42 protein-coding genes and 2 pseudogenes (1 of these 44 running past the window's edge) are annotated in these 57,671 nt (G+C 41.4%); 30 read left to right on the top strand and 14 right to left on the bottom strand.

Annotation, left to right across the window (positions count from 1 at the left end):
• Window positions 1-549: hypothetical protein (locus V7K73_RS15765; RefSeq protein ID WP_334881510.1), on the bottom strand; the 549-nt coding region annotated here is incomplete at its 3' end.
• A gap of 1,773 nt (window positions 550-2,322) precedes the next feature.
• Here V7K73_RS15765 and V7K73_RS15770 point away from each other — a divergent pair.
• The 3 genes from V7K73_RS15770 (at window position 2,323) to V7K73_RS15780 (ending at window position 7,631) form a co-directional block, all read left to right on the top strand.
• Window positions 2,323-4,299, top strand: a complete 1,977-nt coding sequence (locus V7K73_RS15770; RefSeq protein WP_334881512.1) for a PAS domain S-box protein — start codon at window positions 2,323-2,325, stop codon at window positions 4,297-4,299.
• Between the two features lie 12 nt (window positions 4,300-4,311).
• Window positions 4,312-5,826, top strand: a complete 1,515-nt coding sequence (locus V7K73_RS15775) for a hybrid sensor histidine kinase/response regulator (RefSeq protein WP_334881514.1) — start codon at window positions 4,312-4,314, stop codon at window positions 5,824-5,826.
• Window positions 5,827-6,428: 602 nt separating this feature from the next.
• The gene (locus tag V7K73_RS15780) at window positions 6,429-7,631 is read left to right on the top strand and encodes an AAA family ATPase (RefSeq protein WP_334881516.1); all 1,203 of its coding nucleotides are present in this window, start codon (window positions 6,429-6,431) and stop codon (window positions 7,629-7,631) included.
• Window positions 7,632-7,857: 226 nt separating this feature from the next.
• Here V7K73_RS15780 and V7K73_RS15785 read toward each other — a convergent pair whose 3' ends face one another.
• Complete coding sequence (locus V7K73_RS15785; protein WP_334881518.1) at window positions 7,858-8,757, bottom strand: response regulator transcription factor; 900 nt, start codon at window positions 8,755-8,757, stop codon at window positions 7,858-7,860.
• Window positions 8,758-8,898: 141 nt separating this feature from the next.
• The gene (locus V7K73_RS15790) at window positions 8,899-10,878 is read right to left on the bottom strand and encodes a scytonemin biosynthesis sensor histidine kinase (RefSeq protein WP_334881520.1); all 1,980 of its coding nucleotides are present in this window, start codon (window positions 10,876-10,878) and stop codon (window positions 8,899-8,901) included.
• Between the two features lie 2,038 nt (window positions 10,879-12,916).
• Here V7K73_RS15790 and scyA point away from each other — a divergent pair.
• The 20 genes and pseudogenes from scyA (at window position 12,917) to V7K73_RS15890 (ending at window position 38,973) form a co-directional block, all read left to right on the top strand.
• Complete coding sequence (gene scyA, locus V7K73_RS15795) at window positions 12,917-14,803, top strand: scytonemin biosynthesis protein ScyA (RefSeq protein WP_334881522.1); 1,887 nt, start codon at window positions 12,917-12,919, stop codon at window positions 14,801-14,803.
• A gap of 414 nt (window positions 14,804-15,217) precedes the next feature.
• Complete coding sequence (scyB, locus tag V7K73_RS15800) at window positions 15,218-16,279, top strand: tryptophan dehydrogenase ScyB (protein WP_334881524.1); 1,062 nt, start codon at window positions 15,218-15,220, stop codon at window positions 16,277-16,279.
• A 25-nt stretch (window positions 16,280-16,304) separates the two neighbouring features.
• Entirely contained in the window at window positions 16,305-17,273 is a 969-nt protein-coding gene (gene scyC / locus V7K73_RS15805) for a scytonemin biosynthesis cyclase/decarboxylase ScyC (protein ID WP_334881526.1), read from the top strand.
• Between the two features lie 77 nt (window positions 17,274-17,350).
• Window positions 17,351-18,661 (top strand): ScyD/ScyE family protein, encoded by a 1,311-nt coding sequence (locus V7K73_RS15810; RefSeq protein WP_334881528.1) that lies wholly within the window; start codon window positions 17,351-17,353, stop codon window positions 18,659-18,661.
• 64 nt (window positions 18,662-18,725) lie between these two features.
• Window positions 18,726-20,102 carry a ScyD/ScyE family protein gene (locus V7K73_RS15815; RefSeq protein ID WP_334881530.1) on the top strand — a complete coding sequence of 459 codons (1,377 nt, stop codon included), beginning with the start codon at window positions 18,726-18,728 and terminating at the stop codon, window positions 20,100-20,102.
• A 173-nt stretch (window positions 20,103-20,275) separates the two neighbouring features.
• Window positions 20,276-21,472, top strand: coding sequence for a scytonemin biosynthesis PEP-CTERM protein ScyF (gene scyF, locus V7K73_RS15820; protein ID WP_334881532.1), 1,197 nt, complete (start codon window positions 20,276-20,278; stop codon window positions 21,470-21,472).
• A gap of 218 nt (window positions 21,473-21,690) precedes the next feature.
• Entirely contained in the window at window positions 21,691-23,043 is a 1,353-nt protein-coding gene (locus V7K73_RS15825) for a glycosyltransferase family 4 protein (RefSeq protein ID WP_334881534.1), read from the top strand.
• A 3-nt stretch (window positions 23,044-23,046) separates the two neighbouring features.
• Window positions 23,047-24,126, top strand: coding sequence for a bifunctional chorismate mutase/prephenate dehydrogenase (gene tyrA / locus V7K73_RS15830; RefSeq protein WP_334881536.1), 1,080 nt, complete (start codon window positions 23,047-23,049; stop codon window positions 24,124-24,126).
• Between the two features lie 12 nt (window positions 24,127-24,138).
• A complete protein-coding gene (locus tag V7K73_RS15835) occupies window positions 24,139-24,786 on the top strand; it encodes a DsbA family oxidoreductase (protein ID WP_334881538.1) in 648 nt (215 codons plus the stop codon).
• A complete protein-coding gene (locus V7K73_RS15840) occupies window positions 24,780-25,976 on the top strand; it encodes a 3-dehydroquinate synthase (RefSeq protein WP_334881540.1) in 1,197 nt (398 codons plus the stop codon). Before V7K73_RS15835 ends, V7K73_RS15840 begins: the two co-directional genes overlap by 7 nt.
• A gap of 361 nt (window positions 25,977-26,337) precedes the next feature.
• Entirely contained in the window at window positions 26,338-28,539 is a 2,202-nt protein-coding gene (locus V7K73_RS15845; RefSeq protein WP_334881542.1) for an anthranilate synthase, read from the top strand.
• Window positions 28,540-29,090: 551 nt separating this feature from the next.
• Window positions 29,091-29,924: an indole-3-glycerol phosphate synthase TrpC gene (gene trpC, locus V7K73_RS15850; protein WP_334881544.1), complete on the top strand. Its 834-nt coding sequence runs from the start codon at window positions 29,091-29,093 to the stop codon at window positions 29,922-29,924.
• A gap of 438 nt (window positions 29,925-30,362) precedes the next feature.
• A complete protein-coding gene (gene trpA / locus V7K73_RS15855; RefSeq protein WP_334881546.1) occupies window positions 30,363-31,205 on the top strand; it encodes a tryptophan synthase subunit alpha in 843 nt (280 codons plus the stop codon).
• Window positions 31,206-31,382: 177 nt separating this feature from the next.
• Window positions 31,383-32,636 (top strand): tyrosinase family protein, encoded by a 1,254-nt coding sequence (locus tag V7K73_RS15860; protein WP_334881548.1) that lies wholly within the window; start codon window positions 31,383-31,385, stop codon window positions 32,634-32,636.
• A gap of 59 nt (window positions 32,637-32,695) precedes the next feature.
• On the top strand, window positions 32,696-33,928 hold the full coding sequence (trpB, locus tag V7K73_RS15865) for a tryptophan synthase subunit beta (protein WP_334881643.1): 1,233 nt from the start codon (window positions 32,696-32,698) through the stop codon (window positions 33,926-33,928).
• Between the two features lie 183 nt (window positions 33,929-34,111).
• Window positions 34,112-35,203 carry an anthranilate phosphoribosyltransferase gene (gene trpD / locus V7K73_RS15870; protein WP_334881550.1) on the top strand — a complete coding sequence of 364 codons (1,092 nt, stop codon included), beginning with the start codon at window positions 34,112-34,114 and terminating at the stop codon, window positions 35,201-35,203.
• A gap of 283 nt (window positions 35,204-35,486) precedes the next feature.
• A complete protein-coding gene (aroF, locus tag V7K73_RS15875; protein WP_334881552.1) occupies window positions 35,487-36,587 on the top strand; it encodes a 3-deoxy-7-phosphoheptulonate synthase in 1,101 nt (366 codons plus the stop codon).
• Between the two features lie 224 nt (window positions 36,588-36,811).
• A pseudogene (locus V7K73_RS15880) lies at window positions 36,812-37,597 on the top strand (dihydroxy-acid dehydratase domain-containing protein); the annotation flags it as partial.
• A 71-nt stretch (window positions 37,598-37,668) separates the two neighbouring features.
• Complete coding sequence (locus V7K73_RS15885) at window positions 37,669-37,935, top strand: hypothetical protein (RefSeq protein WP_334881554.1); 267 nt, start codon at window positions 37,669-37,671, stop codon at window positions 37,933-37,935.
• A gap of 537 nt (window positions 37,936-38,472) precedes the next feature.
• Window positions 38,473-38,973: a PEP-CTERM sorting domain-containing protein gene (locus V7K73_RS15890; RefSeq protein WP_334881556.1), complete on the top strand. Its 501-nt coding sequence runs from the start codon at window positions 38,473-38,475 to the stop codon at window positions 38,971-38,973.
• A gap of 47 nt (window positions 38,974-39,020) precedes the next feature.
• Here V7K73_RS15890 and V7K73_RS15895 read toward each other — a convergent pair.
• Window positions 39,021-39,257 (bottom strand): annotated as a pseudogene (locus tag V7K73_RS15895) (helix-turn-helix domain-containing protein); the annotation flags it as partial.
• 134 nt (window positions 39,258-39,391) lie between these two features.
• Entirely contained in the window at window positions 39,392-40,201 is an 810-nt protein-coding gene (locus V7K73_RS15900; protein ID WP_334881559.1) for an SDR family NAD(P)-dependent oxidoreductase, read from the bottom strand.
• Window positions 40,202-40,405: 204 nt separating this feature from the next.
• Here V7K73_RS15900 and V7K73_RS15905 point away from each other — a divergent pair, with 204 nt between their 5' ends.
• The 3 genes from V7K73_RS15905 (at window position 40,406) to V7K73_RS15915 (ending at window position 43,543) form a co-directional block, all read left to right on the top strand.
• A complete protein-coding gene (locus V7K73_RS15905; RefSeq protein ID WP_334881561.1) occupies window positions 40,406-41,380 on the top strand; it encodes a threo-3-hydroxy-L-aspartate ammonia-lyase in 975 nt (324 codons plus the stop codon).
• Window positions 41,381-41,608: 228 nt separating this feature from the next.
• The gene (locus V7K73_RS15910) at window positions 41,609-42,925 is read left to right on the top strand and encodes an amino acid permease (protein ID WP_334881563.1); all 1,317 of its coding nucleotides are present in this window, start codon (window positions 41,609-41,611) and stop codon (window positions 42,923-42,925) included.
• Between the two features lie 72 nt (window positions 42,926-42,997).
• A complete protein-coding gene (locus tag V7K73_RS15915) occupies window positions 42,998-43,543 on the top strand; it encodes an RNA 2'-phosphotransferase (RefSeq protein ID WP_334881565.1) in 546 nt (181 codons plus the stop codon).
• 193 nt (window positions 43,544-43,736) lie between these two features.
• On the opposite strand, the gene V7K73_RS15920 is transcribed toward V7K73_RS15915, so the two are convergent.
• From V7K73_RS15920 to V7K73_RS15940, 5 genes are all read right to left on the bottom strand, one after another.
• Window positions 43,737-44,915, bottom strand: a complete 1,179-nt coding sequence (locus tag V7K73_RS15920) for a hypothetical protein (protein WP_334881567.1) — start codon at window positions 44,913-44,915, stop codon at window positions 43,737-43,739.
• Between the two features lie 314 nt (window positions 44,916-45,229).
• On the bottom strand, window positions 45,230-46,492 hold the full coding sequence (locus V7K73_RS15925; protein WP_334881569.1) for a glycoside hydrolase family 10 protein: 1,263 nt from the start codon (window positions 46,490-46,492) through the stop codon (window positions 45,230-45,232).
• A gap of 116 nt (window positions 46,493-46,608) precedes the next feature.
• Window positions 46,609-47,553, bottom strand: a complete 945-nt coding sequence (locus V7K73_RS15930) for a hypothetical protein (RefSeq protein WP_334881571.1) — start codon at window positions 47,551-47,553, stop codon at window positions 46,609-46,611.
• A gap of 287 nt (window positions 47,554-47,840) precedes the next feature.
• A complete protein-coding gene (locus V7K73_RS15935; protein ID WP_334881573.1) occupies window positions 47,841-48,008 on the bottom strand; it encodes a hypothetical protein in 168 nt (55 codons plus the stop codon).
• Window positions 48,009-48,076: 68 nt separating this feature from the next.
• Window positions 48,077-48,580: a hypothetical protein gene (locus V7K73_RS15940; RefSeq protein WP_334881575.1), complete on the bottom strand. Its 504-nt coding sequence runs from the start codon at window positions 48,578-48,580 to the stop codon at window positions 48,077-48,079.
• 713 nt (window positions 48,581-49,293) lie between these two features.
• Here V7K73_RS15940 and V7K73_RS15945 point away from each other — a divergent pair.
• Window positions 49,294-49,962, top strand: a complete 669-nt coding sequence (locus V7K73_RS15945; protein ID WP_334881644.1) for a phosphoribosyltransferase — start codon at window positions 49,294-49,296, stop codon at window positions 49,960-49,962.
• Between the two features lie 647 nt (window positions 49,963-50,609).
• Here V7K73_RS15945 and speB read toward each other — a convergent pair.
• The 3 genes from speB to V7K73_RS15960 all read right to left on the bottom strand — a co-directional run bounded on the left by speB (window position 50,610) and on the right by V7K73_RS15960 (window position 53,425).
• Window positions 50,610-51,653 (bottom strand): agmatinase SpeB, encoded by a 1,044-nt coding sequence (gene speB / locus V7K73_RS15950; RefSeq protein WP_334881577.1) that lies wholly within the window; start codon window positions 51,651-51,653, stop codon window positions 50,610-50,612.
• Window positions 51,654-52,179: 526 nt separating this feature from the next.
• The gene (locus V7K73_RS15955) at window positions 52,180-52,665 is read right to left on the bottom strand and encodes a DUF6174 domain-containing protein (protein ID WP_334881578.1); all 486 of its coding nucleotides are present in this window, start codon (window positions 52,663-52,665) and stop codon (window positions 52,180-52,182) included.
• Window positions 52,666-53,158: 493 nt separating this feature from the next.
• Entirely contained in the window at window positions 53,159-53,425 is a 267-nt protein-coding gene (locus tag V7K73_RS15960) for a Precorrin-3B methylase (RefSeq protein ID WP_334881579.1), read from the bottom strand.
• 231 nt (window positions 53,426-53,656) lie between these two features.
• On the opposite strand from V7K73_RS15960, the gene V7K73_RS15965 reads away from it, so the two are divergent.
• Window positions 53,657-54,529, top strand: coding sequence for an MBL fold metallo-hydrolase (locus V7K73_RS15965; RefSeq protein WP_334881580.1), 873 nt, complete (start codon window positions 53,657-53,659; stop codon window positions 54,527-54,529).
• 523 nt (window positions 54,530-55,052) lie between these two features.
• The gene (locus V7K73_RS15970; RefSeq protein ID WP_334881581.1) at window positions 55,053-55,499 is read left to right on the top strand and encodes a hypothetical protein; all 447 of its coding nucleotides are present in this window, start codon (window positions 55,053-55,055) and stop codon (window positions 55,497-55,499) included.
• Window positions 55,500-55,890: 391 nt separating this feature from the next.
• On the opposite strand, the gene acsF is transcribed toward V7K73_RS15970, so the two are convergent.
• On the bottom strand, window positions 55,891-56,967 hold the full coding sequence (gene acsF / locus V7K73_RS15975; RefSeq protein WP_334881582.1) for a magnesium-protoporphyrin IX monomethyl ester (oxidative) cyclase: 1,077 nt from the start codon (window positions 56,965-56,967) through the stop codon (window positions 55,891-55,893).
• Window positions 56,968-57,468: 501 nt separating this feature from the next.
• Here acsF and V7K73_RS15980 point away from each other — a divergent pair.
• Window positions 57,469-57,671: the 5' end (the start) of a C2 family cysteine protease gene (locus tag V7K73_RS15980; RefSeq protein ID WP_334881583.1), read on the top strand. The gene runs 1,402 nt beyond the window's last position; the window shows 203 of its 1,605 coding nt (coding positions 1-203); its start codon is at window positions 57,469-57,471; its stop codon lies off the right edge, out of view.

Genomic DNA, 57,671 nt, shown 5'->3' on the forward strand with positions numbered 1-57,671 from the left:
AGTAGTTCCACTGCCTGTGCTACCACTACCTATACCACTACCTGTTGAACCAGTACCAGTAGTTCCACTGCCTGTGCTACCACTACCTATACCACTACCTGTTGAACCAGTACCAGTAGTTCCACTGCCTGTGCTACCACTACCTATACCACCGCCTGTAGTGCCAGTACCACTAGTTCCACTGCCTGTGCTACCACTACCTGTACCACTACCTATACCACCGCCTGTTGAACCAGTACCAGTAGTTCCAGTGCCTGTGCTACCACTACCTGTACCACTACCTATACCACTGCCTGTGCTACCACTACCACTACCTGTAGTGCCAGTGCCTGTACCACTACCCATACCACCGCCTGTGCTACCACTACCTGTAGTGCCAGTACCTGTACCGCTACCGGAGCTACTGCCAGCACTCGATCCTGCGCTACCGGAGCCGGAGCTACCAGAGCCGGAACTTTGGGCAGAAACAGAAGGAGGTAAAGATAAAGAAGCGAAACTGATGGCAAAGACAGTAGCCAAAACAGCTTTAGATAAATCAAAAGGTTTCATGCTTATGGTTCCTTTTATGTTCTAGATTTCTTTGATTGATTTTCAAAACCGATATTGTCTACTCAATCCATTGCTAAATTAGGGAATTTTTCACAAGAGAGATTGAGGAGTCTTTAACCTAGTTTCTTTTGGAAATTTGAAAGCATTTTAAGCTCCCACACACAACAACTTAACTATTCGTCAGATTCAAATTCATTCATAATCAGTAATTACTAATTTATGATATAATTGTGAATCGAGTAACAAAGTTGCTTCTTCACAACCACAAGGAATAATATTTATTTTTCATAAAACTACATTCACTTGTATCATAGTTAATTACTTATTGTGAATTATTTTGTTGTTCCTATTTAGGATAGCTGCTAGTTTTTTCTGGGGCTTCTACCATAAGAGTAAAGTCAATTCTATCGCAGGAATTAATTTGGCATTATTTAGTTTATGAACCTGAAAGATAATTAAACTTTTTGGAGCTTGCAATTAGATAAGCAGGCTTCAAGATAAGCACAATCTTCACACTGCATATTTTGCCCTGGATTGGTACATCCACAGGAGGGGTTCACAAAAAATTCAGAATAATCTTTTTGTGTTTGAGATTTTTTTTAATCTAAAGTATAAAGCTGCTTCTTGTAGACAAAAAACAAAATCTTTAAACATAAAATTTCGTACCAATCATAATGAATCTAAGGGTTTTTTAGTCACTTATTTAGATGCATTAACTAACTAGGCAAGAAGAAATCAAATTATGTTACACAAGAATGTATAACTAATAACAGTAGCTCTTTATAACGGTTAGAGCCATATTATAGAATACATAATGTGTAGCTTGTACGCATAGGGTAAACTACAAACCTTTTAATTACTCACACCGGACTACTCAATAAATACAAACGATCGCTAAGTTAAAGATAATTTTGACATCAATAAATCACCTTTTGTTAGTTGGGGTATCAATCAACTAGAAATTTTCAGCAGACAGATGCTGCCAAAGGTTGAGACTAGATTAACAATACTCTACAATCCTATTTCACCTGAGAGCTTATAACTTCATACTCTAGGTGTGTCTTACATTAGACTTAAGGAATATTTTTACGATCGCTTCGTTTGTTATCGCAATTCTCATTTTAATGGCTACTGGGTAAGGATACGGCAATGCGGTGTCCCTACTAATCACTAAGTCAAAAGCAGGTATCACCGTATGGTGTGAATCAAGGGAAACCGAATTTTGATAACTTTTACTTAGTATATAAGTATTAATTTGAAAAATGCTAACCCGAAAATATACTTAAAAATACCATAGTAGTTATTTTAGATAAGCGAAATATTACCGTGTTTTTTTGAAGGCATTTCATTTATATATATAAAAAGTTCATTTCAGAGAATTTACGGTAACAAAAATCAAAGCGATCGCATAGTTTTATTTCAATAAACCTTTATCAGCTTAAAAAGCTCAGAAAGGATGGCAGATTCAGGATGTAGAAGCCCGAAGTGCTATTCTGTACCAGCCTAAGGCTAGTAGTCTGTCCCAAAACTTTTCAGAGGTTCGTGGTGTTCAGATCCCCAACTTCTTCAAAAAGTAGCGGATCTCGCAGCCCCGCAAAATAAATGGGACAGACCACTAGTATGGGAAAGCTCTGATAAACGCCGAATGTGTTCTTTTCTAGAGTATTAAAAAGCACCTTTTAGCTCCAACATTTATACATAGGTGTTAGGCTCAAAACCTCTGTATACAATCTTCGGGCTTTGGTGAAGACTTATGCAATGTATTAGGTTTTGATGATGGAATTTTTAAATAATTTTTTGTCTACTAGCCAGTTTATTCCTCACGGACATTGCTACCTCTGGAAACCAGGATTGGTATGGTTGCATCTGGTTTCAGATGTGTTAATTGGAGTTGCTTATTATTCAATTCCAATGATGTTGGTTTATTTTGTCCGTAAACGGCGAGATATGCCTTTCGGCTGGATGTTCCTAATGTTTGGCACATTCATCGTTGCTTGTGGCACAACCCATTTAATGGATGTGTGGACGCTTTGGTACCCTACCTATTGGCTATCAGGATTAATTAAAGCTATCACCGCTTTTGTCTCAGTATTAACAGCCATAGAACTCGTGCCATTAATACCCCAGGCACTGGCTCTACCGAGTCATGCCCAACTAGAGGCTGCAAACTCTCAACTAGCAAAAGAAATTGCTGAACGCATACGGACTGAGGAGGTTTTGAGAGAAAGTGAACAACGTTGGCAATTAGCTTTGCGCGGCAATAATGATGCAATATGGGACTGGAATGTAAAAACCAATCAAGTTTTCTTCTCGCCTCGCTGGAGGGAAATACTCGGTTACGAAGACGAGCAAATTTCTAACTATTTAGATGAATCCCTGACACGAGTGCATCCTGATGATCTGGACAGTGTGAGACAAACAGTTCAAGACCATTTTGCTCATAAAACAGTATTTTACACTATTGAGTATCGAGCTTTATGTAAAGATGGCACTTACAAATGGATTTTGGATCGAGGTCAAGCCCTGTGGGATGAAGATGGTAACGCAGTGCGGATGGTAGGCTCACATACTGACATCACTGAGCGCAAGCAAGCAGAGGAGGCACTAAATAGCCTACTTAACCAACTAGAAAGCAAGGTTGAGCTACGCACAGCAGAGTTAACAAGAATTAATCAATCACTACAGGCAGAAATTACTGAGCGCCAGCGAATAGAACAAGCATTGCGAGAAAGCGAACAGCGATTCCGGGCTGCATTCGATCAAGCTGCTGTTGGCATCGCCCATGTAGCTATAGATGGAAGTTGGTTGTTAGTTAATCAGAGGCTTTGCAATATTGTCGGTTATACACTCGAAGAACTACAGTTGCTAACTTTCCAAGATATTACTCACCCAGATGATCTTGACACCGATCTGAAATATGTTGACCAGATTTTAGCAGATAATATTCAAACTTATTCCATAGAAAAGCGCTATTTCTGCAAAGATAGTTCCATAGTTTGGGTTAATCTCACGGTATCTTTAATGCGCGAAGCGAATGGAGAGCCAAAGTATTTTATTTCTGTGGTCGAAGACATTAGCGAACGAATTGCCGCGCAGCGCGATCGCCAGCAATGGGAACAGCAAATCCAAGCTTCACTTTTAGAAAAAGAGGTGTTATTAAAAGAAATTTACCATCGGGTCAAAAATAATTTACAGGTTATTTCCAGTCTGTTAAGCTTGCAATCTGCTTATATCAAAGATCCAGACGATTTGGTAATATTCAAACAAAGCGAGCAGCGAATTGCATCAATGGCTTTAGTTCACGAAAAATTGTATGAGTCTCAAGACTTGGCAAAAATTAATTTTGGGGAATATATTCGAGATTTGGTAGCAAGTTTATTTTGTGCTTATGAAGTGAAAGAAGATGCGATCGCTTTGAGAATAAATATCGATGAGCAAATATTTCTCGGCTTGGATACAGCAATTCCTTGTAGCTTAATTATCCATGAGCTTGTATCTAATTCTTTAAAATATGCATTCCCAGCAGGTAGAAATGGTACAATTTATATCGAAATTAGTAAAAATACTGACTCTCAAGTTACACTGATAGTTAGTGATGATGGAATTGGTTTACCATCAAATTTTAATTTTAAAAAGATGGCATCTTTAGGCTGGCAATTAGTAGATGCTTTAACTAATCAAATAGCAGGCAATATCGATATCCAAGGTGCTATGGGAGTAGAATGTCAAGTAAAATTTACATTAATATAAAATGACTAAAATATGACCAAGGCAAAAATTTTAGTTGTGGAAGATGAAGCGATTGTTGCCAAAGATTTACAGCATCGACTTATAAAATTAGGTTATACGGTTCCTGCGATCGCTTCTTCGGGAGAAGAAGCAATTAATAAAGCAGTAGAAATAGCCCCCAATTTAGTGCTAATGGATATTAAGCTAAAAGGGTCAATGGACGGGATAGAAGCTGCCGAAGAAATCTATAAGCGTTTGGATATTCCAGTAATTTATTTAACTGCTTATGCAGATGATAACACATTAAAACGAGCCAAGATGACTGAGGCTTTTGCTTACCTAATCAAACCTTTTAAAGAAAGAGAGCTACAAACAAATATTGAAATAACTCTGACTAAACATAGTTTAGAAAAGCAATTAAAGGTAAATAAAAAATGGCTAGATGCACTTTTAAAAAGTATCAGTGATGGTGTGATTGCTAGCGATATGCAAGAATTAGTAACTTTTATGAATCCGGTTGCTGAAAATCTAACCGGATGGAAACAAGAAGAAGCTAGGGGCAGAAATTCATCAGAAATATTCAAGATTGCTAATGCAGAAACTCATAACTCTATTGAAAGTCCGATTGTAAAAGTCCTTCAAGATGGTATTATCGTCAGTCTACCAGCAGAAACTATTCTGATTACTAAAGACGGTGGAGAAATACCAATTGATGATAGTGCTGCACCAATTAAAGACGATCAAGATAATATTAGAGGGGCTGTGTTAGTTTTTCGAGATATTACTGAGCGCAAACGAGCTATTGAGGCGCGTAAAAAGCAAATTGAGCAAGAGCAACTTGTGGTGCAATGGGAGGAGATAAATCAACTTAAAAATGACTTTTTGAATTTAGTTTCCCATGAACTGCGATCGCCTCTGAGTAATATCAAGATAATGATTCAAATGATACAAGGATCTCCTAGTACTGAGGAAGCTAAACGCTATCTAGAACTGATAGAAGGCGAGTGCGATCGCGAGCTAGGATTAATTAACGATCTACTAGACTTACAACGCCTAGAAAGCTCATCTTATGAAGTGATGACACCTGATTCCTTGGTCTTACAACAGTGGTTATCTTGGGTTGTTGAGCCGTTTCAAATCCGTGTTCAAGAACACCAGCAAACTCTACAGATAAATCTCCCTTCAAATCTCCCCCCCTTGTTCTCAGATAGCATTAGCTTGGAACGAATTTTAGGAGAATTGATCAATAATGCCTGTAAATACACACCTGCGGGTGGTGAAATTGTCTTAAGTGTACATTCCAATTCCTTGGAAGCGCCCGCAAAAACTATTATTACTATCAGTAATTCAGCAGAAATTTCGTTAACAGAATTACCACGAATCTTTGAGAAATTTTATCGGGTTCCCAATGCAGACATCTGGAATCAAGGTGGATCGGGATTAGGTTTATCTATAGTACAGAAATTAGTCGAACAACTGCAAGGAAACATTCAAGTAGAAAGCAGTAAAGGATGGACAACATTTAGTATCACATTAACTGATTTATAGGTTTTTAGCTTCTTTTAAAATTTTAGAAAAGTCAAAGTGTCGCGCTTACCCAATATCGCGCCCAGAACTTAAGTTTTGGGCTGATTGCTAAAGTCCACGCTTACTGAACTGAAATTTTCCCTTTTATATAAAATAGCCTTGTACATGGCTGAAAATTTTGTATTTAGTCCTCTTAAGAGGACTTTAGCTACAAGTAAGGTAGGCAAGATAAAACCAAACTATGTAACGAAAAATAAAACCTCTGTATTGGGCTCGTAGTTGCGCTTTAGCGCTAAAGCGCAACTACCAGCCAGTGATGATTATTTGCGTCCACTTACTTAAGCAAGAGGAATTTATTCCGAGGCGGGAATGGTAAGGAAGCTGAAGATTTTAAAAGCTAGATTAAGAACTAATTACTTGGTCAAAAAACTTGACGCAGGTAGTTAATATGTAATATAGTATATTACATTAAGAATGAGTTAGATTAAAAAGGCTTCCTAGCCAGTACAGCACCGTGAAAAAAAATACTATTTGTACGCAATTAGTTAATCTTACGAGAAAAGTTTTTCAAAATATCATCCTTCACACAAAATAACTCGATTAACGCTGCATAACTAATAAATATGGATTTTGACTATTTTAGAAGTAATGAAGGCACTCCTACAAATAATACCCGGCAAAGTTTGCTTGCTAGCGGTTGGCGACCATTTAACCGAGAATTAGACTGGGGGTTTTTGTGGCAACTGTTGTATAGTGACTCCCGCGAGTTAAGTCAAAAAAGTTTAAATTTAGCGAGTAATCTTGCTGATATTTTGGGACGAAATAATTATGCTTGGTGGGCTAATTTATTAAATATTGTATCTGAAAATACCCGCTACGAAGTTGAAAACTTTTGGAATTACATCACGCCAGATCCGCAATCACCAGATCATCGCTACAAAGACGTTTTGAGTACGGAAACGCCCATTGTTCAATTTGTCAGTCGTAGTAGTATCCCTATTGATTATGTTCTAAATCGACTGCAAGAAATTACTGTACTGCGAGTTTTAGGTGTGTTGGGTAATCCCGACATTATTACCCAGTATTACTCAGAAAGAGATTTTTATTTTCCTATAGATAAATTTGTTAGCTGGGAACGCTTAGACGTGATCAATACTGTTTATGCTTACTGGGGGAAGCATGACATTTGGTTACAAATTGATCCCTACGATCGCGGGCGACGACAATATACTTTAATGGCGAAAAATCTCGCGCCACTAATTAACAAAGCGACTTACGACTTAGCAGTTATGCTGAGTGGATATCAAAGTCGTGTAGGCAAGGTTCACAGTCAATTTAATATTCGCACATTTCCAGCAGATATCCAAAATTTTACTGATTCTGTACAGCAAGCGATTTTAAATCAAAACCAGTTAGCGGTTGTTGTACATGGGCAACCAGGCACAGGTAAGACAGTTTGGACACAGGCAGTAGCAAAAGAAATTCTTGTACCTTTGGGGTATGTAATTTTTATTTTAGATCATGATGCGATCGCTAACTTTGTCCCACCGACTTACATAGAGCGTATCTGTATCGTTATTAACGAAGCTGATAATCTAGCACAAAATCGTGCTTCCGAGGTAGCGCAATACAATAACAAAACCGAACACATTCTGAGTTTGCTGGATGGCACTTTGTATCAGAGTGTAATTGATGAGTCTGGTATTCAGATACAGCAACGCTTAGTTGTCTTGATGACTTGCAACACTACTGAAAGATTAGATCCAGCCATGTTACGTAAGGGCAGGGTAGATTTAATATATGAGTTTACGCAATTATTTATTTGAAGAGGGCAGGGGGCAGGAGTTCTTCAATTTTGAATTGATTTCTCCCTACTCCCCGTGTCAGTCGTAATCTAAATAAGTAAGTCGGCGCAAATAATCATCACTGGTTTGTAGTTGCGCTTTAGCGCTAAAGCGCAACTACGAGCCAAATACAGAGATTTTACCTTTCGTTACATAGTTTGGTTTTATCTTGCCTACCTACTTACCTAAAAATTGCTGTATTTATGCTTTAGCAATTTTGCCAGAGTTTTACTTGTTTTTGCGATACAAGTTGATGTTCTTTGCGCCAAGCTTGGGGAGGTAAACCGTGATGTTGGCGAAACTGGCGGGAGAAATGAGACACATCTTGATAGCCCAATGCTTTCGCTATCTTCTCGACTGTCTGATCGTTATTTTGGAGTAGAAAACGAGCTCCCGCCATCCGGCGTTTGACAATCCAGCAGTTTACAGTTTCGCCCGTCTGTTTTGCTACTCGGTTAGTTAAGTAAGCAGGTGAGTAACCAACAGCAACAGCCACGTCACACAAAGTAATTCCTTGATGATAATGGGCTTCGATAAAGTCAAAAACTTCTTTTAATTGGGGAATGTAAGGAAAAATTGACTTAGGAGGCATCATGATTTCTGTATCAGGGGCTTCTGTACCAGAGGCTTTACCAACGCTAACACCTTCAGCGATCGCTGTAGTATTATCTGCAAATACTAATTGTGGATCTTTTTCCAATTTCATCGCCCACCAGTATTGGAGAGTAGCTTGCTTTTCCAGGCGAATAGCGATCGCTCTGAGTAATTCGTCTAGTGTAGAGGGTTTGGTAAGATAGTCGTCTGCTCCCAATTCCATAGCTTTGCGAACATCTGCTTTGGTACTACTACCAGTCATAAAAATGAACGGAATAATTGCTGTAACAGGATCTTGGCGTAGCGTATTTAAAACGCTATAACCATCCATATCAGGCATTGTGATATCGCAAATTACTAAATCGGGTATATGCTCTTGTGCTTGTTGGATACCAGCAAGACCGTTGTCAGCACCTATGGTATCAAAACCTTTAGCCTTAAGACCCATTAAATAAAGATTGCGGGTAACATTATCATCTTCAATGACGAGAATTTTCTTTGGTGATTCTTGCATAATTTTGTATTCCCATAACTTTTTGCAAAAGCTGCTTACTATACTCTTTGATAAGTATGTAAATAGGCATGAGATTAATTAATTCGCTTTGAGAGTTATGATTGTTAAGCTGTTAATTAAAAATTCTCTTAATTTCAACATTCATAACTCGGAACTACTAAACTCTGATTTGATTAATGGCAAAATCACATTAAACGTAGTACCTACACCCATTTGACTTTCTACAGAGACTTGACCGTGATGTAAATCTACAAGGGTTTTAAGAATTGATAGCCCTAATCCAGTACCAGGTATACTATCAATATTACTACCACGGTAAAATGGCTCAAATATTCGTTGTTGATCTGCTACTGAAATACCAATCCCCCTATCTTTTACCTGAAAAATTACTTTCTCATTTTTACAAGAAAGTTTTAACTCAATTGCAATCTGGGAAGGAGAATACTTGATGGCATTGTCGAGTAAATTCTTCAAAATTGGCTCTAACAGTTTTTTATCTATACAGGCTGTTAAAGAGTTATCTTGACTGGCAAAATTAATCGGAATTTGGCTAACGCTCATCTGCATTTGGGCAACTAAATCTTTACAGAACTCAACTAACTCCAGTGGTTTCGGTTCACAGTTTATTTTTGCTGCTTCTGCCTTAGAGAAGAACAAAATATCATCCAACATCTGACTGAGTTGTTCGGTAGCTTTTTGAATGTGATCTAGTAGTGGTTGGATTTTCTTCTGTGTACGTTTGTCTACTTCTTCCTTGAGTAAGCTATTAGAAAATGAAACAATATTTAGTGGTGTACGGAATTGATGGCAAACCATAGAAAGAAAACGCGCTCTGAGTTCGCTAAGTTGTTTTGCTTGTTCTAAAGCTTGGTTAAGATTTAATTCGGCATATTTGTAATCAGTAATATCGATCCCTGCAATCAGTTCGACTGGTTTTCCCCCAAAATCTAGCACTCCATCCAGCATGGCAACCGCGCAAGCTAGCCAGCGCTCCGTGCCGTTTTTTGTGAGAATATTTATCTCCTGGTATTCAAAATTAGCTGCCTGGGCCTGGTTGCGTACCTCTCTACGTTTTTTGCTTTTAATCAATCGCCGCAGTTCAAAACCTGTTAGCAGTTCCTCTTCTGTGTAACCAGTGAGTTTCTCCACTGCTGGATTTATGTAACAAAGTCGCGTGCCTTGCATCAGAAAAGTACTAACATCTGTTGTCTCTGCCAAAGTGCGAAATCTAGCTGCGTTCAACCGTAATGCTTCTTCAGTCTGTTTCGATTCTGTAATGTCCCAAATACTCCAGACTCTACCAATAATTTTGCCTTCGAGCCGCTGAGGCTTAGAATAGTGGGCAAAAACTCTTCCATCGTTCAATTCCAAAATGTCGTAGCTCTCGAAATCAGATTGGCTAGACACTTCCCAAATCAGCCGACTAAAGGCTTGGGGATCTTTAAGTTGGTTCTCAAAAAAGGCTTTGCATTGAGGACATTTATTAGATAGTACTAGCGACTCTGGGATCTGCCACATCTCCACAAATTTCTGATTCAAGCTCAGAATATCTCCCTCAAAGTTAACTGCAACAATACCAATGGCAGTAGATTCGAGAGTAGAACGAAGCAAAGAAAGAGATGTTTCTAGTTCTACTTCTTTGGCCTTGAGTTGAGAAAATTCTTGTTGTAAATTGTCTTTGGCATCCCTTAATTCATCAGTCCACTTTTGCACGCTTAGTTCTACTATTTCGTCACTTATCTCACGAGCAAAAGCACAGCCAAATTCTATATCTTGTTGTTTGACATGGCTAATGGATATTTCTACCAGAAAGATCCGACCTCTTTTTGTCCGGTAGCGAGATTTAAAGGTAAGAGAATTCTGTGAGCTAATATCTGACCAATTGTGTAAAGAAAAATCTACATCTATATCATGCAGCCTCATGGAAAGTAATTCCTCACGGGAATACTCAGTCATCCGACAAGTGGCATCGTTGACGTAGAGAAATTGGGCGTTTTCTCCTAAACAGAAGGCTGCATCTACAGCGTGATTTATTAGGAAGTGAGCAAACTTCATCTCTACTTCTGGTTGTAGCACCCATTGATTATTTGATCTAGCTAATGTATAATCCCCAGAATTCATATTCCTATTTCCTCCTGGTAATCAATCAGTACCATAGCCATTAATGAGTTAATAGTCATAACTTACTAAAATCTTGGGGGCACCGTTAGGCTGTTCAAAAATAAGATTAGTTAGTAAATTAAAAAATATTACTAATCTTCTTAATAAAACTTATCATACCAACAAAATATGAATTATTAAACTAAACTTCCCTAAAAAAACCTAAATATTTAATTTAAAATTTATTCCTGTCCCAAGCAGCTTTTTATTTCAACAAAAAATATAGACGAATCAAATCTAGATTAGTCAATAAACTTTATTAGATAAGAGTTCAAAACTCTTAAGCTATAACTACAAAAAATAAACATTTTACATTTAAACTAGTACAGCACGGCGTAAATAAACTTACCATTTCATTACAGCCAGAAAGCCCAGAATTAAAGCTTTTTAAATGCGTGAATGCCTGACTTTTACCTTGCCGTACTAGCCCTGCACCAGAGCCAACTTAGATTTATGGTTGAGTAACCAAGCGCTTTGAGGAACTATTGGTGTAGAGTCGTTTGATTCTCAACATAAATAAATTTGCAGTGCTGGGCTTGGCTTAAATGAACGATTTTACTCATCTACTTATTTTCTTAAGTTATCTTAACTTACTCTCTCAGGGATTTAACTACAAAAGCATATTCTTAGTCATCCGTCATTAGGAATACATTTGTATTAGAATTATCCCGTGTATTTTGTTTTTTTGTTATATATAAAACATAAATATTGATATAGTACGGTTTTATGAGATATTTTAAGTCAAAAATAATAAATTTTATTAAAATTTACCTATCTATTTAGTATTTAATCATCTCTCTAAGGAAAGACAAAAGTTAAATAATTATGTATTTATCGTTACAAAGAGTTGCATCAATAAGTTCTTAGTGGCAATATAAAGGCCGCCAAACTGTTGGTAGTTAGGCTGATTTTAATTCGGATAATTTGTAACGGCGAGTTGAAGAGTGAATAATCAAGCTTTTTTCTGGGCTGTTGACTGCTTTGGGGTGAGGCTCCAAAGCTAAGACTTACATCCAAAAGATCCCCCAACTTATATCTTGCACCAGGCGACTGGAAGTCGCACGCCAGTTGCTTCTCCCAAGGGGAGACGCTGCGCGAACAAGTCGGCGGAGCCGCCCAACGCACTGGCTCGGCTACACAGGCTAAACCCACCTCCGTGGGTTAAAAACCTTTGATTTTCTCGCTTGTCCACGGAGGTGGACTTCGTTTGTATAGCCGCGATTTCTAATCGCCAGGGCTAGGTGCAAGATGTGAGCCAACCCCCTTAAAAAAGAACTTTTAAGGTTCTCCCGGTTGTAGAAAGTGGCTTAGGTTAGGGGAAATCTAGAAGCAAAAGAATTGACAACCAGATAAAAAGATTTTCTATTGTAAATTTGGTAATGTGTCTTGAGTGCGATGCCTACGGCGGGCTACGCCTACGCAGTTTTCAAAATGACTAAGTTGGAAATGTCACAATCATCATACAAGCGAAAGAATTGACAGATAGATCAAAAGATTTTTCATTGCAGATATTTTTTTTCAGAGTAGCGATCGCCAGATAAGTACCTCTGCAAGTGGCTTATTAATTAGAGCAGTGTTATTAAACTTAACTATATTGAGTTTTGTAAACTTTATGAGAAACGCTTCAGCTAAGGTTATTTGCTAGTTTATATACCTTTATATGGTTTAATTTTTCCCCGCCAACTTACTTAAACACTTTAATCATCATAGTAAAAACGAATAATTTGACATCTTCATCAAAGGATTTTTGATTGCACAACAGTCTTTATGTCCCTTATTGTAGTCACAAGAAGCACAGTATTGATTGCTGTATGCTTTTGGTAAAAATTTTTGGTAGTGCGATCACTTGCATCAATCAGCAGCGATTAACCGTTTCTACGAACGACCAAGCTAGGTCATAGCTAGTAAAAGCAACAGAGTCGTTTGTATTAAAAATTGCCATCACTGTGATTGTAAACTAGAAAGCCTTTGTGTAATTTTATGTAATAGCGTGAAACTAATGAGTCAAAACTATACTGGTTCAAACTCTCCTCTCATCACCACTGAGCCATACAAGGAATTTCCAGCAAATAAATATGTAGAGTCTGTGTCTGACGGTTCTCGTCAGGTTGATGAATCGGAGAACAATGGGGGAATTGAGCCTTTTTTAAATGACGAAACACCGCCAACGCTCTCAGTTGCCGATGCGATCGCTCAGATGTTGGAAAGTTTGGGAGTAAGCTATGCTTTTGGTGTCGCAGGTGGTGCGATGGCAAGCCTTTGGGGGGCGCTGTCAAATAGCAGCATCGACGTGTTAAACTTCCGCCATGAAGCAGGAGCAGCATTTGCAGCGACCGAAGCCTACTTTGCCAACAATCGCCCTACTGTAGTTTTTACCACAGCAGGGCCGGGGATCACAAATGCCCTCACCGGCTTATTTGCGGCTCGTGGTGAAGGTGCAAAGGTGATTTTGTTGTCAGCTTGTACCTCAGCCCCGCAGCGTGGACGTTGGGCAATTCAAGAAACCAGCACTTACACATTGCCCAGTGGGGGAATTTTTACCCCAGGAGCATTATTCAACTATGCAATCACCATTGAATCTGCGGCTCAACTACCGCAGATTTTCCGCAAACTTGCTTTGGCTATGGCACAACCAGGCGGATTTGTCGCCCATTTGAGCATTCCCACCGCAGTGCAGACAAGTTTAGTTGAGAATATATCGTTGCCTCAACTAGATGTTACTCCGTTTCCGATGACTGCTTCAAAAGAAGCGATCGCTAAATCTGTAGAGTTATTATCATCTGGCCCCTTTGCCATCTGGGTTGGTTTCGGTGCGCGTGATGCAGCAGAGGAAATCATTGAACTCGCAGAAAAAACCGGAGCAGCCGTTATGTGTTCACCCCGTGGTAAAGGTATCTTCCCCGAAGATCATCCCCAATTTGTGGGTGTCACAGGTTTAGGCGGTCATGCTTCCGTCTTAACTTATATGGAACAGCAACCTCCACTCCGCACACTCGTATTAGGAACCCGCCTTGGTGAACCGACTTCTTTTTGGAGTTCGGCGTTAGTTCCAAAAGGAGGTTTTGTCCATGTAGATATTGATCCCGAAGTGCCAGGTGTAGCTTATCCCCACGTTGAAACTTTCGGAGTTCGGTCAGATATCAAAGCTTTTGTGGAAGAGTTATTGCAGCAATTACCAGATGCTCCTGATTCCACAACTTTGTCCTTACCTCGTCCACAACAAAAAGCAATTGAATCGGCTCCAGATGTAGATTATCCAGTGCGGCCAGAAGTATTGATGGCAGCAATTCAAAAGATAATTGTTGAAGATACCGATGCGGTAGTCATGGCGGAGTGTGGTAACTCATTTACTTGGTCAACTCATCTACTGCAATTTTCCGAAGCCAATCGTTACCGAGTCAGCACCGGAGTTGGCGCAATGGGTCACGCCGTCACCGGAGTATTGGGTGCAGCACTTGCAAGCAATAGCAAAGCTGTAGCGATTGTTGGCGATGGAGCAATGCTGATGAATAACGAAATCAGCACAGCCGTAAAATACAAAATTCCTGCAATCTGGATTGTACTCAACGATGCGCGTTACAACATGTGCCATCAAGGGATGAAAATCTTGGGATTAAAGGGCGCAGATGCAACAATGCCACCAACCAACTTCGCCATGATTGCTCGTGGTATGGGAGCAGAAGCGATCGTAGTCGTCAGAGAGTCAGATATTGAAGCAGCATTAGAGCAAGCGATCGCATCAAATGTTCCCTTTCTGATCGATGTAGTCATTGACGCCGATCGACCAGCACCATCTGGAGGACGTAATAAAAGTTTAGCAGCACAAGGAATCAAATCAAGTGCCGCGAAAAATACAACCAACCAAGTTTCATTTCCAATGGTTTAACTTTAAAAGCTGCCAATCTGATTCGATTGTTACAGACACTACTCTCGAATGGCTGCAAAAACACCTAATTTTTTCCGAACCGCATTCGCGCAGCGTCTCGTTAGAGAAGGATGCAAACGAAGAGATAAGTAATTATATGGTAAGAAGGCAGTAAAACAGGGAAGCATCCCAATCTTTAAAAAATTCCCGCTCCCGATGCAAAAACCCTTTACAACTCTCTTACCTTTGCGCCCTTCGCGGTTCGTTTCCTCATTCTCTTATTCCAGCCAAAAACTGCACTCACCAAACTGGAATTTTAAAGTCCTTTTCATCACTCAATCTTAATATTCGAGAGGGTTTTTGTGTCTATATCTTTACATTTCGTAATGCCAATTACTTTCTCTAACCAATACCAAACAATATCGAGGATTGAAAATGCTGCTATTTGAAACTGTTAGAGAAATGGGTCACGAACAAGTTCTCTTTTGTCATGGTAAAAATCCCGACATTAAAGCGATAATTGCTATCCATGACACAACTTTAGGCCCAGCGATGGGAGCCACAAGAATTTTGCCTTACGTCAACGAAGAAGCTGCTTTAAAAGATGCACTTCGTCTGAGTCGTGGGATGACATATAAAGCAGCCTGTGCCAATATTCCGGCTGGTGGCGGAAAAGCAGTCATTATCGCTAATCCTGAAAATAAAACAGATGATCTGTTGAGAGCTTACGGACGTTTTGTTGATAGTCTGAATGGGCGTTTTATTACCGGACAAGATGTTAATATTACCCCTGCCGATGTCCGAACAATCAGCCAAGAAACGAAACATGTTGTTGGGCTATCAGAAAAATCTGGCGGGCCTGCTCCCATAACATCATTAGGAGTTTTTCTGGGAATGAAAGCTGCTGTAGAGTCTCGTTGGCAAAGCAAAAGACTTGATGGAATGAAAGTTGCAGTTCAAGGCTTAGGAAATGTCGGTAAAAATCTTTGTCGGCACTTATATGAGCATGATGTCAAGCTTTTTGTTAGCGATGTAGATCCAGCCAAAGCAGAAGAAGCTAAACGGCTTTTTGGTGCAACTATTGTCGAACCAAGCGAAATTTATTCACTTGATGTAGATGTATTTGCTCCCTGCGCTTTAGGAGGAATTCTTAATAGCCATACAATTCCTTTTTTAAAAGCTGCAATTATAGCTGGTGCCGCTAATAATCAGTTAGAAAATGAGCAACTACATAGTCAAATGCTTGCCAAAAAAGGGATTCTTTACAGCCCTGATTATGTAATTAATGCTGGAGGGCTAATCAACGTTTACAACGAAATGATTGGTTATGACGAAGAAAAAGCTTTTAAGCAAGTGCATAACATTTATGACACACTACTAGCAATTTTTAATATTTCTAAAGAGCAGGGAGTTACTACAAACGATGCTGCTAAACGATTAGCAGAAGACCGCATTCAGAGCGTTAGGCAAAACAGGACTAAAGCGATCGCCGCTTAATTGTTATTATCTTAAGGAGTGAGAAGTGGAAAAGAATACCTTTGCAACATCAGCTTATATCGCTACTTCACCAGAGAGCGCCTTTGACTACCTTTGTAGTTTAAAAAACTTGGACGAATGGACGCTTTATAGCCGGATGCAAGAGCAAATTGACGAAGATACTTGGCTCGGAACTGCATCTGGTTATCACAAAAATCTTTATTATCATGTTAAAAAATTAGAAAATCCGCTTTTTTATGGTATTGAGTGGCACTGCGGATTAGAGTATCAGAAATATTTTCAGGTTTACCCTGTTTTGTTATTTCCCACCGACTACATCGAGCCGGGAACAGATGAAAAAGGTGTATACTTTCATTGGTTGAGTTTTGTCGATCCAAAACGGCAAACTCAGATGATCATGCAGGGAATTCACACGGTACATACTTCCGAGTGTCGTTCTCTCAAAGGTAACTTGGAACGCAAGGCTGGTCTGACCTCAGCAGCGAAAGGTCGCCATTTTATCGATACAGACACCATTTATGTTGATGCCCCAATTGAAATCGGCATTGAATACCTACAAAACCTACAAAACATAAATGAGTGGGCACATCTACTGCGCCCAAATGGTAATATTACTTCTGAATCAGGTGAATTTAAAGATGAATATGACCAGAAAGTAAAAGTTTCCGTGCGGCTGCATAGTCTGAGTAAATACTACTTGCTCGAACAAGAACACTTTTATCCAGACTACGAATATTATCAGCGTTCTGTAGCGTTACTCATCCCAACTGCTTATGCTTTCGCTGATCCCGAAGCTTCTGGTTTTATCCTGCATCGGATTACATTCTGGAAAACAGATGGAACTGTTACCCACGGCAAACTTCAAATTGAAGACTTTGGCGCTGAAAGCATGAACATCAAACGTTTACTAGAAGCAAAAGCTGGCAACCTCAAATCATTTGATCGGGGAATGAGCTACCTACCAAAAACTCCAGAATCACTAGTTACCAACTAAAACCTCAGCATTCCTCTACGCTTCCCTCAGCGTCCCTCTGCGTTGAAAATTCCCCACAATTAGCTCTATTGCAACACATGAAACTGAAAAAACTTACAATTACCTTCCTAACTTTTTGTGTTGCCGCTATTTCTGGAATGAAAGCTGCTGAAGCTGCATCATTTTCGGTAATCGCCAACGGTCTATATAATGCCGGTGGCCTGAGCTTTAGCCCTGATGGTAATCTCTATGTTACAGAGGCGGGAATCGGGGGAAGTGGAGCTTGTGTTCCACCACCAAGTGGTCAAGGAGATTCCTTATGCTATGGCACAAGTGGTGCAGTTACCAAAATTGAGAATGGTAAGATTGAGCGGATACTTACAGGACTCCCTTCTTTAGCATTACCGGATGGTACTGGAGCCAGTGGACCTCGTGATATCCAATTTGATGCTCAAGGTAAACCTTATGTTCTGATTGGGTATGGAGCTAATCCAGCCTTTCGCGATCGCAATTTAGGTTACACTGACCTCGGTAAAATCATCGCTCCTAACTTTAAGACCAATTCCTGGACGAGTGTTGCTGATTTAGCTAACTATGAACTCGCCAATAATCCCGATGCTGGTGATGTCAGTAGCAATCCCTTGGGTTTCGTAATAGATGGCAAGAAGTTGGTTGTAGTTGATGCAGGCGCAAACGACTTACTCAGTGTTAATACTGATGGTAGTGATTTGCAAGCTATTACTACATTCCCTAAAGACATATTGACTAATCCAGTCTTTCCACCCTCCGGTACACCATCCAATGAACCGGCACAGGTGCCATCTAAAGGTGAAGCGGCGCGATCGCCATCGCAGTTTGCAACTCAAGCAGTACCATCAAATGTGACCAAAGGCCCTGATGGCGCTTATTATGTCAGCCAATTTACTGGTTTTCCCTTCCCAGAAGGAGGGGCAAAAATCTATCGAGTCGGTGCTGATGGCAAGCCAACAGTCTATGCAGATGGTTTTACCCAACTCACAGACTTGCAATTTGATTCTGCGGGTAATCTATATGCTTTGCAGTACGCCAATCAGTCAGCCTGGAAGGGTAATCTTGATGGTTCTGTCATCAAAATAGCTCCCGATGGGACACGCACAACTCTTCTGAGTGGGAATGGATTAGTTTCGCCTAGCGCCTTGACTATTGGGGCTGATGGTGCAGTATATGTCACAAACCGAGGCGATAGCCCAGGATTTGGACAAGTTCTCAGAATTGAGAATATCAAGTCTGTTCCTGAACCTGATTCTATTTTAGGCGTATTAGCGATCGGTGCTTTGGGCATTGCTTGGTTGCACAAAAAAAGAAAGCTAGCAAAACCTTACCTAATCACCAGTCCGACAAAATTATCAATTGTAACACCTGACTCCTGACTCCTAATTTCTTTCTTGATAAACTTTCCCCAAATAGATTATTTAACTATCAATCTCCAAAGGTATGAAACTTAAATCATTTGCTCTGACATCTGTGACATTTTGTTTTGCTGCTATTTGTGGAACCTCAGCTGCACAAGCTGCAACGCTAACGACAATTGTCGGTGGGATCAGTAATGCACGCGGTATTAGCTTTGGCCCTGACGGCAGTCTCTACGTAGCCGAGCCAGGTGTCGGCGGCAATGGAAATTGTCAACCATCTCCGAGTACCCTGTTTAAACCTATCTGTGCTGGTAATACTAGTTCACTGGTCAAAATTGCACCAGACGGCACCGAACAGCATCTACTCACTAACTTTGAGTCTCTAGCAGAACAACCCACAGGTAATCAAGGCGCTGGTATTGAAGACGTCCAATTCGATTCTCAAGGGAATGCTTATCTTTTGACAGGGTTTGCTGGTTATCCAGGAAACCGTGATTTAGCAACACATGACCTTGCTTCTCAATACCCGCTTCCAAAAGAGCAACTTGCTACTTTCCCGCCATCAGCAGCTGATAAAGTTTTAAATACACCGCTACTAGGACAACTGTTCAAAGTTAACTTGAAGACAGGATCTCTCAGCAGTATTTTTGACTTTGCCAAGTATGAAATCACCAAAAATCCAGACAAGGGGGATGTAGTTACCAATCCATATTCCTTAACGATAAATGGCGATAATGCTTATGTTGTTGACGGCGGTGGGAACACTGCTTACAAAATTAAACTTGACGGAAGTAAGTCGCAGGTAATTGCAATTCCTAAAACCATCGTTAGTAACTCTGTCTTACCACCAGGATTACAACTACCTCCTGGACTATTAGATGAGCTTCCAGGAGGAAAAATAGCGATTCAAGCAGTACCCACAGGGGGCGCAATTGGCCCCGATGGAGCTTTCTACGTTGGCGAATATACAGGTTTTCCTTATCCAGCAGGTCAGTCGAAGATTTTCCGCATTGGTAAGGATGATAAGCCAGAAGTTTTTCTGGATGGGTTTACCCACATCACAGACCTAACCTTTGATAAAAAAGGCGATTTGCTCGTCTTACAGTTCAGCGACAAGTCCCAGTTAGGACGTGACATCACAGACCTACCGGGTTCTCTGATCCAAGTTGCTCCTGACGGCACTCGCACAACACTAGTTGCAGCAGGTCAAGGCCTAGATTCGGCTGATGGAATTGCTATTGGCCCTGACGGCAAGATTTATATTACCAATCAGGGTGTCGGCAAAGGACGAGGGGAGGTTATTCGGGTGGATGGTATTGTTACACAAATAGTCCCCGAGCCTGGTTCAGTAGTTGGCTTACTAGCACTTGCTAGTGTAGGCGCAACGGCTGCTTTCGGCAAGCGCAAACGTCCACAAAAGTTGGATGAAGAATTGCTACCAAAAGCAGAGACTGTCTAATTTCCTCTTTACCTGGTGTCAGGTAAAGCTTACAGAATAGGCTGCTGCCTCACACAGAAAGTTGCATTTCAAACAAGAGGCAGCAGCCCAAATTTTAGAGTTCCCGAACTGGGACGGGGAACAAAATTAGTCTAGGAAAGAGTATACACTCATACAACCAGGACTTCAAACTCATGGGATTAGTCAAAAATTTATCACTCGGCATTCTCGGTACTGGATTCATGGTGTTGGCAGCAGCAGCCCAAGCCAAGGCTGTAACATTAAATTATGATACAAGTATCGGCAGTCCTGGCTTCGGTCCTGGGCAGCTGTTTGTTCCCCAAGGCATAACGGTAGATGATTCAGGGAATACCTACATAGCTAACGGACGCGGTGTTAACCCAGATGGTACTCCTAACTACAACCTGGGTGACAAAATTGAAAAATTTAGTTCAAGCGGTCAGTATATTGGAGCAATTGGCTCCGGCGGCAAAGGCCCCGGACAGTTTGACGAGCCAACAACTGTAGACTTTAATCCCGTAACAGGCGATTTGTATGCAGGTGATGTTTACAACAACCGCATCAATCAATTCGATCCTCAGGGTAAGTTTATTAGATCCTTTGCAAATGGAGATTTTACCGGTCTGATACCAGGTAGGTTTTTCTTTGGGCCATCTGGTGTGACATTTGACAAATCTGGCGACGTTTACGTAGGTGATTTTAACGGCGAAAGAATCCTTAAATTCACACCTGACGGAAAGCAAATTGGTGTGATTGGTGGCACCAATGGCACTGCACTTGGGCAATTCCAAGGTGTAGCAGGTGTAAGAATTTCCCCAGTTAGTGGAAATATCTTTGTAGCTGACCAGTATAACAACCGCGTTCAAGTACTCGATCCAAATGGTAAGCCTCTGTTCGCCTTTGGTTCAACAGGTAGCGGACCTGGACAGCTTCTTCAGCCAATTGGCATCGAAGTGGACGACCAAGACAATGTTTATGTAGCTGATTCTATCAACAGCCGCGTTCAGGTGTTTGATAAAAATGGTAAGTTCTTGACTTCCTACGGTCAACCTGCCCTAAATGCATCAGGAAAACCAGTCCCGCCTCCAGGATTAACTGACGGTCCCTTTGGCAATCCCCTTGACCTCACTCCAGGCAGATTTAACTGGACGGGTGGCACAAGCTATAAAAATGGCAAGCTGTATGTGGGCGATTTCTTCCAAGGTCGCGTCCAAGTGTTAGACGTAGGAGGTATAACTCAAGTACCGGAACCTAGTTCAGCATTGGGTTTAACATTGCTTGGGTTTGGGGCTGTTACCGTCACATTGCGGAAACGTGGACAACAAAAGCCAGTCTTCAATTTAGAGAAGGAACTGCAAAATAATTCGTAATTCGTAATTCGTAATTCGTAATTCGTAATTAAAAAGTTTCGTTGGGTGCGTTATGCCCCTGGCTAACGCACTATCTCAATAATTTCGGTGCCGGACTTTTGGGAGAGTAGCACACTCTACGAAAATTTCAAGTCATTAAATCTGGAATAAGGGAGATAAAAACTGGAGAACACAATAAAGCCAACATTATGAAGCTGCTTTCAGGATATTAAGAGTTCATGCAAATTCTGATTTATTCATACAATTATCATCCAGAGCCAATTGGTATTGCACCTTTGATGACTGAACTAGCAGAAGGGCTGGTGAAGCGAGGACATCAAGTGCGGGTAATCACAGGTATGCCTAACTATCCTCAACGTCAGATTTACGATCGCTATCGGGGTAAGCTATACGTTACTGAACATAAAAATGGTGTCAAAATTCAGCGTAGTTACTTACGGATTAAGTCTAAACCTAATCTTATAGACAGGCTACTGCTAGAGTTGAGCTTTGTTTTTACGAGTTTGCCACAAGCCCTTAAGGGCGAACGACCTGATGTAATTCTTTTAACAGTGCCGCCGCTACTAGTTTGTTTACCTGCAACCTTTATAGGTTGGATATACAATTGTCCAGTAGTGCTGAACGTGCAAGATATCCTCCCGGAAGCTGCTGTGCGTGTTGGGCTAATTAAAAATAAGTTGATGATTCAAGCTTTGGAAGCTTTAGAGAAATTTGCCTACCGAACTGCACATACCATTAGCGTGATTGCCGATGGCTTTGTAGATAATTTAATAAATAAAGGTGTACCGGCTAATAAAATCGCCTGTATTCCCAATTGGGTGAATCTAAATTTTATCCGCCCTTTACCGAAGAATAACTCTTGGAGAGCTACTCATCAACTCGATGATAAATTTGTAGTGCTTTATTCAGGTAATATTGCTCTGACGCAAGGTTTGGAGACAGTCATCGAAGCAGCATCTCGGTTGCGTCATATTAATGATATTGTCTTTGCGATCGCAGGTGAATCTCAAGCCCTCGAAAGGTTGCAAAAACATTGTCTTGCTTGTGGTGCAGATAACGTTTTGCTGCTACCATTGCAACCGCGAGAAAAACTCCCGCAAATGTTAGCAGCCGCAGATGTCGGCTTGATTGTGCAAAAGAGCAATGTGATTTCTTTCAATATGCCTTCTAAAATACCACTGCTGTTAGCCAGTGGCCGCCCAATTGTCGGTTCAGTTCCCGCCACTGGTACTGCTGCCAAAGCCATCAAAGAAAGTGGTGGCGGCATTATCGTTAAGCCTGAGTCAGCAGATGCTTTAGCAAGTGCGGTATTAGATTTATATAATCAGCCAGAATTAGCAGCAAAATTAGGGCGCAAAGGGAGAAAGTTTGCAGTAGAAAACTATTCCTTTGAGCAAGCGCTAGATCGGTATGAACAGTTATTTTATGATGCGATCGCCAAAGAAGCAACAACTTTGGATATCTTACCCGAATTGAGTTCTAATAAATCACTTGTTGCTCAAGACTTTCTCGTACATACCTCGCCCCTTGTGCGCGTAGTCTCTCAAGGACAAATGACAAATGACAAATGACAAATGACAAATTTAGATCAGCTTAAAAAAACTGACCAAAGCTTGATCGCTTTATTGAGCGATCGCATATCATTATTAGCAGCATCAGAACAACCTTCTTTAGATGAACAACTGGCTGATGTGGCTCCCCTACTCGCCCAAGCTGGTATTCCTGAGTCTGTTTGGGCAAGTGTAATAAATAGTTGCCATGCGACTCTGATTCCTAAATCTGCAACAAATCATGTTAGTCCCCGACAAATTACCATCATCGGTGGATGCGGCAGGATGGGAAGATTATTTAAAGAGCAGCTTTCGCTAGTAGGTCATAATGTTAGCGTTCTCGAACACGATGATTGGGAATACGCAGATAAACTGTTAAATCAGGCAGAATTAGTATTAGTAAGCGTTCCCATTGAACATACAGTTGATATTATCAAACGAGCAGCGAAATACCTTAGTTCAAATACAGCTTTGTGTGATATCACGAGCGTAAAAACTCAGCCAACTCAGGCAATGCTCGAATATCATTCTGGCCCAGTCATGGGTTTACATCCAATGTTTGGGCCAAACATCAAATCGTTTTTAGGACAAAAAGTGGTAATATGTCCAGGCCGAAACGATAATTCATTTCAGTGGTTATTAGATTTTCTCAAAAGTCAAGGTGGAGAATTAATTGTTTGCACGCCTGAAGAACACGATCAAATGATGGTAATCGTTCAAGCAACGCAGCATTTTTGTAGATTTAGCCTTGGTGTTTTCTTAGCACAAGTAAAAGTGGACGTAGAGCAAAGCTTAACAATGTCAACACCTAATTATCGTCAAGAAATTGACATTGTTAAACGGTTGTTTTCTCAAAATCCTAATTTATGTGTCGATATTATGCTAGCTACAGAAGAAAGGTGTAATGCAATTAGCTTTTTAGCTAAAACTTACAGCCGTTTGGCGAGACTAGTAGCAAGGAAAGATCGAGACGCATTAATTCAAGAATTTGAAAATACTCAAAGCTTTTTTGAAGACAAAATCAACGCTTTTTTACAGCCTTTAAATACAACGCCTCTTAAACGAGATTTCAAACCCCATATCCACACAAATATTAGCATTTGAAGGATAAAAACTATGCTGATAGATATCTTTCACGATCCCGTTTGTCCATGGTGTAGAATAGGGAAAAAGCATCTGTTTGATGCACTGGCACAATGTCCAGAAAAAGAAGTAGATATCCGTTGGCATCCCTTTATTCTCGATAATACCGTTCCTGCTGAGGGATACGAATTTCACAGCTTTATGCGAAATAGAAAAGGCATAAAAGCCCATGAACTGCAATATCTGTTTGATTCAACGCAATATGCAGGTGAGGCGGCTGGAGTCAAGCTAAATTTTGATAAAATCCGTTTAGCTGTCAATACTAAGCTTTCGCACCGACTGATTACACTCGCACCAGCAAAGGTAAAAAACGATGTCGTAGAAGCTATTTATAAAGCTTACTTTGAAGATGGTTTGAACATCGGAGATATTGAAGTTTTGATTGCCATAGGTAGAGCTTACCAAATGGATTCTAGGGAATTACGGCTGCAATTGAGTGATGATGTTGCGGTTAAAGCTTTTGTGGCTGAATCAATATTTACTCGCCCCAATGGCATTAATAGTGTGCCGTTTTTCATCATCAATAATAAAGTCAAGATAAATGGTTCTCATTCGGTAGAAATGTTTCTTCAAGCTTTGAATCGTGCCGCACTTGTAAATATATCAGCAAAAACATGGTAGTTGACATTAAGCAAAAAAGTAAATTCGCTCTGCAACCAATTCATCAACGCGTTTCCGTTACTTTCAACTATGAGGTTTACTTCACCAAAAACTTATTTGAGTTGAAAAACCCCACCTTAGCCCAAGTAATTACAGCCGATGGGGAGACAAAGCCGAAGAAAGTTGTAGCGATAATAGACGCAGGAATATTACAGCATCACCCGGAATTGGTTAAGCAATTAGTAGCGTATACCAAGTTTTATGCAGAGATAGTAGCGATCGCAGCCGAACCGATGATAATTTCGGGAGGAGAAGCTGCTAAAAACGATCGCAATTTAGTAGATAAAATCCACCAACAGATTGAAGCAGCCGGATTATGTCGCCATTGCTATGTGTTAGCGATCGGGGGCGGGGCTGTGTTGGATTTGGTAGGATATGCAGCCGCAACCGCTCACCGAGGAATTCGTCTAATTAGGATTCCGACGACGGTGTTAGCACAAAATGATTCTGGGGTTGGCGTAAAAAATGGTATCAATGCTTTTGGGAAAAAGAACTTTCTCGGCACATTTGCGCCACCTTATGCAGTTATAAATGATTCTGCCTTTTTGACAACCTTAGACGATCGCGATTGGCGTTCTGGAATCGCAGAAGCAATCAAAGTCGCGCTGATTAAAGATGCTAGGTTTTTTTATTTTATCCATTTGCACAGCGCAGCCCTGATGCAGCGAGACATGGATACCATGCAACAAGTTATTTATCGTTGCGCTCAGTTGCATCTAGAACATATTGGCAATAGCGGCGATCCTTTTGAAATGGGTTCGTCTCGTCCCCTGGATTTTGGACATTGGGCGGCTCATAAACTGGAACATTTGACTAATTATCGCTTGCGTCATGGTGAAGCGGTTGCGATCGGTATTGCTTTGGATAGCACTTATTCTTATTTAGTGGGATTGCTCGATTGTTCTGAGTGGCAACGGATATTAAGTACTTTATCGGCGTTGGGTTTCACTTTGTATGTTCCAGAAATGGCCCAGAAGTTATCACAATTGGAAGATCCTGATTGTTTGTTTCGCGGTTTAACTGAGTTCCGGGAACATTTGGGGGGAGAGTTGACTTTGATGTTGTTACAACGCATTGGAAAAGGAATTGAGGTTCATGAGGTGGATTTGGTTTTGTATAGGCAGGCAATATTGCTGTTGAGGGAGTTTTAGGATTGGATTTTAAACGCAAAGGTACGCTGAGGTTTGATGGGAGGTTGTGAGAGGATGTACTACTTTTGAGGGAGGCAAAAATTTCAAAAAGGTCTAAGAGAGAATATACTAGGGGAGCAGTATAAAAAACGAAGAAATTGACACCTAATCGAAAAATTATTCAATGAATTATCTGCTTGGTATCTAGTATTATGAAAGAAGAAAGAAAGGGTTTTTCATTGCATCTTTGAAAAAGAATATGCAGATTTAGATAGTTTGAATTAAATTGACATCGGATTATCTGGATTTGTTTTTAATTTAAAGATAGTTATCAATAATGATTAATGGTTCTTGACTAATAACTTTTCCAGATAAAATTCCTATGATTTTTAATTCCCGTTCCTACAAAACCCTTGGTGGTGTAAGCGTTTATCGCTCCATCACAGAAGTTAAGATGGACACTGCTCTCGATGATATTCTATTCTACTTAAATTCTCAGCGTGGAGGTTTGTTAAGGAGCAGCTACGAATATCCAGGCAGATACAAAAGATGGGCGATCGGATTTGTCAATCCACCTTTGGAATTGACTACACAGGAAAATGCTTTTACTTTGATAGCGTTGAATGAACGCGGTCAGGTACTTTTACCGTTACTGTTAGAGTGCTTATCCAACTCAATACAACTTGAGAAAGTTAGCTTAGATAATAATAATGTTGTAGGCTTTGTTAAAGCTACAAAAAATCTATTTGCTGAAGAAGAACGCAGTAAACAACCTTCCGCTTTTACAGTTGTCCGCGAAATTTTACATACCTTTTCTAGTCAAGAAGACGAGCATTTAGGATTGTATGGTGCTTTTGGTTATGACTTAGTTTTTCAGTTTGAACCAATTACCCAACGCCTGGAACGTCCTAAAGATCAACGCGATTTAGTACTTTATTTACCTGATGACTTGATAGTTGTTGACTACTATCAGCAACGCGCATTTCGTCTACAATATGAATTTGAAACAGCGGATGGGAGTACTAATGGTTTGCCTCGAACAGGTGAATCGGTAGATTATCGAGGAAAACATCTTTTTCCCAATCAAACTGCTGACCATAAAGTAGGCGAGTATGCCAAAAAAGTTGAGGGTGCGCTCGATTATTTCCGCCGAGGTGATTTATTTGAAGTCGTTCCTAGTCAAAACTTTTTTGAAGGGTATGAAGATGAACCTAGTAAACTATTCAATACCTTAAAGGAAATAAATCCTAGTCCTTATGGGTTTATTTTTAATCTAGGTGGAGAATATCTAATTGGCGCATCTCCAGAAATGTTTGTGCGGGTTGAAGGTAGGCGGGTAGAAACTTGCCCTATTAGTGGTACTATTAGCCGAGGACAAGATGCTCTTGACGATGCCGTGCAAATTCGTCAGTTACTCAACTCCCAGAAAGATGAAGCTGAGTTGACGATGTGTACTGATGTCGATCGCAATGACAAATCCCGAATCTGCGAACCTGGTTCAGTACAAGTGATTGGTCGTCGGCAAATAGAATTATACAGCCACCTGATACATACAGTAGATCATGTTGAGGGGACACTGCGATCGCAATTTGATGCCTTAGATGCTTTTCTTTCGCATACATGGGCCGTTACAGTCACCGGCGCACCCAAAAAAGCAGCAATAGATTTTATTGAAAAGCACGAACGTAGCGCCCGACGTTGGTATGGTGGAGCAGTTGGCTATTTAAATTTTAATGGGAATTTAAATACTGGATTAATTCTACGGACAATCCGATTAAAAGACTGCATCGCCGAAGTGCGAGTTGGTGCTACTGTCCTTTATGACTCAATACCCGAAGCAGAAGAACAAGAAACAATTACCAAAGCTGCTGCTTTATTTGAGACAATTCGGCGTGTAAAGCAAACCACTCAGAAAATTGATCAATCCAGTTCCATAAAATCAACTAAAATCCTTCCAAGTGCAGTAGCTGGCAAACGCATCTTACTAATAGACTATGAAGACTCATTTGTTCATACCCTAGCCAATTACATTCGCCAAACTGGTGCAAGCGTTACAACACTCCGTCATGGTTTCTCAGAATCGCTATTCGATACAGAACGCCCTGACTTAGTTGTTTTATCTCCTGGCCCTGGTAGACCAAGTGATTTTCGGGTTCCCCAGACAGTTGGGGCGCTTCTTCATCGCCAAATTCCTATTTTCGGAGTTTGTCTAGGGCTGCAAGGCATCGTTGAAGCTTTTGATGGAGAATTGGGAGTCCTCGACTATCCCCAACATGGGAAATCTTCACGAATTTTCGTCACCGATCCTAATTCCGTGACCTTCAAAAATTTACCACAATCTTTTCCAGTCGGTAGATATCACTCATTATTTGCCCTACCGCAACGTTTGCCAAAAGAACTCAAAGTAACAGCGATTTCTGATGACGACGTAATTATGGGAATCGAACATCAGACACTTCCCATCGCCGCCGTTCAGTTTCATCCAGAATCAATCATGACTCTAGCGGGAGAAGTCGGTCTGGAAATCATTAAAAATGTGGTGCGTGCATATACGCAAACGAAAGAGTTAGGAGTTAGGAGTTAGGAGTTAAGAGTTAGGAGTTAGGAGTTTGGAGTTTGGAGTTTGGAGTTTGGAGTTTGGAGTTGAGAATATGGAATTTGGAGAACTGAAATTCTTAACTCAAAAACTCTAATAATTAATCAGGACTTACGCAAAATACCTCTCCAACTCTTATTTATCGGTGTTCTCTGTGCCTAATAAGGTTCGATTTTCCGTTACCTGTTTGTAAATACTATTAAGTAGGTAGATGTAATTAAACATATAATAAACCTCACCCTCAATCCCTCTCCTTATTAAGGAGAGGGAAGCCGGACTCCTAACTCCTAACTTCTAACTCTAAACTCCTAACTTCTAACTCTAAACTCCTAACTCCTAACTCCTAACTCCTAACTCTTAACCTCCCCCTAAAAAATTATGACTAACCAAGTTGCCCATAAGAAAAAACCTCACCCTTAATCCCTCTCCTTATTAAGGAGAGGGAAGCCGGACTCCTAACTTCTAACTCTAAACTCCCAACTCCTAACTCCTAACTCCTAACTCCTAACTCCTAACTCTTAACCTCCCCCTAAAAAATTATGACTAACCAAGTTGCCCCTCCCCGCCATATTCTTGAAGAAATTGTGTTGCATAAAAGGCAAGAAGTCGCACAGATGCAGCAAGAACTGCCTTTAACTTCCTTGCGAGAACAGTTAAATGCAGCCCCGACTGTGCGAAATTTCTTGACTGCTTTGCAAGAAAATCCTAACCAACCTAGCTTAATTGCCGAAGTAAAAAAGGCATCACCTAGCCGGGGGATTATCCGCGCAGATTTTGATGCCGTAGCTGTTGCTCAAGCTTATGAACGAGGTGGTGCAGCTTGTTTATCAGTCCTAACTGATCATAAGTTTTTTCAAGGCAGTTTTGATAATCTGCGAAGAGTGCGTAAGCAAGTTACATTACCCCTACTATGCAAGGAGTTTATCATTGACCACTATCAAATTTATTTAGCACGAACAGCAGGTGCAGATGCAGTCTTGTTAATTGCCGCTATTTTATCAGATGGAGAACTTCAAGATTTTTTGGGAGTAATTCACGATTTGGGCATGAATGCACTGGTAGAAGTTCATACCCTGGCTGAACTGGATCGAGTGCTAAAGCTTGACGACTTACGTTTAGTAGGAATCAACAATCGCAATTTAGAAGATTTTACCCTTGATATAGGCACAACACAGCAACTTTTAGCACAACGCCAACAACAATTACAAAGTTTGGATATCACCGTCGTCAGCGAATCTGGACTGTATACACCTGCTGATTTATCTTTTGTAGCTGAAGCTGGTGCGCGTGCGGTTTTAATTGGAGAGTCTTTAGTTAAACAAAACGATGTAGAACAAGCTGTGCGTACTATGTTAAGACTTTCTCCTCCCTAAACCTCCTTAAAAATTAAACCAAGTCTTTCTAAGGCGCTTGGGTGGATAGTTGGGAAAATAGGTTTCTTGCAGAATGCGGGTTAAGGGGACATTTAAGGGTAGAGAAAATAATTCTTCCCTTTTCCCTTCCTCCTTAACCTTTTCCTTATTCCCTAACGGAGATAAAAGACTCATTCACAAGTATCAAAGACTCCTGAACAAGTAAGTCGGCGCAAATAATCATCACTGGTTTGTAGTTGCGCTTTAGCGCTAAAGCGCAACTACGAGCCAAATACAGAGATTTTATTTTTCGTTACATAGTTTGGTTTTTTCTCGCCGACCTACTTATCAAAGACTCGTTCACGAGTATCAAAGACTCGACGACAAAAAATCTAGAGTCGGCATTGCTAAGTGTAAATTATTCCAGAACTATTAACCAATCATTAACTAATTTTCAGCATGACTTCTATCTCAGCTTCCTTTAAAACTTTACGCGATCGCCAACAGTGTGCTTTAATTCCCTTTATCACAGCAGGCGATCCTAACTTAGAAACCACTGCCGAGGCAATACGTGTCTTAGATCGTAATGGTGCAGACTTCATCGAGTTGGGTGTTCCCTACTCCGATCCTCTCGCAGATGGGCCTGTGATTCAAGCAGCAGCAACCCGCGCTTTGCAAAAAGGCACGAAATTAGAGCATGTGCTAGAGATGTTACAGGTGGTGAGTCCCAGCTTGAAAGCGCCGATAATTCTATTTACTTACTACAATCCGATTTTGTACCGAGGTATTAAGCCATTTTTAGGAAAAATTGCTGCTGCTGGCGTGAAAGGGTTGGTAGTACCAGACTTACCCTTAGAAGAAGCAGAAGAATTAATCCAGACTGCTGCATCTTTCGGAATTGAGGTAATTTTACTCGTAGCTCCTACCAGTTCTCAAGATAGAATTAAAGCGATCGCTTATAAATCTCAGGGTTTTATCTACCTAGTGAGTGTTACAGGCGTTACAGGTATCCGCGCTCAAATCCAAGACGGCGTAAAGTATTTATTAACAGATTTGCGAAGCGTCACCGATAAACCCATCGGCGTTGGTTTTGGCATCTCCGGCCCAGAACAAGCCCGTCAAGTAAAAGAATGGGGTGCAGACGCAGTAATTGTTGGTAGTGCCTTCGTTAAAAGATTAGCTGAAGGTAGCCCAACAGAAGGACTGCAAGCTGTAGAACAACTCTGCCAAGAACTTAAAACAGCCATTACAGAAAGCCGGCGCGAAAGTCCATCTCTTCAAGGAGTGGGGAATAGGGAGTAAGGAATTAATATCAATTAATTCTCTTTCTGCCTTCTTGCTCCCATTAAAAGACTTCCAACTTAAAATACATCGAAAAATTTCATCCAATAATCCCCTCTCTTCCTCCTTACTTTGCGCCCTCTGCGCCTCTGTGGTTCGTTTTCTTGGATAATTTATTTCTTGAAAACCCTTAAGATAATGAAACGCCTGCTAAAATCTGTCAAAATACTAATTTATAGCCTACTTCTAGTTAGCGCCTGTGCTATTACAGTCTTCGCCCACGATCGCATTGACCACGGACAATACAAATACCATTGGCATTATAATTTTCCCGGACAATACGCTCACTTATCTGTAAGAAAAAACGTAACTGACCTGACATCAGCAGAGAAAACAGCCTTTGTCAAGGCCATCAAAACCTTAAAAACTACAATTCCCGCAGGTAGCAAGCTCAGTATTTACGACCAATTCGTTGCCATACATATAGGGGCAACACGCTTGATTCATAACCATAAAGGACATTCCGATGGTTCCGTTCAAGAACTTGCTCATGAAAATGCCGCATTTTTCCCTTGGCATCGAGAATATATTCGCAGATTTGAACAAGCTCTGCAAGCAGTAAACCCAAATGTGACTCTGCCCTACTGGGATTGGACAGACGCCAAATCACTTGATGTGGTTTTTAACGATGACTTTCTTGGTACTAACGGTCAAGGAGTAACCATCAAAATTCCAAATCAGGGAAATTTTACAGGCGGCCCTGTGGCTGGGACTTTTTCTGCTGCAAATGGCTGGGTTATGAATCCAGCATTAAACATTGACCTAGATACCAACACATCATTAGGTACATCACTTGTCCGCTTTCTAAGGCTACCTCCTGCGACCGATTACCCAGTGCCTAAAAAAGATGTTGAGCAGGCTTTAGCTCTTAATAACTATTCTCTATTTCGCCCTGCTTTGGAAGGATTTATCTCTGTAGATGAGCAGGGTAAAGTTACCCCAGGAGGATTTATCCATAACTACATTCATGGTTTAGTTGGTGGGGTACAGATAGACGCAAGCACAAGACCTATAAAGTTTAAGGGCGTGGGTACTATGAGCAATATACCAAGTTCGCCTTATGACCCAGTGTTTTGGTTGCATCATGCCAACGTAGACCGCCTCTGGGCCCAATGGCAAGAAAACGGTCATCAAGGTAGCGATTTTTATCCTCCCGATGGTCATAGTCAGCCTTACGGACACAACCTTAAAGACCTAATGTGGCCTTGGGATGGCGGTATGTCTACCCCCAAAGCTACGGCGTTAGGAGATTTACTATCCCTATTACCAAAATTTGACTCTAAGGATTTGGTACGCCCTATAGACGTTTTGAATCACAGGGAACTCGGCTATATCTACGAAACCCGTGAAAAGGAAACGCGAAAAGAATTTTATCTGTGGAATAAGTTCTAAAAAGTTAGAACGAAAGTAAAAAATACTTGAACATAAAAGGATTTTCAACTGTGGTAAGCATCCAAGATATCAACGCTATAATTTCAACTACGCCTGTGTTACCTGACCTTTTAGGCAGGTTTGGGAAATTCGGCGGTAAGTACGTCCCCGAAACCTTAATGCCTGCATTAACTGAATTGGAAGCGGCATTTAATCAATATTGCAATGAGCCGAGTTTCCAAGCAGAACTGCAAAACTTGCTGCGCGATTATGTAGGACGACCCAGCCCATTATATTTTGCTGAACGCCTGACAACAAACTACGCCAGACCAGATGGCACAGGGGCGCAAATTTATTTAAAACGTGAGGATTTAAATCATACAGGCGCTCACAAAATTAATAATGCTTTGGCTCAAGTGTTACTCGCTAAACGCATGGGTAAGCAACGGGTGATTGCAGAGACAGGTGCAGGACAACACGGCGTAGCCACTGCAACTGTATGTGCTAGGTTTGGTTTGAAATGTGTAATTTACATGGGCGTTCAGGATATGGAACGCCAAGCCCTGAACGTGTTCCGCATGAAATTAATGGGGGCAGAAGTTCGTCCAGTTGAAGCAGGTACAGGAACTCTCAAAGATGCAACTTCCGAAGCAATTCGAGATTGGGTGACGAATGTAGAAACAACCCATTACATCCTGGGTTCTGTTGCTGGCCCTCATCCCTACCCAATGATTGTCCGTGACTTCCACGCGATAATCGGTGTAGAAACTCGCACTCAGTCTCAGCAGAAATGGGGAGGATTACCAGATATTCTACTGGCTTGCGTGGGTGGAGGTTCTAATGCGATCGGCTTGTTTCATGAGTTTGTCCATGAACCTTCGGTGCGCTTAATCGGAGTCGAAGCGGCGGGTGAAGGTGTAGATACAGAAAAACACGCTGCTACCTTGACAAAAGGCAAGATAGGTGTATTGCACGGTGCAATGAGCTATTTACTGCAAGATGATGATGGTCAAATAATCGAAGCCCATTCAATTAGTGCCGGATTAGATTATCCCGGCGTTGGGCCTGAGCATAGTTATTTAAAGGATCTTGGTCGCGCTGAATATTACAGTGTTACCGATAAACAGGCACTAGAAGCATTCCAAAGGCTTTCGCAATTGGAAGGGATTATTCCAGCCTTAGAAACTGCTCATGCGATCGCATATCTCGAAACCCTTTGTCCTCAATTACAAGGCAATCCCCGCATCGTCATCAACTGTTCCGGCAGAGGTGACAAAGACGTGCAAACCGTCGCCAAAGTCCTGATTCCTTAGTCCTAAATTGATTGACTATTTAGGAGACTAGTAAAATAAGATTGTTTTTTCTCAGCGCTCTCTGTGCCTCTGTGGTTTAAAAATCAATTACTTTTAAACCGCAGAGGCGCAGAGAACACAGAGTAAGGAGGAATTGATTGAGCAAAATTTTTACCTACCGGGCTACCTTTGACTCTTAACGAAATGATAGCTGTAACTCAAACTCCACCCGATAATATTTTTATCCCTTCTGAGTTTTACAACTGGCCAGGTTTATTGCAACAGTTGTTTGCTCGGCAATCTTTGACGGTTTCCCAAGCTGCGGATTTGATGCAGGGTTGGCTCACAGATGCCATTCCTGATGTCCTATCAGGAGCGATTTTAGCCGCAATCCAAGCTAAAGGCGTATCCGCCGAAGAATTAGTAGGGATGGCCAGTGTCTTACAATCCCAATCTCCAGTCCCCAGTACCCAATCCGCAGTCCCCCTAATTGACACCTGCGGAACTGGCGGAGATGGCGCTTCAACCTTTAATATTTCCACTGCTGTTGCTTTTGTAGCCGCCGCCGCTGGGGTTAAAGTTGCCAAACATGGCAATCGTTCCGCATCTAGCAAGACTGGTTCGGCTGATGTGTTGGAAGCTTTGGGTATAAATCTCAACGCTACTCCTGAGAAAGTGCAAGCCGCAGTGGGTGAGATTGGAATCACCTTTTTGTTTGCTCCCGGTTGGCATCCTGCACTTAAAGCGATCGCTACTTTGCGAAAAACTTTGAAGGTGCGGACTGTTTTTAATTTGCTGGGCCCGTTAGTAAATCCCATGCGGCCGACAGGGCAAATTATTGGTGTCAACGATCCGCTTTTACTAGAGGAAATTGTTCAAGCTTTATCCCAATTGGGATGTCAGCAAGCGATCGCACTCCACGGACGAGAACGTTTAGATGAAGCTGGTTTAGCAGATGTCACTGACTTAGCTGTACTTCAAAATAAAAAAGTCCGTTCTCTAACCCTCAATCCTCAAGAACTTGGTTTGAGTTTTGCACCGACTGCGGCCTTGTGCGGTGGAGATGTCCAAGAAAATGCCGAAATCTTGAAGGCAGTTTTGCAAGGTAAAGGCACTCAAGCGCAGCAAGATGTAGTCGCTTTAAATACAGCGATCGCACTCCAAGTTGGTGAAGCCATTCATGGCGAAACTGATGTTTTAGCCGGTTGTGTTAAAGGTATTGCCCTTGCTAAGGAAATTCTGCAAAGCGGCGCTGCTTGGACAAAACTAGAACAACTTGCTGAATTTTTGGGCTAACTGCTAAGAGGCATAGCCCTGGCGAATAGAATAGAGCCTCCGGCACGCCAAGGGCGAACGCGGCTACACAAGCCAAGTCCGCCTCCGCGGACTAAGAAAAATTGGGGGTTTGAAACCCACGGAGGTGGGTTTTGCTTGTGTAGCCGCGGTTTCTAACCGCCCTTTTAACTAAGAAAAATTGGTGGTTTGAAATCCACGGAGGTGGGTTTTGCTTGTGTAGCCGCGGTTTCTAACCGCCCTTTTAACTGTATTACACCCAAAAACTATACGGAAGGAAAAACAGATGATTATCATACTTAAGACCGGTACGCCTGTTGAAGAAATTACTCGCATCAGCCAAGAACTGAGTGAGACTTGGGGAGTCACGGTAGAAAAAAGCGTTGGCACTCATAAAATTGTCTTAGGGCTAATTGGTGATACCACCAGTATCGATAAATTACAGGTTCAAGAGTTCAGCCCTTGGATTGAGCAAGTATTACGGGTGCAACAACCTTTCAAGCGGGTAAGTCGAGAATTCCGACATGGAGAAGCCAGCGAGGTTGTTGTACCTACACCCAACGGTGATGTCTATTTCGGCGAACATCATCCAGTTGTAGTAGTAGCTGGACCTTGTTCTGTTGAAAATGAAGCGATGATTGTCGAAACGGCAAAGCGCGTCAAGGCAGCTGGAGCGCAGTTTCTGCGTGGCGGAGCTTACAAACCCCGCACCTCACCTTATGCCTTTCAAGGTTATGGTGAAAGCGCTTTAGATTTATTAGCAGCAGCACGCGAAGCTACTGGTTTGGGTATCGTCACAGAACTTATGGATGCTGCCGATTTATCAGCAGTGGCGAGAGTAGCTGACATAATCCAAATTGGAGCTAGGAATATGCACAACTTTTCGCTGCTCAAAAAGGTAGGCGCTCAAGATAAACCTGTGCTGCTGAAGCGGGGGATGTCTGCCACAATTGACGAGTGGCTGATGGCGGCAGAATATATTTTGGCATCTGGTAATCCCAATGTGATTCTTTGTGAGCGGGGAATCAGAACTTTTGATGGCAAATATGCCCGGAATACTTTAGATTTATCGGTGCTTCCGGTGTTGCGATCGCTCACCCATTTACCGATTATGATTGATCCCAGTCATGGTACTGGTAGGTCTGAATATGTTCCATCTATGGCAATGGCTGCCTTAGCAGCTGGTACCGATGCCTTAATGATTGAAGTCCATCCCAACCCCGCAAAAGCTTTATCCGATGGGCCTCAATCTCTCACCCCTGATAAATTTGACCGCTTAGTTCAAGAAATGTCAATTCTGGGCAAAGTAGTCGATCGCTGGCCCACACCTGCATTTGATAGAGTTGGTGAAAGCCGCATTTTCTCCACACCAGAACTATCAAAGTAGATAAAGCCTAATCTGATCCCAATTCACAAAAATCTTGATACATATAGATTTCTCGTAGGGGCTTGTCTTTGCTATGCCCATTGGTGTCAACTTTCCAGGTTTGACCCTCACCCCCAGCCCCTCTCCCAAAATTGGGAGAGGGGAGCAAATTCTTTAGTTCCCCGAATCCCAACTTGGGATTCGGGGTTAGGGGATGAGGGCAAAACCTCCTCTCAAAGCAGATTGTTTTGTGTGATTTAAAACCAAGCGGTAAGTATGTCGCTACAGACTTGCACAAAGCTGGTGGCATTCCGCAAGTCATGAAGATGTTACTTGTACATGACTTGTTACATGGTGATAGTCTCACCATTAGCGGGCAAACCATTGCAGAGATATTAGCAGATATACCAGAAGAACCATCCGCCAACCAAGATGTGATTCGGACTTGGAATAACCCGATGTATGCTCAAGGACACTTAGCCATCCTCAGAGGTAATCTGGCAACGGAAGGGGCTGTCGCTAAAATTACTGGCGTGAAAAAGCCAGTAATTACTGGGCCTGCAAGGGTATTTGAATCGGAAGAAGCTTCTTTAGATGCAATTTTGGCGGGTAAAATTCAAGCTGGTGATATTTTGGTTATCCGCTACGAAAGGCCCAAGGGTGGCCCTGGAATGCGAGAAATGTTGGCTCCCACTTCGGCAATTATCGGGGCTGGTTTGGGTGATGCGGTGGGATTAATTACCGACGGGCGCTTTTCTGGTGGTACTTACGGTATGGTGGTTGGTCATGTTGCACCAGAAGCAGCAGTGGGTGGTGCGATCGCGCTTGTAGAAGAAGGCGATAGTATTACTATTGATGCACCTGCACGACTCTTGCAGTTGAATATATCTGAAGAAGAATTAGCTCATCGTCGTGCTAATTGGCAACCTCCTGCACCACGTTACACTAAAGGCGTGTTGGCGAAATATGCCTTTTTAGTATCTTCTAGCAGTATTGGTGCTGTGACCGATTTAGACTTGTTCAATAACTAGTTATTAAGCATATAGAGACCGAAAAAACTAAGAATAGATTAACAACAAGGACTGTTGAAGTTTTTGATGATTTGAATGGAATTGACCTATCCTGGGCGGGAATTAAGTCCTTAATTCGAGTTAAAAAAACTGGAACACGAGGAGATAAACCATATCATGAGGTTGTCTGTTACATTAATAGCCTCATTCATCCGGCACGAGAATTTGCTTGTGGTATTCGCGGACATTGGAGTATCGAAAATCGCCTCCATTGGATTAAAGACGTAGTATTGAAATTCGGTGTTAAAGGTGACAAGCTGTTTGTTGGATTGGTAAGAGAAAAATTTTGCGACCTGTGAGGAACGGCGATCGCTGGAAACAATTCTCGCACAGGAACAAGATTTCTTCTTTTTAGCCATTCGCACTTGTCCACCTGAATTTGAATAGCTCAACCGCCTTATGATGCAAGCAGCTAATCCACTTTCCTTAAATCAGGGCTTAACTGGTGGATATTGAATGGTAAGATTTGGAGAAGTTTGACAGACGGAGTTGATGTCGCAGAAGAAACAAATGACCTTTAGGATTTTATGATAACTAAACACCACTTGCAAGACGTTAGTTTGCACTTTTGCGTCAGTTCTATTGCCGCGGCGCTGTTGAGCGTTGGCACGCTGATTGGCGCACCAGCAGCCGACGCTGGGACTTTCAAATTAGTTTACAATGGTTCATTTAGCAGTGCTGACGCACTGAATCTCCAGGGTTCGCCGACCGAGTATTTCCCCGACTCGACTCCGTTCACCGCCACCGCCGTTTTCGATGACGCTAGCGCGAATCTGGCCGCTCCGATTGGGGTTCCTGGGTTTGTCGCCTATTCACCGCTCTCGGCAACTCTGACGGTGGGCGGACGCACCTACAATGTAGCTACTTCTGCTCAAGATCCGGTTCGTGGAGTGACGGTAGCGGTTTTTGACGACACCACGCCTTTCGGACTGAAACATTACGCTATTGGGTTGCTGCAAAACCCAATAGCGGATGGTGCTGGGTTTATCGGAGACTGGCTGGGAGCCTCGCCGCCTTTTAGCACTGCACACCTGGCGACAACGGTCTTCACGAACTACGAAGGCGTCGGCTATGGGTCTGGGCCAAATATCGGCAGTAGTCCCACCGTAGTTCCGATTCGCCTAAGCGATGCTACAAGCAACTTCTATTTCCTCACACTTGGCAACTATGACCAACAGTTGGCTCTCGGTGCGCCGTTGAACACAGTCCAACTCGAAGCAGTGCCGGAGCCGGACAGCAGCATAGCAATGCTGGTGGGACTTGGCTTGATTGGTATCAGCCAGATGTTTCGCCGCCGTCATACAGCAGTTTTGTATCGGCTAAACAATCTGGGGTAGGGAGTAATTCTATCTTTAACGACTAACCCCGGAGATTTTGAGCAGTATTATGATAATGATATCAAGGGTAAGAACGCACTTGCAAACATCGCCGCTTGAGTGCGATCGCGGACATTCAGCTGACTCAGAATGCGGGTGATGTGGTTTTTCACCGTTCGTTCTGAAATGTAGAGGGCTTCTGCAATTTCACGATTGCTGGCACCGGCAATAATCAATCTCAACACCTCTCGTTCTCGTAAAGTCAGTCCTGCAAGTTCGGCGGGGAGTTGGATTGGTGGAGATTCAGGAAACACTGGCGCGATCGCTGAACTCTCACCTGAATGGCACTAAGTTAAGCCGTATAGTAGGCAGGGTAAGGATTGCAGACGGGAAAGAACTTGTACAACAACTCTCCCCTGCTCCCCTGCCCCAAGGCTACCTATTTTTTTTTCAGTTCGTGTATACTTCTCATAACCTTTGTTACTAAATTTCTGGGTGTAAATCTGACGCTTTCAGTCAATAACTTATTTCTCATCCCAGGAACGATAACAGTTTTATTTTTCATTAAGCCCCGATAACCAATCTTAGCAATGGTTTCTGTAGCCATCATTCTGTTAACGCTAGCAATCTTTGAATCTTCCATTGCAGCAGGTTGTTGAAATTCTGATGCTGTTGGCCCAGGACAAAGAACAGTCACGCTAACACCTGTGCCTTCTAATTCATTAGCGATCGCTTCTGAAAATGATAAAACATAAGCTTTAGTAGCAAAATAGACTGCCATTAGAGGCCCTGGTTGAAAAGCAGCAAATGAGGCTATATTTAATATTTTTCCATAGTTCTGCTCTACCATATCCTTGAGGAATAACTTAGTTAAATGAGTCAGACTGACTATATTTACCTGGAGCATTTTCAGTTGAATGGTGATGTCTGTTTCGTTAAATGCTCCATAAGTATCAAAGTCAGCATTGTTAATCAGCACATCAATTTTTATGGATGCTTGCTGTAGTTCTGTGAAAATTTCTTCTGGAGATGTTGGGATAGATAAATCCTGAGCAAAAATTTTTACAAAAATGCCAAACTTTTGCGGAAATTCATCTAAAATTTCAGTAAGTTTTTGTTCATTCTTATCCACTAACACAAGATTATAACTATGACGAGCAAAAATCTGGGTTAATTGATAGCCTATTCCACTAGCTGCTCCTGTAATTAGAGCAGTTTTTTTTTGCCGACTTTCAGATATTTTATTCATGCTAAAAAATGGCAGCCGTGAGTTAAGTAATTTAATTTTTATAAAAATAACTACAGTAATATATAATATTTACTGTAGCTATTTTTATGCAAAAAAATGATGCTATCCACCTGAAACCAGTATGCTTAAATCAAGGATATTAGGCGCAAATATAAAAATCTGTATCTATATAAACAAGAGCAAGAATATTTAATATCGTCATCAATGCCAGAGCATAATTTTGTTAGTATAACTGATGTGCAAGCAGCACAAGAGCGAATTTTAGGGATTGCCCACCGCACACCTGTACTGACTTCTAGAATCGTTAACGATCGCACCAATAGTCAAGTGTTTTTTAAATGCGAAAACTTTCAACGCACAGGGTCATTTAAATTTAGAGGTGCTTACAATGCCCTAGCCCAACTATCAGCAGCACAAAAACAAACAGGCGTTATCACGTATTCATCGGGAAATCATGCCCAAGCGATCGCTTTAGCTGGACAACTCTTAAATATTCCCACCACTATTGTCATGCCTGATGATGCACCCGTTGTCAAACAAACTGCTACTCGGAGTTATGGTGCAGAGATAATTTTATACAATCGCCAAGAAACAAACCGGGAAGAATTAGCCCAAAATTTAGCAAGCGAACGCAATCTGACTCTGATTCCCCCTTACGATCATCCCCATGTAATCGCCGGACAGGGAACAACTGCTTTAGAACTAATTCAAGAAGTTGGTGAATTGGACTTATTATTAGTTTGTTGTGGCGGTGGCGGATTACTTTCTGGGTGTGCGATCGCAGCCAAAGCACTTTTACCCAATTGTAAAGTAATCGGGGTAGAGCCAGCACTTGCTGACGATGCTACCCGCTCTTTTCACACCAAAACGCTGCAAACTGTCAAAAACCCTGATACCATCGCCGATGGGGCGCGGACTCCTAGCCTTGGTCAAATTACTTTCCCCTTAGTGCTGCATTACGTCGATGATATGGTGACGGTATCTGAAGAAGCGATTCTTCGCACCATGTTTTTTTTGTGGGAACGTCTGAAAATTGTCGTTGAACCTACCGGAGTCCTCGCCGCCGCCGCCTTACTCGAAGGTGTGGTGACAGCACCAGAGGCGAGGATTGGTGCGATCGTTAGCGGTGGAAATGTAGACTTGGCGCAAGTTGGTAAATTGTTTTCTATGGAATTGTAATTAAGGGACTGACAAGAAATAAATTATTCAAATAAACGAACCACAAGAGACACAGAGAAAAGTTGCGTTGGCACTCAATTCCATCACCCACTGCATGAACGACTCACAGTCATTGCCGCTATCAACAAGTGAGGGTTTTAAAACGAGATAAGGGCTTTTGTAAAGAATATTTACATATTATTTACATGTGTTAATATTATCTTTCTGGTTTAAGTACGGATATTGAGTATGGTTTCCATAAAGAGTGTTCTCCAAAATTCAGAGCAAGCCACTCGGTTGTTTTCTCATCTCGAATTTGATGGAAAAAAACTCAATCATCAACCAGGTAGTGTATTGGGGAGTACTGCATTAATTGCGGGAACCACCATTGGGGCTGGGATTCTCGCATTACCAGCCGTTACTCTGCCGTCTGGGATTGTGCCATCCACATCTGGGCTGATTGCTGTTTGGCTCTACGCTTTAGTTTCAGGGTTACTGGTTGCAGAGGTTACCTTAAACACGATACGAACAGAAGGGCATCCGAATATAGGTTTTTTGGGAGTTGTTGAGAAGATTCTTGGTAAGGTGGGAGGGCGACTTGCAGGTGCGGCATATTTATTCATGCACTATGCTCTCTTGGTGGCATACATCACCGAAGGCGGAGAGATTTTAGGATGTGCGGCGGCAAAAATCTGGAGTGTGCAGATATTGCCTACGTGGGTAGGTACAACGACTTTCACGCTCTTATTTGGTGGGATTATGTATCTTGGGCGAGAAAAGTTTATTGAGAAATTAAACAGCGCCTTTGTCGGAATTGTCATTATTTCCTTTTTGGGACTATTGTTTTTAGCAGGAGGACAGATTCAGAGTACCCAACTGTTATTTCAGAACTGGAATGCCCTTGGTAGTGCCATTTCAGTGATGTCTGTGGCGCTGTTTTTCCAAAACGTTGTGCCGTTGGTTGTGACGCAACTCGAAGGAGATGCTTGCAAAATTCGTCAGTCTATCTTTATTGGTTCTGTGATTCCTCTAATTATGTTCTTGGCGTGGAATGCCGTAATTTTAGGAAGTGTCAGTCCCGATATGCTACATGGCACATTTAACGGTAAAACTGTTTTTGACCCATTGCAAATTCTCCGCGCAGGTGGTGCGGGGGAATGGTTAGGAGTGCTAGTATCCATTTTTTCAGAGTTTGCGATCGTTACATCATTCATTGGATTTGTGTACGGATTGCTAGATTTATTAAAAGATATTTTCCTAATTGCACAGGGCAAACTTTCTAGTCGGTTCCCCCTCTATTCGCTAGTTCTTTTCCCTCCAATGACTCTCGGAATGCTCAATCCCAGCATCTTTTTTACAGCCCTAGATTACACTGGAACATTTAGTATTTCAGTTTTAGGCGGAATTATTCCGGCATTAATGAGTTGGAAACAACGTCAAAAACAAGAAAACTCAGATAACATAAATCAACCACTCGTTCCTGGTGGAAAGGTGACACTCATTGTCATGGTTGGAACGGCATTAGCCATGATAGGAAGACAAATTTTGTCAATTTACACAAAGTAAAACCATCAATTAAACTTTTGTGTAATATTGTAAACAATACAGTTGTAGTATTAAAATTTCAATCGCAATCAAATGAGTGATTCTCGCCTTGTAAAAATCAGCAAATATCTCAGCAAATATCTGAGACACACACCGGATGCAATTGGAATTAAACTTGCTCCCAGTGGTTGGGTTGCTATTGATGAACTACTTACTGCTTGTGCGAAAAACAAGTTTCCGATTACCCGTCAAGAATTAGATGTGGTAGTTGAATCCAACGATAAACAACGCTTTTCTTTTGATTCCACAGGTACTCTGATTCGTGCGAACCAAGGACATAGTATAAAAGTCGATTTACAATTAGAAGCTGTTGTTCCCCCAGATGAGCTTTATCATGGCACGGGGCGTAAATCTGTAGAGTCAATTCTGCAAACAGGACTTTGCAAAATGTCACGACATCATGTCCATTTATCAAAGGATATTGCAACAGCACAAACTGTTGGTGCAAGACATGGGAAAGCAGTAGTTTTTGCTGTACATACTGGGGCAATGTATCAGGCGGGTTACATTTTCTATTGTTCTGCTAATGGTGTTTGGTTAGTGGATTGTGTGCCACCTGAGTATCTACAAAAAATTTAATTAAGTAGGTAGGCAAGATAAAACCAAACTATATAACGAAAAGTAAAATCTCTGTATTTGGCTCGTAGTTGCGCTTTAGTGCTAGAGCGCAACTACGAGCCAGTAGATATCTCAAATGCTCAATCCAAAGTTGGAAGATAAAAGAAGGTGTGGAAAAGCGATGATGTAACCGTCCCCAGAAGCGATCGCTCTTTTAAAACTTAATAAAATAAGTATTGGTTGGTAAGCTTTGGGCGGTTCCAGAATTTGTAGACAAATCATTAACATTGCCTGTTTTGATCACTGCAAACTTATTATTAAATAGCAATACTTCACCATTTCCAGGTGTTACCCAAGCTTTGCGAGTCTTGAGATTATTCGGAATAATTAAAAAACTTGCATCGCCACGGTAAGGTGGAATCAGTTTACCTAAAAATGTTTGGCTATCTCTATTGGGAATTGCGTAAGCAGCACTAGATCCAACAAAAATATCAGTGCCATCTGAGTAAATAGTTTTAGGGAAATTGCTATTGCCGTCTCCCAATCCTCCTGTTGAAGGAAGTCTTGTAAGACTTAGTTGCCCACGTTCAACAGTGAATGAGGTTAAATCAACAACTCCTGTGTAAACTTTTGTCTCATCACGAGTTTGGGCGGCATTAGTATATTTATCTGTAGTGATCAAAGTTTGTGTTAAGAGGTCTTTACCATTCCACCTATAAATTGAATTACCCCCATAGACTGAACCAAGTACGTAAAGTTTATCCCCCGAAATGTATAATTTATTGAGTCGGGTATCTGCCATGTTGTCAACAAGACTGGCAGGATTGTAACCCCAAAGCTTACCTTGGTTATTTCCTAGCAAATTTGGCAAGCCAAATATACTTGTGCCATTAAAACCCATTCGGTAAAGAAAAGCAATTTGGACTGGAATGCCTGATCGCTTTTGTTGCTGAAAACCACTGAGGTAGAGATACTTATTTTTGTACTCAAAATCCATTACCTCAGTTACTTCAAAGGTACGTTTAGCTTTGAAGTTGAGACTGGTATCATATATTGATAGAGTATTTACAGAGGAGTGAATAATCAAGCCATCTAAAAACTTAACTTTTGTTTTTGATGATGCAGGACTATCAACTATTTTTTGGGTAGTTCCATCAGTTTTTATTTTTACTAATCCTGTTGGAACAGCGAGAATATAAGTCTTGCCGTCAATAGCTGCACAGTCACGAGCATCCTGATAAGAGTTTGGAATTAGTTTTTTCCTCCCATCAGCTTCTACTTCCCATACACCCTCAGTATTAATGACCGCAACTTTGCTGCCGTTTACACAAGCTGCTACTGGAGAAGCAATATTAAGATATGTGGCCACTGCGGGGCTAGAATAACTGATCATTGTTATCCCTCAATATTCTTATTGTTTTTTGATTTAACCTGACATCACTATAGGCCACGCGATAAAAAACGCACACAATCAGTAGATCACAAAATTTTTCTAGGAGTGCGATCGCCCTGAGAAGCCTACACTGTATTGTACTCGGTCAGTGTAGGATTATGTCACTGTCATTAAGTTAAGCCTTACTTACTTTAAGCTTGCAACAATTCGTGCTAATACATTTTGTAGTTACTTATATTAATTTAAGCTTAAGCCTAGAAAGCTCAAGCTTCACACCCTTGATGACATTAATTTGGCATAGGGACAAATAAAAATTAACTGAACGGTTTCCAACCTGCAAGTAAATTTGGGTAAGGTGTTGGTGTGGGGAAAATTTTCAAGAAGGCAGTTTGACGCTCTTGAGGCTTTTCTTTGCTCATGTTCCAAAGGGTTTCATAGAAAAAGAAAGAGACTCCAGCAAAATTGCGATCGCGTACTTTTTGCACTTGTGTCTGAATCTGCTGCATCGGTATAGATCGGTTTTTCAACCCAGCCAAAATGCCCACACTCACTGGAATATGGCTCTTAGCCGCTTTCACTTCTGGATACTCTAATTCGCTGATAAAAACATTCAAGTCATCACGATATATCTGCAAAACTAAGTCTTCGATGATTCCTAGCCGTTCCCATTTCTGCCAGTCTGCTAAAGAGAAATCGTAGGAAAAACGTTGAGGATTAGGAGCAACGGAAACGAGGCAATTTTTTTTAGTAGCTTTAATGGCTGTAAATACCCGCTTCATAAACTCGGTGATTTTATTAGCTCTCCAGCTTACCCATTCTGCATCTTGAGAGTTTTTCGAGGGAGCTTTACCACTGTGTTCTTTTTTGTAAAGTGCCACTGTATAGGCATCGTACCCTAATTCTGATGGTAAGCCAAAATGGTCATCAAATTGAATACCATCAATATTGTAGTTTCTAACAATTTCAACGATTAAATCTTGAATAAACTGTTGTACTTCTGGGCGAAAGGGATTTAGCCAAACGCGATTATGTATCCCTTCTTTGAGAATCCGAGTTCCGTCGCTGCGACTAGTGAGCCATTGGGGACGATTTTTAGCTAATAGAGAATCTGCTGGTAGCATGAAGCCAAATTCAAACCAGGGAATCACTGTTAAGCCTTTTTGATGTCCCACATCAATAATTTCTTTGAGGATATCTCGCCCTTTGAGTCCGGGTGTGGGATCGAGCGATCGCCCGATAACTTTGGCTGCAACAATGCTTGGATACAATGTATATCCCCAATTCCAAACCGCCGGATATATGGTGTTAAAATTGAGTTGATCGAGGCGTTGCAAAGATCCCTTGAGGCGATCGCGCTCAAATAACACATCACTATCAATATTTGTTAACCACACCCCTCTTAACTCAGATGCTGGCCTTCGCGGCAGATTAATTTGAGCCTTCAAAGGGAACGATAGGATCACCGGAGCAACTACACTCAAGGTAGCTAGAACCGCAAACAAAAGAGACTTTTTGCTTTGACGAATATTCAACCAAGAATGAAACTCAACACACCACTTTACAAACCTTTTTATCATTTAGTTACAGACACGATCAAATTAAGTCGGTAGGCGTAAATAATTATCGTTGGGCATTGGGCATCCCCCTGCCCCCTACCCTAAAAGCGATGGGATATTTTTTGATTTAAAAGTCTCTACTGGGCGCTAGCTATGAGATCATTCCAGGTTTTGACTGCTGCTTGTAAATTATTTGGTAGGTTATTTCGAGAAATATCGTTGTACTGAACCGTACCCTTTTGGCTGGTAAGAGTGTAAGTGATATAATCAGCGGCACCACTGGGGGCTGGGTAACTCAGATTCTGGAATTTACTAAATTGAAAACGTTCTAGCGATCGCACAAATTGTTGCACCTGTTGCACAGAAACGCGACGAACACTACGCTCAGAATCATTGGCATCACCAATCCGCACGCGAATCAATTGCCCATCTTTGAGTAAAACAGTCTCGTAAGTTGTGCCAATAAAACCACCACTAGAAATTTGCCGAAATACTACATATCCAGCTAATGGTGGTGGTAAATCGCTGACTGAAATTCGCACAGGGGCTAGTGAAATTGAGCTAGCCTTTTGATTCAGCCTGAGTAGGGAACCTGTTTGATTGGTATGATAAACTAAGGTTTGTTCACCAATGCCTACAACCACCCGCCAACCTAGTACCAAAGCTTCGGTACAGAATTCATCAGCATTAGCTAATTCTAAACAGCCATTTGTCCAAGTTTGCTGTTGAAACTCAATGATTCTTAGCTGAGAAATTGGCTGTTGCAAACGTTTTGAGGCGGCTTGCAAAACAGCATTTTTTACAGATGCGGGTAATTTTTGCAGATTGTTTGCCGAAGCTAAACGTAGCGATCGCCCGTTATTATACCCTAAATCTGGCAGTATTGCGTTAGCTACTGGACCTGCCAAGTGGTTTGGTTTAATATTCTCTTTGAGTTCATTGCTTGTTTGAAGCGATAGGTTTGCAGTAGCGCCCGTAGCACCTTTGATAAATGTTAAACCGCTAGCAACAGACAAAATTCCAGTCAAAATCAAAATAGTGAAAATTCGCGTTTGATTAGGGTTAAAGTAGTTTTTCAGCATGATTTCATAGTAATATAGGGATAGTCAAGAGTTATAAAACTCATAAATAGTATTCAGCCAATAACATATAACAAAGTAAGTAGAGCGGCGTGAATAATTCAAGGTTTGTAGTCAATTAGTGCGGTCTTAGGGGTTTACCCCATGAGCGACTAACGAAGCCGTTGGGTGAGGACTAAAGTCTTCATAAGATGGCTGGAGCCGCTTACTACGAAATAATCTCAATACTTTTTAGATGACTTAATCTGGTTTGATTTCTTCTCACGACTTAGTTATATAATTGCATAAGTTCACCCGTTGGAATTAATATAGGGACTTGCAAGAAATAAATTATCCAATCTTGTGGGGTGGGCAGCTTTCGACTGAGCGATCGCGCCGAAGTCTTGTCCGCCTTTGGTTATTGGGCGGGCTTTTTGTCCCACACCACAATAAATAGTTGGATATTTTTTATTTGTCACTTTCTTAATACCTGTCTTGTGAAACAGATATAAAGACAGACGCTGATGTAGTGATTATTTGTTCCTTATTAGGCGCTGATGGCTTGTTGTTCAGCTTCAACTAACTGATTGTGAGGTAGATCAAATCTAATGGTACTGGCTGCCCAGTCTTTGAAATCGGGCGCTAGCCAGACTAGCTTGCGTAGAATTTCATCATTTATCCACAACACCAACGGAAACTCGAACTGTTTCCGAAACTGATTTCGCATGATGTTGGTACTAATGATTAGTTGGTTAATTTCTATTACAGATTCTAAACCCCGTACCATTAAAGCTTCGGGTTGAGTAGCACCAATTGCAGTCGTAATAGCTGTATACAATGTGTCTGTTGCAGGTGAGAGCAGGATTTCGTGGATGTCTGCTGATGAAAATTCTGTTAACACATTTAAGACTTGCTGCTGCCTTTGAAGACAGTTACAACAAGCTAATATCAGTGAGAACTCCCCACCAGAAACCATCATCGCCCTTGCCAGTCTTTTAGTGACTCCTGTGCTGCTAGTTATGCCGTTTTCCGAATTACTTAAGCTGATCATTAAAAAATCCTGGTTTGAATTTTAAAGATATCTGAGCAATATTTCAGTTATTCTACCCTATCAATTTTTATTTAAAAGTGTTAGCCGAGTAATTTACATGAAGTTTTTCTTTAATACCAAGCATAATACTACGCATTTTCTAACCAAGGAGTATATCTTGTATTCTCCCATACTTAATAATTAAAGCATAATGTAAAGTTAATATCAAAATCATGTAAGTAAAAGATAATGCAAGCATAAGGCAGCAGTTGATGAATTAGCAATTGAATTATCACTGTATTTCTATAGATTTTCGCATCTACTATTGGTTAAGTAATTTTTTCTTAATATAAAGTTAAAAAAATACTCAGTACAAGTTTAGCAATAAACATTGGGAAGTGGCAAAAAAGTTAACCGGCAACTGATTTACTGTCGCCTACGGTAAGCTTTTTCCCTTGCCAAACTATTTTGGGGCAGGTATAGAGTAGTGAAATGGGATCAGCCCAAAATGCAAAAATCTCCCTCCATTAGAATTAACTCATCCGTTTGATAGAACTGTAGATCGAAGATGTCGCTTCGTTAGCCAGAGGACACGGAATTTTTAGCTTTCTAAGATCAGTTAAAAACATCTGAAAATCTAACAAGTCATGCATTAAGACAAATCTGGAGGTAAAATGCAAGACGATGAGTTTATTGCAGAGGTGCAAAATCGCGCCCGTCTCAATACTGTCACCATGCGATTCAAAGACCGGAGGTTTGCGGGTCAAGTTTTGGCTAAAGAGTTAGCCGCTTATACTAACCGCCCAGATGTTCTGGTATTAGGACTACCAAGGGGTGGCGTACCTGTTGCCTTTGAGGTTGCCAAAGCATTAAATGCTCCCTTAGATGTTTTGGTAGTACGTAAATTGGGTCTACCCGATCAAGAAGAACTAGCTATGGGAGCGATCGCTTCTGGTGGAGTGCAGATAGTCAATAAATATATTATCAGCCTGGTGAAGATATCCGATGAAGTAATTGCTAGGGTGGCGGTGCAAGAAAAACGGGAGTTAGAGCGACGAGAACGGCTTTATCGTCCAAATGGTTCCTTGCCAAATTTACAAGGACGCACGGTCATTTTAGTAGATGATGGTTTAGCCACGGGTGCAACTATGTCGGCTGCTGTTGTGGCTGTGCGAAAACAGCAACCCGTTCAGATTGTGATTGCTGTACCTGTGGCTGCACCCGAAACTTGTCATGAGTTAGAAACTGAGGTAGACAAAATTGTTTGTGTCTTGACACCTAGCCATTTCCAAAGCGTTGGTCTTTGGTACGAAAACTTTCCCCAAACTACAGATGAAGAAGTCTGCGACTTACTCGCAAAAGCGGCAAATAATGGTGAAGCAATATCACTTGGTATTCTATAGATAAGCTTTGGTGTTTGGGAATGGGGAGTAAGGCGATCTTTTAACTCCATAGTTTGTATTGTGACACCATTTCACTTTAATAATGATACAAATACGCTGCTGTTATGGCTTATCTGTTGGCTTTCTCAACCGCCCTGAACTGAAGTTCATGGCTCATAGCTCAAGTCTACTAAAGTAGACTAAAAATTTTTGGAATTGGTGTAAAATGGTGCAACTTCCGAGTTCCGAAGTCAAACGATCGCTCTTTTAACTCGACAATTGGTGTAAAATGGTGCAACTTCCGAGTTCACAAGTCAAGCGATCGCTCTTTTTGCTCGACAATTGGTGTAAAATGGTGCAACTTATGAGTTCAGAGGTGGAATGATCAGGGTTTGAGGTCGAGCGATGTCTCTGGATGGTCACTGAGCGCGGCCGTTGTGCGGGCTACGCATACGCCCTTTTTAACTCAACAACTCGTGTTAATGTGGCGATTTTACCCACCAAATAATATCATGTCCGGCTGATTAGTTATGATTCTTGCATCTGTGCAAAAATCTGAAAACTCTTTCTCCCCCCGCAAGAACTGCGCTGTTAATGATAAGTCTTTAACCGGACATGATATAAACCGTTAGCGTTCGCGCAACGTAAGAAGAGAGGAACGAGCGTCATTACGAATTATGTTGAGATAAATCCATCAAATTCGCCAGCTTGTAAACTACCCGCGCCCCAACATTACCATCCCACTCACCATCACCGACTTCGCAGATATCAAAGCCAATAATTTTTCTGCCACTATTGACCAATTCCCGGAACAGACAAAAAGTTTGCTCTAATTCCAACCCACCTGGAACAGGAGTACCTGTACTCGGACAGAGTTTGGGATCTAAACCATCTGCATCAAAGCTAATGTAAACAGACTCAGGTAAATGACTGATAATTTCTCGGCATAAATCAAGCCAAGTTGTTCCTGAGTAAAGCTTTTGTTTAATGGCTGGGTCGTAATATGCAATAATGCGATCGCTAGATTGGTCAATCATTTGCACTTCATCATGACTAATATCACGCAAACCCACTTGCACTAGCTTGGAAATTTGCGGTATTTTCATCGCATTAAACATAATAGATGCATGAGAAAACTCAAATCCCTCATAAGCATCGCGTAAATCTGCGTGGGCATCAATGTGCAGAATGCCATAGTTTGTATACTTAGCCGCTAATGCTTGGAAATAACCTAACGGCGAACTGTGATCTCCACCAAGGACGGCAACTCGCTTATCATTATTAATTGCTTCTTGACAATTTTCAAACAGCCATTGATTAACCTGTTGACAAACTTGATTAATTTCTCTGAGGACAGGTGTTAAATCTGGTGTGTCTGAGAGTTGCTTACCTTGGGCTAATCGCTCGATAATTTTTGCTGCCAAGGCGCGGTAATATGTATTCTTCTCTAAAATATCTTGGGGAATTTCCACCATGAAAATTCCCTGCTTCCAACCATCAGGGTTATCAAAATCGAATAAATCTAGTTGAGTCGAAGCATCCAGAATTCGCTGTGGCCCGTTAGCAGTGCCTGCGCCATAAGAAACAGTGACTTCCCACGGCACACCAAAGACAATCAGGTTTGCAGACTCATAATCGCAGGGCAAACCTAAGAGGTTGCCATTTACTTCACCTATGCCGCTAGGATTGTAGTCTTGTAGTTGATTACTCATCGATTATCTTCTCGATTTAAGTGGATAGACAGCACGCCGCCTAGTGGACATCTGCATTGTAATAAAAATTTTTTACAGACGGTATACAGCGCCTCTACTACTTTGGGGGTTTACCCCATGAGCAACTAACGAACCCGTTGGGTGAAGACTAAAGTCTTCTAGGACTTACGCAAAATGACCAAAAAACGAACCGCAGAGGACGCAGAGAACACAGAGGAATAAGAGTTTGAGAGAGTTTTTGCGTAAGTCCTGTCTTCATAAGATGGCTGGAGCCGTTCACTACGAACTAATTTCAAGATTTTTTACATTACTTAATCTAGTTTGATTTATTTAATCCCCTTCCCGCTCTTAGGGAGGGGAGACAAAGCAAATTTTGGACTTTTGACTTCCCCATTCGCGCAGCGTCCCGTAGGGAAGGGGCTGACGCTGTAAGTCCAGGTTGGCATCAACAAACTAAGTCGTGAGGTTTTCTTAGTAGGGATTTATCGGATTGTCAAAAATAGCCTCATCGATTTATGTATGAATCCTAATGAAGTATTTCAAAATTGCTAATTGTAGTAAATACTCCAGCATCAGCAGCTAGATTACCGATATTAATTTGGGTTGGATAACCAAATTTTGGGTTGTACGCTACAGTTAGTTGGGATTCTCCAGAGTTAATCGTATTTTGAATCAAATTAAACAGCTTAGGAATTGTACTATATTGTTGTAATAGCTCTGAACTTACTGGCTTACCAGTTTGAGCATTCGTGATAGATTTTGTGATGCCGTTACGTACCTCAATGATTATTGGCCCTCTGAAATCGGGAATACAAAAGCAATCATTGCTAAGTTTGTAACGATAGTTGTTAATTTTTTGTCGATTCCACAATTGGCGATTAGTTCTTAGCAGTGTTAAGTTCGAGTTATTAATCTCTGTTTTTACTCCATGCGTAGGAGGCACAGACATTACTGGAACGTTAAAACTGAAAGATGCTACTAAGATTGTACCAATAGCAATAGGTAAGCGCATATCAATCCTTTGTTAACTAACGTTGAGTTATAACTTGAGTGTGACTAAATAGGATTCCAGAGAGTTGAAATCACTTTTAGAAGTTGGCACAGTTGATACAGAGAATCCCCAAGCGTTCGTAACAGCAGGAATATTCCCTTGTATAAACTAAAAAAACACCAGAGAAGCCTACAATATTACTCACCTCAAATTTTGTCTTTTATGCAAAAAACGAATAATTTTAAAATTGGCATTATAAAATTTGAAGCCAGGGCGATCACTACTGCCAAAACAATTTTATACTAAGTAAATAGCTCAAATTAAATATAAAACCTCACCCTGCCTCCGCCTTCCCTCTCCGATACTTTGGAGAGGGATTGAGGGTGAGGTTTATTATATGTTTAATTACGTCTATCTACTTAATTAGTAATTTGTAATGTTTTGTTAGTTTTACTTTTTTACTTGCTCTAGCTGTGATGCACTGAATATCTTACCCAATAAGACCCAATAAGGACTATTTTGATTTTCGTGCCGATTTGGGCGGTGTTCGGTGTGCGCCAAAGTACTTCTCACTGCGATAGCGCAGCCACACCCGCAACACTTGCGGAATCTGCTCTTTTTGTTCCTTGCTCAGTGCATTGTAAAGGAAGATTGCGCGATCGCGTTCCCCGCGACAGGCAGCGTTATTGTGAGCATCCCAATAGCTGCGGGCTACCCGAATCCGCCGACAGACTTCCTTAATTAGCGCTTCCCCTGTGAGAGGAGCATCCTGCTTTGCCATAACTCAGATGCGATAAATTTCTAATGCGATCGTAGCGAGTCAGATTGATTCTCACAATCGCAACCCAAACAAGTCAAACCCGCAAATCGATTTTACTAGACTTTAGACACAGACAGCAAAAGTAACTCAGCAATTAAACCCTCTGAAAACATAAATTTCTTCACTCCTAAGTATGGTGATTATTCATATTTTTTCATCTTTAAAAGAGATTAATACTCGGTAAAATAATTTATGCGTATTCATCATCTTAATTGCGGTTGTATGTGTCCGATTGGTGGGGCATTCTTCGACGGTTTTAGTCGTGGACTAACAGCTTGTCTGGTCTGTCACTGTCTGCTCATTGAGACAAATCAGGGACTCGTTCTCATAGATACAGGCTTCGGTCAGCGCGATATTAAAGCGCCATTATCAAGACTCAGCCCCTTCTTCATGAATTTGAATCGCATCAAGTTTGAAGAAAAATACACGGCGGTTGCAGCTATTGAGCAACTCGGCTTGAACCCGCGCGATGTCCGCCACATAGTGCTTACTCACCTCGATTTTGATCATGCAGGCGGGTTGGAAGATTTTCCCGAAGCAACCGTGCATGTAATGCTCAGTGAGATTGAAGCAGCCAAGGAACGGCAAGGCTTTGTCTCATCTCGACGTTACCGCCCTGGCCAGTGGGACGAAGTAAAAAATTGGAAGTATTATTCGCCTGGTGGTGAATCTTGGTTCGGCTTTGAGGCAGTACGTAACCTCGAAGGACTACCGCCCGAAATTCTCCTGATACCGCTCGTCGGTCACACACGGGGTCATGCAGGTATCGCTATTGAGACATCCGAAGGCTGGCTCTTACATGCAGGCGATGCTTACTTTTACCGACACGAAATCGGCTCTTTTAAACGAGTTTGCACACCTGGACTGCGTGCCTATCAATGGTTCATGGAGGTAGACCGCAAGACTCGACTTTCTAATCAAGATAAGTTACGGGCGTTATCGCTCGACCACAGTAGTGAAGTGCGCCTCTTTTGTAGCCATGATGCGATCGAGTTCAAAACCTTCGCTGACCAAGAGAATTCGCAATTGCAGAAAGACAATTTGCCCTCAACAGCCTCCAATTAGCTCAAAAACTCAATGCTTCTCAAGGAAATTATCCGATTTTTAAGGTTCGGGTGAGATGCGTTGATCGGTTTTAACACTCTCACTGCAAAGTAAAATATCTTACTTAAGCTTGTCAAGGTTTTAATACCTGCTCAAGTCGATTTCAATAAGCAATTAAGCATATTGCTTTCTCATTTGGGTAAATTCAGCAAGCAAAAAGGCATATTGCTTACTCAAAATGCTTGATTGCTTTCTGATTTCGGTATATCGCGCATTTATTTAAGTAGATTCAGCAAGCAAAAAGGCATATTGCTTACTCAAAATGCTTGATTGCTTTCTGATTTCGGTAAATTCAGCAAGCAAAAACAAATATTGTTTTCTCAAAAGCTTGATTGTTTTCTGATTTCGGTATATCGCGCATTCATAACAGCGATCGCTATGTAACAAAAACTATTTAATAATTGCCAAAGTTCTCTCAAGCCGATCAATACGGAAGTTATTTAAAGTAAAGAATATTAACCGTACTGGATTAAAGGTTCATATCATGGCTCGCAGAAAAAGAACGTCTCAGGTGTTAGAAAAAGCAGTGCGTCGTGCTGCTGGCATCAACTCAATTGATCCGAATTTAAATGTCGGCAATGGACTCAGCCTACCAGCCTTCTCAACTTTAATTGAGACGATGCGAACTAGAGAGCATTTATATAACACTGCTCTTTCTAACATCGATAAGTTATACCATGAAATGCTCGAAACAGAGCGCGATTTGGCAGATATGGCAGAACACATGCTGTTGGGAGTTGCTACTCAATATGGTAAAAGCAGTGTAGAGTACGGCATGGCGGGAGGTGTTCCTAAGAACCAACGCCGCAAGGGATTGCGAGGTGAGTCACCAGTTCCCAGTTTACAGCAACCGTCATTCATTGCCAGTGTGAACGGCAACGGCAGCAAAAATGGGAGCCAGAATGGAAACAAAGCAGCAGCTACAAGTTAGCTTGTATTAAAAACCCCACGGATGAATCTTTGTGATTACCCATATCTTTTTAATCTCTGGCTTCGTTCCCAACCCGCCTTGGAATAAATTCCGAGGCTAATAGGTTAAGTCCTCTCAAAAGGACTAAATACAAGATTTTAAGTTATGTAGATAGTTAGACTCTGTGTATTTGAGAAAACTTCAGTCCACTTAAGTGGACTTGAGCTATGAGCCGCAGAACTTAAGTTCTGGGCGGGATGTCGGTCATGAGTGTTACAGGCTAATACTTATTTGGGATTTTTCCCTGCCAGCAAATTAGCGATCGCAGTACTAATTACCTGTAATATTTAAAACAAAAAAAGTGGCTCTGCAATCAGCAGAACCACTAAGGCTTTCGCAAACCTGTTATAACTTAACGAACTGCTCCTTGAGCAGAAACAGTATCAATCGGTTTCATCAGGTACAGCCGCAATAACTGCCAGCCATTGGAGATGTAAAGCGGCAGTTTTTGGAAGATTTGCAGGAATTTGGGAGTGCTGGAGTTAGCGATCGCACCCAGCTTTTCGTTATTGCTTATACAAGTATCCAACCGTTGATAAAACTCTGGATTTTCTACATCCAGCATCAATGGGAACACTCGACCTGCATTTTCGTTAGTCTTGTTAATTACATGGATGTCGTATTCTCGCGCATCCAATCCAAGGGTCGCATAAAAGTCCTTGCGTTGGATGTCATTGAGATACATTGTCGCAAACACCGACAACAAGAAGAACCGACTCCACAGCCGTGCTTTCCAATCATTCAATATTTGCGGCTGGGATTTCATGATCGCATCAAAGAAATCGCCGTGACGGTTTTCATCCTGACACCAGTTCTCAAAGAACCGGAAGATTGGATAAACCCGGTCTTCTGGATGTGCTTCTAAATGGCGATAAATGGTGATATAGCGCCAATAACCGATCTTCTCAGAAAGATAAGTAGCGTAAAAGATGAATTTCGGCTTAAAGAAGGTATAACTACGACTCTTAGTCAAAAACCCTAAATCTAGGGACAGATTAAAGTCCGACAAAGCTTTGTTTAAAAAGCCAGCATGACGTGCTTCATCCCGTGACATCAGGTTAAAACACTCTGCCAAGACGGGGCTTTTTCCTTTTAAGCGACGGCCAAGTTCTTTATACAGCAAAAAGCCGGAAAACTCAGCCGTACAGGAACGTTCTAGAAACTCAACGAACAAGCGGCGAGTTTCCCCGTCAATATGATCCCAAGATTGTTCAAACTCAGCATCCCGAACAAAGTGATGGCGGTTGTAGTCAGTGCGGAACTCTTCGAGAATGGCTTGTAACTCGTCTTCATTGACGGAAATATCCATCCGCGCCATTTCATCAAAATCGGTAGTATAAAACCGAGGTGTTAACAGGGTTTCTTTTGCCGGGACTTTAATCCCTGGCCGGATTTCTTCAAAGCCTGGTTTTTTGAGGGAATCTACCATGTCTTGATTGCTCTTTCGTCTTTATTATCTTAAGTAGACCCTTCGGGTGAGGCAGTTCCTCATGGGGAAACCCCGAAGATAGGACTGCTTCACCAGAAAGCCAAGGGTAAAGCTCTGGTGAGGCGTAACAGCCCACAATAATCCAATTGTATAAAGTTCAGTCTACCAAGGTACGGGTTAGAAATTTGTAAGCAAAAGATTAAGAGTTGCAACAATCATTCCATATTTGCAAAATCTCAAATCGGAGACAGGACTTACGCAACTGCCACAATTGGATTCATCATGTATTACTTTAACGAGTTATTCCCTACGTAAGCTAAAACTCATAAAAAATATTTTACACAAACCTTACGGACTATTCCAGTAATGCTTTGTAATATATAAGCATAAGTATACCAACTGAATTTTTCCGAGTAACAAATATTTGACCTTCAACCTTTGAAATTACAAAGGCTGTCGGATTTGTTTTGCCCAAATACCTAACTTTGAATGGAGTAATCTATGTTCTCTAGCGAAAATAATCTCATCAATACAGATAGTATTCTCGGAAATAATCCAAATATCAATTTATATACCACCGATAATAGCTATGGGTTAAATGTAAATCACAACAGCTATACTCCAGCTTCCCAAGTCAATAATATTTTTGCCAGTGCTATTTCTCTGACGGCACTTACACCAGATTTAATAGTTCAAAATGTTTC

Source organism: Nostoc sp. (assembly GCF_036916975.1).
Classification (GTDB): Bacteria; Cyanobacteriota; Cyanobacteriia; order Cyanobacteriales; family Nostocaceae; genus Nostoc.

Excerpts from the sequence above, each read along its gene's own strand:
- V7K73_RS15965 (WP_334881580.1), top strand. The coding sequence starts at position 53,657 with ATGCGTATTCATCATCTTAATTGCGGTTGTATGTGTCCGATTGGTGGG.
- V7K73_RS15825 (WP_334881534.1), top strand. The coding sequence starts at position 21,691 with ATGCAAATTCTGATTTATTCATACAATTATCATCCAGAGCCAATTGGT.
- V7K73_RS15910 (WP_334881563.1), top strand. The coding sequence starts at position 41,609 with ATGGTTTCCATAAAGAGTGTTCTCCAAAATTCAGAGCAAGCCACTCGG.
- trpD (WP_334881550.1), top strand. The coding sequence starts at position 34,112 with ATGATAGCTGTAACTCAAACTCCACCCGATAATATTTTTATCCCTTCT.
- trpC (WP_334881544.1), top strand. The coding sequence starts at position 29,091 with ATGACTAACCAAGTTGCCCCTCCCCGCCATATTCTTGAAGAAATTGTG.
- V7K73_RS15810 (WP_334881528.1), top strand. The coding sequence starts at position 17,351 with ATGAAACTGAAAAAACTTACAATTACCTTCCTAACTTTTTGTGTTGCC.
- scyF (WP_334881532.1), top strand. The coding sequence starts at position 20,276 with ATGGGATTAGTCAAAAATTTATCACTCGGCATTCTCGGTACTGGATTC.
- V7K73_RS15915 (WP_334881565.1), top strand. The coding sequence starts at position 42,998 with ATGAGTGATTCTCGCCTTGTAAAAATCAGCAAATATCTCAGCAAATAT.
- V7K73_RS15920 (WP_334881567.1), bottom strand. The coding sequence starts at position 44,915 with ATGATCAGTTATTCTAGCCCCGCAGTGGCCACATATCTTAATATTGCT.
- V7K73_RS15845 (WP_334881542.1), top strand. The coding sequence starts at position 26,338 with ATGATTTTTAATTCCCGTTCCTACAAAACCCTTGGTGGTGTAAGCGTT.
- V7K73_RS15860 (WP_334881548.1), top strand. The coding sequence starts at position 31,383 with ATGAAACGCCTGCTAAAATCTGTCAAAATACTAATTTATAGCCTACTT.
- V7K73_RS15960 (WP_334881579.1), bottom strand. The coding sequence starts at position 53,425 with ATGGCAAAGCAGGATGCTCCTCTCACAGGGGAAGCGCTAATTAAGGAA.
- V7K73_RS15930 (WP_334881571.1), bottom strand. The coding sequence starts at position 47,553 with ATGCTGAAAAACTACTTTAACCCTAATCAAACGCGAATTTTCACTATT.
- aroF (WP_334881552.1), top strand. The coding sequence starts at position 35,487 with ATGATTATCATACTTAAGACCGGTACGCCTGTTGAAGAAATTACTCGC.
- V7K73_RS15925 (WP_334881569.1), bottom strand. The coding sequence starts at position 46,492 with ATGATAAAAAGGTTTGTAAAGTGGTGTGTTGAGTTTCATTCTTGGTTG.
- trpA (WP_334881546.1), top strand. The coding sequence starts at position 30,363 with ATGACTTCTATCTCAGCTTCCTTTAAAACTTTACGCGATCGCCAACAG.
- V7K73_RS15900 (WP_334881559.1), bottom strand. The coding sequence starts at position 40,201 with ATGAATAAAATATCTGAAAGTCGGCAAAAAAAAACTGCTCTAATTACA.
- V7K73_RS15775 (WP_334881514.1), top strand. The coding sequence starts at position 4,312 with ATGACCAAGGCAAAAATTTTAGTTGTGGAAGATGAAGCGATTGTTGCC.
- V7K73_RS15945 (WP_334881644.1), top strand. The coding sequence starts at position 49,294 with ATGCGATTCAAAGACCGGAGGTTTGCGGGTCAAGTTTTGGCTAAAGAG.
- V7K73_RS15835 (WP_334881538.1), top strand. The coding sequence starts at position 24,139 with ATGCTGATAGATATCTTTCACGATCCCGTTTGTCCATGGTGTAGAATA.
- acsF (WP_334881582.1), bottom strand. The coding sequence starts at position 56,967 with ATGGTAGATTCCCTCAAAAAACCAGGCTTTGAAGAAATCCGGCCAGGG.
- V7K73_RS15780 (WP_334881516.1), top strand. The coding sequence starts at position 6,429 with ATGGATTTTGACTATTTTAGAAGTAATGAAGGCACTCCTACAAATAAT.
- tyrA (WP_334881536.1), top strand. The coding sequence starts at position 23,047 with ATGACAAATTTAGATCAGCTTAAAAAAACTGACCAAAGCTTGATCGCT.
- V7K73_RS15955 (WP_334881578.1), bottom strand. The coding sequence starts at position 52,665 with ATGCGCTTACCTATTGCTATTGGTACAATCTTAGTAGCATCTTTCAGT.
- V7K73_RS15840 (WP_334881540.1), top strand. The coding sequence starts at position 24,780 with ATGGTAGTTGACATTAAGCAAAAAAGTAAATTCGCTCTGCAACCAATT.
- scyA (WP_334881522.1), top strand. The coding sequence starts at position 12,917 with ATGAGTCAAAACTATACTGGTTCAAACTCTCCTCTCATCACCACTGAG.
- V7K73_RS15785 (WP_334881518.1), bottom strand. The coding sequence starts at position 8,757 with ATGCAAGAATCACCAAAGAAAATTCTCGTCATTGAAGATGATAATGTT.
- V7K73_RS15940 (WP_334881575.1), bottom strand. The coding sequence starts at position 48,580 with ATGATCAGCTTAAGTAATTCGGAAAACGGCATAACTAGCAGCACAGGA.
- V7K73_RS15815 (WP_334881530.1), top strand. The coding sequence starts at position 18,726 with ATGAAACTTAAATCATTTGCTCTGACATCTGTGACATTTTGTTTTGCT.
- V7K73_RS15770 (WP_334881512.1), top strand. The coding sequence starts at position 2,323 with ATGATGGAATTTTTAAATAATTTTTTGTCTACTAGCCAGTTTATTCCT.
- V7K73_RS15970 (WP_334881581.1), top strand. The coding sequence starts at position 55,053 with ATGGCTCGCAGAAAAAGAACGTCTCAGGTGTTAGAAAAAGCAGTGCGT.
- speB (WP_334881577.1), bottom strand. The coding sequence starts at position 51,653 with ATGAGTAATCAACTACAAGACTACAATCCTAGCGGCATAGGTGAAGTA.
- V7K73_RS15790 (WP_334881520.1), bottom strand. The coding sequence starts at position 10,878 with ATGAATTCTGGGGATTATACATTAGCTAGATCAAATAATCAATGGGTG.
- V7K73_RS15905 (WP_334881561.1), top strand. The coding sequence starts at position 40,406 with ATGCCAGAGCATAATTTTGTTAGTATAACTGATGTGCAAGCAGCACAA.
- scyB (WP_334881524.1), top strand. The coding sequence starts at position 15,218 with ATGCTGCTATTTGAAACTGTTAGAGAAATGGGTCACGAACAAGTTCTC.